51 protein-coding genes and 1 tRNA gene (1 of these 52 only partly in view) are annotated in these 53,525 nt (G+C 66.7%); 31 read left to right on the top strand and 21 right to left on the bottom strand.

The annotated features are described in order from the left end of the window. On the bottom strand, positions 1-276 hold the 5' portion of the coding sequence (locus LMJ29_RS13870) for an Arc family DNA-binding protein (RefSeq protein WP_229606100.1). 48 nt of this gene lie to the left of the window's left edge; 276 of the gene's 324 nt are visible here — the first part of the coding sequence; its start codon is at positions 274-276; its stop codon lies off the left edge, out of view. Between the two features lie 319 nt (positions 277-595). Between LMJ29_RS13870 and LMJ29_RS13875 the strand changes: the two genes are divergently transcribed. Continuing rightward, a tRNA-Arg gene (locus tag LMJ29_RS13875) sits at positions 596-672 on the top strand. 211 nt (positions 673-883) lie between these two features. Continuing rightward, the gene (locus LMJ29_RS13880; RefSeq protein WP_229606101.1) at positions 884-4,411 is read left to right on the top strand and encodes a sensor domain-containing protein; all 3,528 of its coding nucleotides are present in this window, start codon (positions 884-886) and stop codon (positions 4,409-4,411) included. Between the two features lie 24 nt (positions 4,412-4,435). Here LMJ29_RS13880 and LMJ29_RS13885 read toward each other — a convergent pair whose 3' ends face one another. Continuing rightward, on the bottom strand, positions 4,436-5,203 hold the full coding sequence (locus LMJ29_RS13885) for a DUF6685 family protein (protein ID WP_229606102.1): 768 nt from the start codon (positions 5,201-5,203) through the stop codon (positions 4,436-4,438). A 331-nt stretch (positions 5,204-5,534) separates the two neighbouring features. Here LMJ29_RS13885 and LMJ29_RS13890 point away from each other — a divergent pair, with 331 nt between their 5' ends. Continuing rightward, positions 5,535-6,557 carry a quinone-dependent dihydroorotate dehydrogenase gene (locus tag LMJ29_RS13890; protein ID WP_229606103.1) on the top strand — a complete coding sequence of 341 codons (1,023 nt, stop codon included), beginning with the start codon at positions 5,535-5,537 and terminating at the stop codon, positions 6,555-6,557. Between the two features lie 79 nt (positions 6,558-6,636). On the opposite strand, the gene rmf is transcribed toward LMJ29_RS13890, so the two are convergent. Then, positions 6,637-6,852 (bottom strand): ribosome modulation factor, encoded by a 216-nt coding sequence (gene rmf / locus LMJ29_RS13895; RefSeq protein WP_229606104.1) that lies wholly within the window; start codon positions 6,850-6,852, stop codon positions 6,637-6,639. A gap of 379 nt (positions 6,853-7,231) precedes the next feature. On the opposite strand from rmf, the gene rlmKL reads away from it, so the two are divergent. After that, entirely contained in the window at positions 7,232-9,451 is a 2,220-nt protein-coding gene (gene rlmKL / locus LMJ29_RS13900) for a bifunctional 23S rRNA (guanine(2069)-N(7))-methyltransferase RlmK/23S rRNA (guanine(2445)-N(2))-methyltransferase RlmL (RefSeq protein ID WP_229606105.1), read from the top strand. A gap of 173 nt (positions 9,452-9,624) precedes the next feature. Here the strand turns inward: rlmKL and dacB are convergent, their stop codons facing one another. Next, the gene (gene dacB / locus LMJ29_RS13905) at positions 9,625-11,166 is read right to left on the bottom strand and encodes a D-alanyl-D-alanine carboxypeptidase/D-alanyl-D-alanine endopeptidase (protein ID WP_377656755.1); all 1,542 of its coding nucleotides are present in this window, start codon (positions 11,164-11,166) and stop codon (positions 9,625-9,627) included. Positions 11,167-11,277: 111 nt separating this feature from the next. Between dacB and LMJ29_RS13910 the strand changes: the two genes are divergently transcribed. Continuing rightward, positions 11,278-11,616, top strand: a complete 339-nt coding sequence (locus LMJ29_RS13910; RefSeq protein WP_229606106.1) for a YggL 50S ribosome-binding family protein — start codon at positions 11,278-11,280, stop codon at positions 11,614-11,616. A gap of 67 nt (positions 11,617-11,683) precedes the next feature. Here LMJ29_RS13910 and LMJ29_RS13915 read toward each other — a convergent pair whose 3' ends face one another. Continuing rightward, a complete protein-coding gene (locus tag LMJ29_RS13915) occupies positions 11,684-13,015 on the bottom strand; it encodes a deoxyguanosinetriphosphate triphosphohydrolase (protein ID WP_229606107.1) in 1,332 nt (443 codons plus the stop codon). Positions 13,016-13,429: 414 nt separating this feature from the next. Between LMJ29_RS13915 and LMJ29_RS13920 the strand changes: the two genes are divergently transcribed. Beyond that, the gene (locus LMJ29_RS13920) at positions 13,430-14,638 is read left to right on the top strand and encodes an ammonium transporter (protein ID WP_229606108.1); all 1,209 of its coding nucleotides are present in this window, start codon (positions 13,430-13,432) and stop codon (positions 14,636-14,638) included. A 55-nt stretch (positions 14,639-14,693) separates the two neighbouring features. On the opposite strand, the gene LMJ29_RS13925 is transcribed toward LMJ29_RS13920, so the two are convergent. Together LMJ29_RS13925 and LMJ29_RS13930 are read right to left on the bottom strand one after the other, a co-directional pair. Beyond that, positions 14,694-15,989: an OprD family porin gene (locus LMJ29_RS13925; protein ID WP_229606109.1), complete on the bottom strand. Its 1,296-nt coding sequence runs from the start codon at positions 15,987-15,989 to the stop codon at positions 14,694-14,696. 235 nt (positions 15,990-16,224) lie between these two features. After that, entirely contained in the window at positions 16,225-18,183 is a 1,959-nt protein-coding gene (locus LMJ29_RS13930; RefSeq protein WP_229606110.1) for a monovalent cation:proton antiporter family protein, read from the bottom strand. A gap of 146 nt (positions 18,184-18,329) precedes the next feature. Between LMJ29_RS13930 and LMJ29_RS13935 the strand changes: the two genes are divergently transcribed. Continuing rightward, positions 18,330-18,572 (top strand): glutaredoxin family protein, encoded by a 243-nt coding sequence (locus tag LMJ29_RS13935; RefSeq protein ID WP_229606111.1) that lies wholly within the window; start codon positions 18,330-18,332, stop codon positions 18,570-18,572. A 79-nt stretch (positions 18,573-18,651) separates the two neighbouring features. On the opposite strand, the gene grxD is transcribed toward LMJ29_RS13935, so the two are convergent. From grxD to nifL, 8 genes are all read right to left on the bottom strand, one after another. Continuing rightward, positions 18,652-18,975: a Grx4 family monothiol glutaredoxin gene (gene grxD / locus LMJ29_RS13940; RefSeq protein ID WP_319942224.1), complete on the bottom strand. Its 324-nt coding sequence runs from the start codon at positions 18,973-18,975 to the stop codon at positions 18,652-18,654. A gap of 16 nt (positions 18,976-18,991) precedes the next feature. After that, positions 18,992-19,348 carry a rhodanese-like domain-containing protein gene (locus LMJ29_RS13945; RefSeq protein WP_229606113.1) on the bottom strand — a complete coding sequence of 119 codons (357 nt, stop codon included), beginning with the start codon at positions 19,346-19,348 and terminating at the stop codon, positions 18,992-18,994. Beyond that, the gene (locus LMJ29_RS13950; protein WP_229606114.1) at positions 19,345-19,929 is read right to left on the bottom strand and encodes a nitrogen fixation protein NifQ; all 585 of its coding nucleotides are present in this window, start codon (positions 19,927-19,929) and stop codon (positions 19,345-19,347) included. The genes LMJ29_RS13945 and LMJ29_RS13950 overlap by 4 nt, the downstream gene beginning before the upstream one ends. 2 nt (positions 19,930-19,931) lie before the next feature. Beyond that, positions 19,932-20,369 carry an ArsC/Spx/MgsR family protein gene (locus LMJ29_RS13955; protein ID WP_229606115.1) on the bottom strand — a complete coding sequence of 146 codons (438 nt, stop codon included), beginning with the start codon at positions 20,367-20,369 and terminating at the stop codon, positions 19,932-19,934. Between the two features lie 11 nt (positions 20,370-20,380). Further along, entirely contained in the window at positions 20,381-20,659 is a 279-nt protein-coding gene (locus LMJ29_RS13960) for a 4Fe-4S binding protein (RefSeq protein ID WP_229606116.1), read from the bottom strand. A 31-nt stretch (positions 20,660-20,690) separates the two neighbouring features. Continuing rightward, positions 20,691-22,205, bottom strand: coding sequence for a nitrogenase cofactor biosynthesis protein NifB (nifB, locus tag LMJ29_RS13965; RefSeq protein ID WP_229606117.1), 1,515 nt, complete (start codon positions 22,203-22,205; stop codon positions 20,691-20,693). Between the two features lie 304 nt (positions 22,206-22,509). After that, positions 22,510-24,075, bottom strand: a complete 1,566-nt coding sequence (nifA, locus tag LMJ29_RS13970) for a nif-specific transcriptional activator NifA (RefSeq protein ID WP_229606118.1) — start codon at positions 24,073-24,075, stop codon at positions 22,510-22,512. A gap of 18 nt (positions 24,076-24,093) precedes the next feature. Continuing rightward, complete coding sequence (gene nifL, locus LMJ29_RS13975) at positions 24,094-25,659, bottom strand: nitrogen fixation negative regulator NifL (protein ID WP_229606119.1); 1,566 nt, start codon at positions 25,657-25,659, stop codon at positions 24,094-24,096. Between the two features lie 453 nt (positions 25,660-26,112). On the opposite strand from nifL, the gene rsxA reads away from it, so the two are divergent. The 15 genes from rsxA (at position 26,113) to LMJ29_RS14050 (ending at position 36,671) form a co-directional block, all read left to right on the top strand. Then, positions 26,113-26,685, top strand: coding sequence for an electron transport complex subunit RsxA (gene rsxA / locus LMJ29_RS13980; RefSeq protein WP_229606120.1), 573 nt, complete (start codon positions 26,113-26,115; stop codon positions 26,683-26,685). Between the two features lie 35 nt (positions 26,686-26,720). Further along, positions 26,721-27,245 carry an RnfABCDGE type electron transport complex subunit B gene (locus LMJ29_RS13985; protein WP_229606121.1) on the top strand — a complete coding sequence of 175 codons (525 nt, stop codon included), beginning with the start codon at positions 26,721-26,723 and terminating at the stop codon, positions 27,243-27,245. Positions 27,246-27,265: 20 nt separating this feature from the next. After that, entirely contained in the window at positions 27,266-28,744 is a 1,479-nt protein-coding gene (gene rsxC / locus LMJ29_RS13990) for an electron transport complex subunit RsxC (protein WP_229606122.1), read from the top strand. Continuing rightward, complete coding sequence (locus LMJ29_RS13995; RefSeq protein ID WP_229606123.1) at positions 28,741-29,832, top strand: RnfABCDGE type electron transport complex subunit D; 1,092 nt, start codon at positions 28,741-28,743, stop codon at positions 29,830-29,832. Before rsxC ends, LMJ29_RS13995 begins: the two co-directional genes overlap by 4 nt. A gap of 2 nt (positions 29,833-29,834) precedes the next feature. After that, a complete protein-coding gene (rsxG, locus tag LMJ29_RS14000; protein ID WP_229606124.1) occupies positions 29,835-30,545 on the top strand; it encodes an electron transport complex subunit RsxG in 711 nt (236 codons plus the stop codon). Then, positions 30,542-31,258 carry an electron transport complex subunit E gene (locus LMJ29_RS14005; protein WP_229606125.1) on the top strand — a complete coding sequence of 239 codons (717 nt, stop codon included), beginning with the start codon at positions 30,542-30,544 and terminating at the stop codon, positions 31,256-31,258. The genes rsxG and LMJ29_RS14005 overlap by 4 nt, the downstream gene beginning before the upstream one ends. A gap of 22 nt (positions 31,259-31,280) precedes the next feature. Further along, positions 31,281-31,544, top strand: coding sequence for an RnfH family protein (locus LMJ29_RS14010; RefSeq protein WP_229606126.1), 264 nt, complete (start codon positions 31,281-31,283; stop codon positions 31,542-31,544). 23 nt (positions 31,545-31,567) lie between these two features. Beyond that, on the top strand, positions 31,568-32,290 hold the full coding sequence (locus LMJ29_RS14015) for a dinitrogenase iron-molybdenum cofactor biosynthesis protein (RefSeq protein WP_229606127.1): 723 nt from the start codon (positions 31,568-31,570) through the stop codon (positions 32,288-32,290). After that, positions 32,291-32,689 (top strand): NifB/NifX family molybdenum-iron cluster-binding protein, encoded by a 399-nt coding sequence (locus tag LMJ29_RS14020; protein WP_229606128.1) that lies wholly within the window; start codon positions 32,291-32,293, stop codon positions 32,687-32,689. It begins immediately after the preceding gene. Between the two features lie 74 nt (positions 32,690-32,763). Beyond that, entirely contained in the window at positions 32,764-33,489 is a 726-nt protein-coding gene (locus LMJ29_RS14025) for a dinitrogenase iron-molybdenum cofactor biosynthesis protein (protein ID WP_229606129.1), read from the top strand. Between the two features lie 121 nt (positions 33,490-33,610). Then, a complete protein-coding gene (locus tag LMJ29_RS14030; protein WP_229606130.1) occupies positions 33,611-34,327 on the top strand; it encodes a dinitrogenase iron-molybdenum cofactor biosynthesis protein in 717 nt (238 codons plus the stop codon). Between the two features lie 204 nt (positions 34,328-34,531). After that, on the top strand, positions 34,532-34,948 hold the full coding sequence (locus LMJ29_RS14035; RefSeq protein WP_229606131.1) for a hypothetical protein: 417 nt from the start codon (positions 34,532-34,534) through the stop codon (positions 34,946-34,948). Beyond that, on the top strand, positions 34,945-35,517 hold the full coding sequence (locus LMJ29_RS14040; RefSeq protein ID WP_229606132.1) for a MerR family transcriptional regulator: 573 nt from the start codon (positions 34,945-34,947) through the stop codon (positions 35,515-35,517). The genes LMJ29_RS14035 and LMJ29_RS14040 overlap by 4 nt, the downstream gene beginning before the upstream one ends. Positions 35,518-35,683: 166 nt before the next feature. After that, positions 35,684-36,400: a DUF2726 domain-containing protein gene (locus LMJ29_RS14045; RefSeq protein ID WP_229606133.1), complete on the top strand. Its 717-nt coding sequence runs from the start codon at positions 35,684-35,686 to the stop codon at positions 36,398-36,400. A gap of 28 nt (positions 36,401-36,428) precedes the next feature. Next, positions 36,429-36,671, top strand: coding sequence for a hypothetical protein (locus LMJ29_RS14050; RefSeq protein WP_229606134.1), 243 nt, complete (start codon positions 36,429-36,431; stop codon positions 36,669-36,671). Positions 36,672-36,695: 24 nt separating this feature from the next. On the opposite strand, the gene LMJ29_RS14055 is transcribed toward LMJ29_RS14050, so the two are convergent. The 3 genes from LMJ29_RS14055 to LMJ29_RS14065 are packed head-to-tail and all read right to left on the bottom strand — an operon-like array spanning position 36,696 to position 41,566. After that, complete coding sequence (locus tag LMJ29_RS14055) at positions 36,696-38,573, bottom strand: MFS transporter (RefSeq protein WP_229606135.1); 1,878 nt, start codon at positions 38,571-38,573, stop codon at positions 36,696-36,698. Further along, positions 38,570-40,732: a bifunctional acyl-ACP--phospholipid O-acyltransferase/long-chain-fatty-acid--ACP ligase gene (gene aas / locus LMJ29_RS14060; protein ID WP_229606136.1), complete on the bottom strand. Its 2,163-nt coding sequence runs from the start codon at positions 40,730-40,732 to the stop codon at positions 38,570-38,572. Before aas ends, LMJ29_RS14055 begins: the two co-directional genes overlap by 4 nt. Positions 40,733-40,747: 15 nt before the next feature. Then, positions 40,748-41,566, bottom strand: coding sequence for a hypothetical protein (locus LMJ29_RS14065; RefSeq protein ID WP_229606137.1), 819 nt, complete (start codon positions 41,564-41,566; stop codon positions 40,748-40,750). Between the two features lie 120 nt (positions 41,567-41,686). Here LMJ29_RS14065 and LMJ29_RS14070 point away from each other — a divergent pair, with 120 nt between their 5' ends. After that, a complete protein-coding gene (locus tag LMJ29_RS14070) occupies positions 41,687-42,418 on the top strand; it encodes a helix-turn-helix domain-containing protein (protein WP_229606138.1) in 732 nt (243 codons plus the stop codon). 169 nt (positions 42,419-42,587) lie between these two features. On the opposite strand, the gene LMJ29_RS14075 is transcribed toward LMJ29_RS14070, so the two are convergent. Further along, positions 42,588-43,154: a hypothetical protein gene (locus tag LMJ29_RS14075; RefSeq protein WP_229606139.1), complete on the bottom strand. Its 567-nt coding sequence runs from the start codon at positions 43,152-43,154 to the stop codon at positions 42,588-42,590. A 29-nt stretch (positions 43,155-43,183) separates the two neighbouring features. Beyond that, positions 43,184-44,053, bottom strand: a complete 870-nt coding sequence (locus tag LMJ29_RS14080; protein WP_229606140.1) for an SIR2 family protein — start codon at positions 44,051-44,053, stop codon at positions 43,184-43,186. A gap of 441 nt (positions 44,054-44,494) precedes the next feature. On the opposite strand from LMJ29_RS14080, the gene nifH reads away from it, so the two are divergent. The 8 genes from nifH (at position 44,495) to LMJ29_RS14120 (ending at position 51,695) form a co-directional block, all read left to right on the top strand. Continuing rightward, positions 44,495-45,367, top strand: coding sequence for a nitrogenase iron protein (gene nifH / locus LMJ29_RS14085; RefSeq protein WP_229606141.1), 873 nt, complete (start codon positions 44,495-44,497; stop codon positions 45,365-45,367). Between the two features lie 122 nt (positions 45,368-45,489). After that, on the top strand, positions 45,490-46,971 hold the full coding sequence (nifD, locus tag LMJ29_RS14090) for a nitrogenase molybdenum-iron protein alpha chain (protein WP_229606142.1): 1,482 nt from the start codon (positions 45,490-45,492) through the stop codon (positions 46,969-46,971). Positions 46,972-47,081: 110 nt separating this feature from the next. Beyond that, a complete protein-coding gene (gene nifK / locus LMJ29_RS14095; protein ID WP_229606143.1) occupies positions 47,082-48,653 on the top strand; it encodes a nitrogenase molybdenum-iron protein subunit beta in 1,572 nt (523 codons plus the stop codon). Positions 48,654-48,785: 132 nt separating this feature from the next. After that, positions 48,786-49,004 carry a putative nitrogen fixation protein NifT gene (nifT, locus tag LMJ29_RS14100; RefSeq protein WP_229606144.1) on the top strand — a complete coding sequence of 73 codons (219 nt, stop codon included), beginning with the start codon at positions 48,786-48,788 and terminating at the stop codon, positions 49,002-49,004. A gap of 4 nt (positions 49,005-49,008) precedes the next feature. Further along, on the top strand, positions 49,009-49,752 hold the full coding sequence (locus LMJ29_RS14105) for a dinitrogenase iron-molybdenum cofactor biosynthesis protein (protein WP_229606145.1): 744 nt from the start codon (positions 49,009-49,011) through the stop codon (positions 49,750-49,752). A 23-nt stretch (positions 49,753-49,775) separates the two neighbouring features. Beyond that, a complete protein-coding gene (locus tag LMJ29_RS14110) occupies positions 49,776-50,045 on the top strand; it encodes a DUF6129 family protein (RefSeq protein WP_229606146.1) in 270 nt (89 codons plus the stop codon). A gap of 7 nt (positions 50,046-50,052) precedes the next feature. Further along, complete coding sequence (locus tag LMJ29_RS14115) at positions 50,053-50,790, top strand: 4Fe4S-binding leucine-rich repeat protein (protein ID WP_229606147.1); 738 nt, start codon at positions 50,053-50,055, stop codon at positions 50,788-50,790. A gap of 284 nt (positions 50,791-51,074) precedes the next feature. Next, positions 51,075-51,695 carry a hypothetical protein gene (locus LMJ29_RS14120; RefSeq protein WP_229606148.1) on the top strand — a complete coding sequence of 207 codons (621 nt, stop codon included), beginning with the start codon at positions 51,075-51,077 and terminating at the stop codon, positions 51,693-51,695. Between the two features lie 1,166 nt (positions 51,696-52,861). Here the strand turns inward: LMJ29_RS14120 and lysM are convergent. Further along, positions 52,862-53,311, bottom strand: a complete 450-nt coding sequence (lysM, locus tag LMJ29_RS14125; protein WP_229606149.1) for a peptidoglycan-binding protein LysM — start codon at positions 53,309-53,311, stop codon at positions 52,862-52,864. Between the last annotated feature and the right edge of the window lie 214 nt (positions 53,312-53,525).

The following is a 53,525-nucleotide window of genomic DNA, read 5'->3' on the forward strand; positions in this document are numbered from 1 at the left end:
ACTCTGCTGGGGTTGCGGCAGCTGACGAAAATGCAGCAGCAACTCGCGCTCGTGCGGGTGCAGGTCGCCGTGGGCCGGTGCAGCGAAGCTCTCATGGAGCAGATTCAGATTGCCTTCGGCGATCAGGGTCTTCTCCAGACGGGCGATGATTTCCGAATTCATGCTGCGATGAGAGTGGCGGGCCACTTCGGCGATGCGCGCGCGCATGCCCTCCGGAAGGCGGACGACAAACTTGTCGGCGCTCCGACTGGAGCGGGAGGGGAGGCTCTGTTTCATGGGCTGTCGATAACCGGTTTATCAGTGGGTTCTCTGATCGAGATATAGAAGTAGCAGGGTTATGACCACGCTCGATCGGTTCCGTTCATCTCGTCCGCTTCGACCCGCCGCGTTCGAAGTCCAAGTTCGATCCTTGAGCAGGGGTTCGTGGGCGTGGCGGCAGTGTGACCGCTGACCATGCCCCTGGCCAGTTGCCCGTCCCGAAATTGCGATTGATTCTGCATTGCTGGCCTGCCGCGCTCTGTGCCGGGCTCGATGGCGGCGGCGCTGCGCGGGGCATGACAACTCGTCCCCCGTCGTTTAACATCGCCCGCCGAATGCGCCTGTAGCTCAGCTGGATAGAGCGACCGCCTCCTAAGCGGTAGGTCGGGGGTTCGAATCCCCCCTCGCGCACCATATTCGTGTCGCTCAAAAAGTCTTCCACACAGCGCGACTCTTTTGCTTTTGAGCCACAGGTGCATGCAAAGTGTGCCGTTGGAAGCAGCCGAGCCAGGTATGGCAAGCATGCCGGCGCCAATGCGGCGTGGCCGGATGCCGTGATGGTCTTGCCTCCACCGTTCAGTTGTTCCCCCACTGCCGTGAGATGGATTCCCTTGAGGGGGTGCGGATGAGTCGTCTGTTCAGCCTGCGCACTCTGCTATTGAGTGCCTTCCTTGGTTTTGGCTTGCTGGTTTCGGTCTATCAGGGGGTGTCGGTCTACCGTCATTCCCTGCAGGAGACGATGGCCGAACTGGAGGTCACCACCGACTTCATCGGCCATTTCCTCGCCGGCGGCCTGGAGCAGGACTCCTCCGCCTCGATCGAACGGCTCGCCCACCTGTTCGCCGAACACCTCGATCACCCCTCGCTGGTCTATGCCGCCGTGCTGGATGGCGAAGGGCGCATGCGTTCGCTCAGTCTGCCCCAGGGTGTCATGCGCATGCCGTTGAGCATGCCCGAGGTCGAGCGCCTGCTGCAGGCGCGCAGCGATTGGGAGGGCGCCCACCTGCAGTGGCTGGAACGCGACGAGTTGCTCCTCGGCGGCTATCCCATCGACCAGCAGGCGGGTGTGCAGGGGGGCATGGTGGTGCTGGTGATGCGCACCGATACCCTGCGTGACAATGCCTGGGCGCGCACCGGCGAGCAGCTCCTGTTGCTGCTGTTGCCGCTGCTGCTGCTGGCAGTGCTGCTGGCCTGGTTGCTCAAGCGTCTGCTCACCGACCGCATCGAGGAATTGCTGCAGGACGTACGTCGCCTGAGCCAGGGGCGGATCTCCCGGTTGCCGGTGCAGGGCAACGACGAGGTGAGCCAGCTGGCCGCCGAGTTCGGCGAGCTGATGCAGAAGATGATCAGCGCCCGCGACTACAACGAATACCTGCTCGACTGCATCCCCAGCCCGGTCTGGCAGGTCGATCCGCAGCAGCGCTGCGTCTACGTCAACGCCGCCTGGCTGGCCTTCACCGGCATGGGGCGGGCCGAGAGCCTTTACGAGGGCTGGTGGCAGGCGGTGCATCCCGATGATCGCGCGGTGCTCGAGCCGCTGCTGGTGGCCGGCCCTGGCGGCTGCGGAGCGGATTTCGCCCGTCGCCTGCGCCTGCGCGCGCGCGCCGGCTGCTACCACTGGATTCAGTTGCACTGCGAGCCGTTGGTGGGGCGTGACGGCCGTTTCAGTGGTTTTCTCGGCAGTGCCTTCGACATCCAGGCGGAGCTGGATGCGGCCAGCGAGCTGCAGGCCAACGAGGCCCGTTTCCGCGGCCTGGTCGAGCAGTCGCTGGTCGGCGTCTATGTACTGCGCGAAGGGTACTTCGAGTACGTCAACCCGCGCATGGCCGAGTGGTTCGGTTACCGGCCGCAGGAGCTGGTGGCGCGCTCGCTGCTCGACCTGGTCAGCGAGGCTGACCGCGAGATGGTGCGCGAGATGCTCGACAAGCGCGAGCGCGGCGAACTGCGCTCCGCGCATTACGAATTCCGCGCCCTGACCCGCGACGGGCGCGAGTTCGTCGCCGAAGCCTTCGGCACGCGTATCGAGCTGGACGGCCTGCCGGCGATCATCGGCACCTTGCTGGACGTTACCCAGGGCCACAAGGACCGCGCGGCGGTACAGGCGGTGGTGGATGCGGTGGTGGCCAGTCCGATGGTCATGCTGCGTCGCGGCGTGCGCATGGGTTGGCCGGTGCAGTTCATCTCCGCCAACGTCGGCCGCTGGGGCTATTCCGCCGAGAGCCTGAGCGAGGGACGGCGCTGGTTCACCACGCTGATCCATCCCGACGATCTGCGCCAGGTGATCGAGGAGGTGGAACGCTGCATCTTCGAGGTGCGCCCGGAGTTCGTCCTCGAATATCGCATCCGCACCGGCATCGGCACCTTCATCTGGGTCGAGGACTACAGCCGGGTGCATCGCGACGCCGCGGGCGTGCCGCAATGCCTCGAGAGCCTGCTGATCGACATCTCCGCGCGCAAGGCGGCGGATGAGAAGCTGCGCCATGCCGCCGCCGTGTTCACCAACGCCCGCGAGGGGGTGGTGATCACCGACACCACGCCGCAGATCATCGCGGTCAACCGTGCCTTCTGCGACATCACCGGCTACGAGGAGCACGAGGTGATCGGCCGCAACCCGAGCATGGTCAGCTCCGGACGGCAGAGCAAGGAGTTCTACCGCGACATGTGGGCGACGCTGATCGGCGAAGGCCACTGGCAGGGCGAGGTATGGAACCGGCGCAAGTCCGGCGAGGTGTTCCCGCAGTGGCACAGCATCAGCGCGGTGCGCGACGACCGCGGCAAGCTGACCAACTATGTGGCGGTGTTCAGCGACATTTCCCAGCTCAAGGAGTCCGAGGCGCAGCTCGAGCGGCTGGCCCACTACGACCCGCTGACCGAGCTGCCCAACCGGATTCTCGTCCAGTCGCACCTCAACGGCGCCATCGAGCGGGCGCGGCGTCTGCACTGCAAGGTGGCGGTGCTGTTCCTCGATCTCGACGGCTTCAAGCGGGTCAACGACAGTCTCGGCCACTCGGTGGGCGACGAGCTGCTGGTGCTGATCGCCCGTCGCCTGCGCCAGCGCATTCGCGCCGAGGACATGTTCGCCCGTCTGGGCGGCGACGAATTCCTGCTGGTGCTGGAGGGCATCGGCCACCCCGACGAGGCGGCGCTGGTGGCGCAGGACCTGATCGACCTGCTGCAGCAGCCATTCCGCGTCGGCAGCGGCCACGAGCTGTTCGTCGGCGCCAGCATCGGCATCAGCCTGTTCCCCGACGATGGCCAGGAGATGGCCGAGCTGATCCGCTGCTCCGACGTGGCCATGTATCAGGCCAAGGAAAATGGCCGCAACAACTACCAGTTCCACACCGAGGAGCTGACCCGCGCCGCCGAGAATCGCCAGGCGCTGGAAAGCCGCCTGCATCGGGCGATCACCGCGCAGGAGTTCGAACTGCACTACCAGCCGCAGGTGGATGTCGCCAGTGGCCGGATCCTCGGTTTCGAGGCGCTGGTGCGCTGGCGGCCGGGCAGCGGCGAGCCGGTCTCGCCGGCGGTGTTCATCCCGCTGCTCGAGGAAACCGGCCTGATCCTCGCCCTCGGCGACTGGGTGCTGCAGGAGGCCTGCGCGCAGGTGGTGCGCTGGCGCGCCGCGGGGTTGCCCGAGGTACCGGTGAGCGTCAACCTGTCGCCGCGCCAGTTCCAGCATCTGGACGTGGTCGAGCTGGTGCGCCGCGCGCTGGAGAGCAGCGGCCTGCCGGGCGCGCTGCTCGAACTGGAGATCACCGAGGGCGCGTTGATGGCGCAGGACCTGACCACCCAGGAGCGTCTCGCCGACCTCAAGGCGCTTGGCGTGCATCTGGCGGTGGACGACTTCGGCACCGGCTATTCGTCGCTGGCCTATCTCAGCCGCTTCCCCATCGACAAGCTGAAGATCGACAAGAGCTTCATCGACGGCCTCGGCCAGGATGCGCGCGCCGACAAGATCGTCGCCACCATCATCGCCATGGGCAAGGGCCTCGATCTGCATGTGGTCGCCGAAGGCGTGGAGAGCGCCGCGCAGCTCGAACTGCTGCGCGCCCACGGTTGCGATGCGGTACAGGGCTATCTGAGCGGACGGCCGCTGCCGGCGGCGCAGACCGCTGTGCGCCTGGCCGGCGAGCGCCAGAGCGTCGTGCTCTGACGACGCGGCGCCGCCGCGTCGGGGTCAGTGGGACAGCTGGGCGTGCAGCCAGGCGCAGACGTCGGCCGCGCCGGCCTGGCGCAGGCCCTCGCCGAGCGCGTTGGCTTCGGCCTGGTCGCGCGGCAGCAGGAGGAACTCCGGGCCGCCGCTGTCGCGCAGCAGGTGCAGGCGGGCATAGGGCATGCCGGTCAGCAACAGGCGCATGAAGCGCGCGTCGCTCCAGGCGGCTGCCGGCATGGCCAGCACGTGGTAGCCGGCATCCAGCTGCTCCAGGCCGCCGCGGTGCAGGCGGTATTCGGTGAGCACGGCCGGCATCTGCACGGTCAGGCCACGGCGGCGGGCGTAGGCCACCGCGCAGGCGAAGGCCTGGGGGACCTGTTCGCCGTTCCAGTAGTAGCGCTCGCCGCGCCAGTTGGCCTGGCGCAGATGGAGGGTCTCGCCGCTGGCATGGTGCGGCAGGGCCTGGGCCAGGGTGCGACTGAAGTCCTTGTAGCTGATCAGGCGGATGCTGCGGCAGGCCGGCGAGGCCGCGTAGTCCTCGAAGCGGGCGAAACGGGCGCCGGCTTCGGGGGCGCCCCCCAAGCCATCGACCCAGCGCAGATCGAACTCGCTGATTCGCCGCTCCTGCACCTGGACCAGCGCGCGCAGCGCCTGATGGGCCGCCGCCTTGTCCTCCTGGACCGGGCCGGACAGTGCCCCGCGGGGCAGGTCGGCCAGCCGTTGCAACGGTGGGCCGTCCTGCCACCAGATGCTGTCCGGTACTTCCGGCAAGGGGCTGAAGGGGAGGCGCAACTTCGCAGCCTGCTCCTGCAGCTGCATGCTACCGCTGGGCCCGAATCCTGCTCGGTGGGCCAGGGAGGCAAAAAAGTTGCGAAATGAAAATGGTGGCATGTTCACGCCCGAATGCTTCCTGCATATCGATGGGTTATCGGCTCGCGGCAGATCATTGCTCACTTGATGCCATTACTCAGCAAAGACAAGACTAACCGACTTTGCCCGCTGAAAAAATGCTGGCCAGCTGTCGCCATGGCTTGCGTCACGTCTGGAGCGCGGGGCGTGCTTCGCCCGCCACAGCGGCTGGGCTATACTTCGCACCCCGACGACCTGCTGATGATTCCTGCCCATGTATGCTCTCGCCCGCGAGCTGCTGTTCAAACTGTCCCCGGAAACCTCCCACGAACTGGCCATCGACCTGATCGGTGCCGGTGGCCGCCTCGGCCTCAATCGCCTGGTCTGCCAGACGCCGCGCCTGCCGGTGCGGGTGATGGGTCTGGAGTTCGCCAACCCGGTCGGTCTCGCCGCCGGTCTCGACAAGAACGGTGATGCCATCGACGGTTTCGCCCAGCTCGGCTTCGGCTTCGTCGAGATCGGCACCGTGACGCCGCGCCCGCAGCCGGGCAATCCCAAGCCGCGCCTGTTCCGCCTGCCGCAGTCCGAGGCGATCATCAACCGCATGGGCTTCAACAACCATGGCGTCGACCACCTGCTGGAGCGCGTCAAGGCCGCCCAGTACCGCGGCGTGCTGGGCATCAATATCGGCAAGAACTTCGATACGCCGGTCGAGCGCGCGGTGGACGACTACCTGCTGTGCCTGGACAAGGTCTATCCCCACGCCAGCTACGTCACGGTCAACGTCAGCTCGCCGAACACCCCCGGGCTGCGCAGCCTGCAGTTCGGCGACTCGCTCAAGCAGCTGCTCGAAGCGCTGCGCCAGCGCCAGGAGGCTCTCGCCGTGCAGCACGGCCGCCGGGTGCCGCTGGCGATCAAGATCGCCCCGGACATGAGCGACGAGGAAACCGTGCTGGTGGCGCGTGCCCTGCTGGATGCCGGCATGGATGCGGTGATCGCCACCAACACCACCCTGAGCCGCGCAGGCGTGGAAGGGCTGGCGCATGCCGACGAGGCCGGCGGCCTGTCCGGTGCCCCGGTGCGCGACAGGAGCACGCATACCGTGCGGCTGCTGGCTGGCGAACTGGCCGGGCGGCTGCCGATCATCGCGGTCGGCGGCATCACCGAGGGCGCCCATGCCGCCGAGAAGATCGCCGCCGGCGCCAGCCTGGTGCAGATCTACTCCGGCTTCATCTACAAGGGCCCGGCGCTGATCCGCGCGGCCGTGGACGCCATCGCGGCGACCGGCCGGGTCTGAGCCCCGGAAACGGAACGGGGCCCCCTGGGGCCCCGTTGTGGATGGATAGATCGGCTGAAAAGGCGTACGAGGGTGCGGTTCAGCTGACCGCGTGAAGTTGGTTGAGACGGTGGATGCCGGCCGTGCCGGTCATACCCTCCCAGTTGTCGACACGACCTTCGCGCCAGCCATTGATCCAGGCTTGGCGGGCCGACGGTGCTGAGCAGGGACACATGTCGCGGGACTTCCCGCTGATGCCATATTGATAACCGCGCAAAAAGGCTCTTTCCAACGGATCACGCTTGAGTCTCTTCATCGGGTATTGCCCTCTTAGGTTGACTTACTTGTCCCGTTGGCCTCTTGGAGGCCTGGCGGAAGGTCCGCCATAAAGCTCGCTGCCGACAGGGCGAGCATATTCCGCAGTTCTTAAGGAGGTGCGGATTATGGGAGTTCTAAATGAATCTCCTTGGTGCTGTGAATGATCGAATTGTCATAAAGGAAACAATACTAGGACGCTCATGGCCTAAGCCGGCGTTCTGACCCGCGTGGCAGCCCGCTCAGGCGCGGTTTTGCCGGCGGTTGCACTTAGACCGAACGAGCTGGCGTTCTGCCGATTGGGGCGGGCGCCTTCCGACGAAGGGGCATCTGCGTCCCTGAGTCACACCCAATGAAGGGCCTGGCCCCTGGAATACCGCATGTCCGACCTCTACCCACTCGTTCTCACCAGTCCCAAGGGCCTGGAAACCCTGCTGCTCGATGAAGCCACCGCACTGGGCCTGCAAGACGGGCGCGAACAGGTGGCGGCCGTGCAGGGCCAGGGCAGCCTGGAAACCGCCTACCGTCTGTGCCTGTGGTCGCGATTGGCCAACCGCGTGCTGCTGGTGCTCGGCCGCTTCCCGGTGGACAGCGCCGAGACGCTCTACCAGGCGGTCCGCTCGATCGACTGGAGCGAGCACCTGCTGCCCTCCGGCAGCCTGGCGGTGGAATTCTCCGGCCGTGGCGCCGGCATCGACAACACCCACTTCGGCGCGCTCAAGGTCAAGGACGGCATCGTCGACAGCCTGCGCGCGCAGTCCGGCCAGCGGCCGTCGGTGGACAAGTATCAGCCCGACCTGCGCATCCATGCGCGCCTCGAGCGCGGCGAGCTGGTGCTGTCGCTCGACCTGTCCGGCTTCAGCCTGCACCAGCGCGGCTACCGGCTGCAGCAGGGCGCCGCGCCGCTCAAGGAAAACCTCGCCGCCGCCATCCTGATCCGCGCCGGCTGGCCGCGCATCGCCGCCGAGGGCGGCGCGCTGGCCGACCCGATGTGCGGCGTCGGCACCTTCCTGGTCGAGGCGGGCATGATGGCCGCCGACATCGCGCCCAACCTCAAGCGCGAGAAGTGGGGTTTCTCCAACTGGCTGGGTCACGTACCGGCGCTCTGGAAGAAGCTGCACGAGGAAGCCGAGGCGCGCGCGAGCGCCGGTCTCGCCCGTCCGCCGCTGTGGATCCGTGGCTACGAGGCCGATCCGCGGTTGATCCAGCCTGGGCGCAACAACATCGAGCGCGCCGGCCTCGCCGACTGGGTGAAGATCTACCAGGGCGAGCTGGCCACCTTCGAGCCGCGCCCGGACCAGAACCAGACCGGTCTGGTGGTGTGCAACCCGCCCTATGGCGAGCGCCTGGGCGACGAGGCCAGCCTGCTGTACCTCTACCAGCATCTCGGCGAGCGCCTGCGCCAGGCCTGCCTGAACTGGGAGGCGGCGGTGTTCACCGGCGCGCCGGAGCTGGGCAAGCGCATGGGCATCCGCAGCCACAAGCAGTACGCCTTCTGGAACGGCGCGCTGCCGTGCAAGCTGCTGCTGTTCAAGGTGCTGCCGGAGCAGTTCGTCACCGGCCGCAACGAGCCGGCGGCGGCCCAGCCGGCCCCGCAGGCGCGGATGATCGGCGGCCAGCTGGTCGAGCGGCCGCCGGCGGTACGCACCGAGCCGGCGCGTCTGTCCGAGGGCGGGCAGATGTTCGCCAACCGTCTGCAGAAGAATCTCAAGACCCTGGGCAAGTGGGCGCGCAAGGCCGGAATCGAATGCTACCGCCTGTACGACGCCGACATGCCGGAGTACGCGCTGGCGGTCGACCTGTATCGCGACTGGGTGCACGTGCAGGAGTACGCGCCGCCGCGCTCGATCGATCCGGACAAGGCGCAGGCGCGCCTGTTCGACGCCCTGGCGGCGATCCCGCAGGCGCTGGATATCGATCCTTCGCGGGTGGTCATCAAGCGCCGCGAGCGCCAGGCCGGCAAGAAGCAGTATGAGCGCCAGGCCCAGCAGGGGCAGTTCATGGAGGTGGGCGAGGGCGGCGTCAAGCTGCTGGTCAACCTCACCGACTACCTCGACACCGGGCTGTTCCTCGATCACCGCCCGCTGCGCCTGCGCATCCAGCGCGAGGCGGCCGGCAAGCGCTTCCTCAACCTGTTCTGCTACACCGCCACCGCCACCGTGCACGCGGCCAAGGGCGGCGCGCGCAGCACCACCAGCGTCGACCTGTCGAAGACCTACCTGGATTGGGCGCGGCGCAACCTGGCGCTCAACGGCTTCTCCGAGAAGCAGCGTCTGGAGCAGGGCGACGTGATGGCCTGGCTGGAAGCCGACCGCGGCGAATACGAGCTGATCTTCATCGACCCGCCGACCTTCTCCAATTCCAAGCGCATGGAGGGCGTGTTCGACGTGCAGCGCGACCACGTCCATCTGCTCGACCTGGCGATGGCGCGCCTGGCCAGGGGCGGGGTGCTGTACTTCTCCAACAACTTCCGCAAGTTCCAGCTCGATCCGGCCCTGGAGCAGCGCTACGCGGTGGAGGAGATCAGCGCGCAGACGATCGATCAGGACTTCGCCCGCGACCCGAAGATCCACCGCGCCTGGCGGCTGACCGCCCGGTAGGGTGGATTGGCGTAGCGTAATCCACCGATGCCGCCGCAGGCGGCACCTCGCGATGCTGTTGCAGCTCGGCGGTGGTGGACAATCGCTGGCGCGAGTTGTCCACCCACCGAACTGCCGCGCATGAAAAAACCGCCTGCCGGTGAGCCCGGACAGGCGGTTTTTGCATTTCGGCCTCAGCGCCCGAGGCTGGCCATGGTGCCGGGCTGGCGGTACAGCTCCTGGATCACCTGGTCGAGGATCGCCGAGGCGCCCCACGGCCGCGGATGGTTGAGGATTGCCACCACCGCCCAGGTGTTGCCCTGGGCGTCGCGGCTGAAGCCGGCCAGCGCGCGCACGTTGTTCAGCGTGCCGGTCTTCAGGTGCGCGTTGCCGGCCAGCGGGGTGTTGCGCATGCGCTTGCGCAGGGTGCCGTCCATCGCCGCCAGCGGCAGCGAGGAGATGAACTCGGCGGCGAACGGGCTGTTCCAGGCGGCGTGCAGCATGGCGGCCATTTCCCGCGCGCTGATCCGCTCGCGGCGCGACAGCCCGGAACCGTTTTCCAGCACCAGGTTCGGCGCGCGAATGCCCTTGCGGCTCAGCCACTGGTCGATGGTCCGGTAGGCGGCCGCGGCGTCGTCGGCATCGCTGGGCAGGCGGTGGCGCGCGCCGATCGACAGGAACAGCTGACGGGCCATGGTGTTGTTGCTGTACTTGTTGATGTCGCGAATGACCTCGACGACATCCGGCGACAGGGTCTGCGCCAGCAGGCGGGCGTTGCCGGGCGTGGTGCCCAGGCGATCGCGGCCGGCGATGCTGCCGCCCAGCTCGCTCCACAGCGCGCGCACCGAGCCGCCGGCGAAGGTCGGATGGTCGAGCAGCGACAGGTAGCGCTGGCCGCTGCAGCCTTCCGGAATCTGCCCGCTGGCCACCACGTCGAGGGTGCCGTCGGCCTGCGGCTGGAAGTTGTAGGTCACCTGCGGCCAGCTCGGGCAGCTGGCCGGCGCCGTCACCTTCACCCGGTTGTCGATGCGGATATAGGGGATCGGCGGCTCGGCCTGCACGGCGGCGCCGCGCGCCTCGCCGCGCACGATCATGCGCAGGGTCTTGAGATTGACCATCAGCGCGTCGGGCTCGACCAGATACGGCTTGCTGGCGTCGCCGCCGTCGTCGTCGAAGGGCGTGTGGGCCGGGTTGCGGAAGTGGTTGCGTTCCAGCACCAGGTCGCCCTGGATCTGCTGCACGCCGGCGTTGCGCAGATCGCGCAGCAGCAGCCACAGGCGCTCCATGGTCAGCTTGGGATCGCCGCCGCCCTTGAGGTAGAGGTTGCCCTGCAGCACGCCGTTGCGCAGCGGGCCGTCGGCATAGAAGGCGGTCTTCCACTGGTAGGTGGGGCCGAGCAGCTCCAGCGCCGCATAGGTGGTGACCAGCTTCATGGTCGAGGCCGGATTGACCGCCACGTCGGCGTTGAAGTAGCTGGCGCTGCCCGGGCCGGTGAGCGGAATCACCGCCAGCGACAGCGCGTCGTTGTTCAGCTTGCTGGCCCTGAGCGCCTGTTCCACGCGCGGCGGCAGGCCGGCGGCGTTGACGGGCAGCGGCAGGCCGGCGGGCAGCAGCAGGCCGACCAGGCCGAGCAGGCGCAGCGGTCGGCAGAAATTCTTGGCCTTGGCGAGCAAGGACTTGGCAGGGGAAAACGGCACGAGAGAACTCACAGAGCAGATTGGAGAATCTCGTCGCATTATGCCTGAAACCCTCTGTTCCGGGGTTTTGCACGCCGGGCGGTCGGCAGTCATGGGCCTGCCGCCCGCAAGCTGGTAGAGTGCCGGGCCCAATCGTTCGAGGATGCCCCCATGGCTACCAACCGCTCCCGCCGCCTGCGCAAGAAGCTCTGTGTCGACGAATTCCAGGAACTCGGCTTCGAGCTGTTCATCACCTATCGCGAGGATCTCGACGAAGCGGCCGAAGATGCCTTCATGCAGCAGTTCCTCCAGCAGGCGATCGAGGGCAACGGCCTGATGTTCATCGGCTGCGACGAGTTCGGCATGGTCTGCCTGGGCAAGCGCGGTTCGGTCAGCGAGGAGCAGCGCGCTCAGGTCGAGGCCTGGCTGCAGGCGCGCAGCGAGCTGGCCAGCTACCGCGTCGGCGCGCTGGCCGATGCCTGGTATCCGGAAAAGCCGCTCAACGCCTGATCGACCGCTCACGACAAAAGCCCCGCGACACCAGGCGTGTCGCGGGGCTTTTGCGTTTGCGGGGCGCTTACACCGGGCTGGAGCGCCCGGTCATCTCCCGCGCCATTTCGGTGGCGTAGCTGTCGGTCATCCCGGCGATGAAGTCGATCATCCGCATGTAGGCCTTGTACAGCGGCCAGTGCGGGTCGGGCGCATTGTTGCCGAGCAGGTCGAGGATCCGCTGGTTCTTGAACGACGGCGTGCGTCCGCCGTGCTGCTCCAGCGCCGCGCCGCAGAAGGCGTTGAGGAGGATCTCCAGGGTGGTGTAGGCACCGATCTCGTGCAGGGTCTTGCGCTTGTCCTGGAAGATCTTCTCCCGTGCCAGCGCCTTGGCGCGCAGCACGCACAGCTTGGCCGGGCCGTGCATGTGCTCGACCAGGTCGCCCTCCAGGCTGCCGGCGAGCAGCGCGTCGTGCTGGGCGACGAAGGCCCGCGCGGCGGCGTTGGTCAGGTGCTCGATGGCCTTGCCGCGCAGGATCGCCAGCTTGCGCCGCCGCGAGTCGCGCGGCCCCAGTTGGCGATAGGTATCGGGCAGGTCGTCGCCGACCAGGTCGAGCAGCAGCGCCTCGACCTCGGCGTAGTCGAGCAGATCCATTTCCAGGCCGTCCTCCAGGTCGATCAGGCCGTAGCAGATGTCGTCGGCCGCTTCCATCAGGTAGACCAGCGGGTGGCGCGCCCAGCGCTGCTCGTCCAGGCGCGGCAGGTCGAGCTTGCGGGCGATCTGCTCGAGCACCGGCAGCTCGCTCTGGTAGCAGCCGAACTTGTGCTTCTTGTAGCCCTGGGCATCGCCGTGGCGGGCGGTCCAGGGATACTTCAGGTAGCTGCCGAGGGTCGCGTAGGTCAGCCGGGTGCCGCCGTCGAACTGGTGGTATTCGAGTTGGGTGAGCACGCGAAAGCCTTGGGCATTGCCCTCGAAACACAGGAAGTCGGCGCGCTCGGCCGCGCTCAGGGTATCCAGCCAGCCACGCTCCTCGGCCTGCTGGAACCAGTGGCGGATGGCGTCCTCGCCCGAGTGGCCGAACGGCGGGTTGCCGATGTCGTGGGCCAGGCAGGCCGACTGCACGATCACCCCGAGGTCGCTGGAGTCACACCAGTCCGGCAGCTCCCCGCGCAGGATCTCGCCGACGCGCATGCCCAGCGAGCGGCCGACGCAGGCGACCTCCAGGCTGTGGGTCAGGCGGGTGTGGATATGGTCGTTGCTGGAAACCGGGTGGACCTGGGTCTTGCGTCCCAGGCGGCGGAAGGCGCCGGAAAAGACGATGCGGTCGTGGTCCTTGTGGAAAGCGCTGCGGCCGAGTTCCTCCGTGCTCTGCACGGGTTTGCCGAAGCGCTCGCGGGAAAGCAGGGTGTGCCAGTCCAAGGGGCGTACTCCAGATCGCGGAGTCTCCAGCTTGCGGTGTGCCGGCGGGCGCTGCAAGCCTGATCGACGCTCAGGTCGGCGCACCGCCTGGGCGGCGTGCGTGCACCATTTGTAGTCCCGTCATGATCATATTGGGGCGGCATGCCTATTGCATCAAACGGCGCCGTGTGCCTGCGAAACTGGCCGTTCCAGGGGCAGTCCGGTAGGTCGACAGGATGTTGCATCACACCTATAACATTATGATTAACAAGGAAATAACGTCAAAGTTGGACCATCCTGACGGGAATTGCCGGTAGTCCGCTGCGAAAGCGCCGGCGATTGGCGATTCGGTGCATGCATTTTTGTGGTGCGCCTTCTCGGTTCGGTGGTCATCTTTGGTGCTTTATCTGCCAACCGGAGGAGCGCGTCGCGCCGATGGAAAATCTGTCCACTGCCGTGAACAGCCTGGTTCACGGATCCAACACCCTGTTCATCCTGATTGGCGCGGTCATGGTCCTGGCCATGCACGCCGGCTTCGCCTTCCTCGAGGTCGGCACCGTGCGCCAGAAGAACCAGGTCAACGCCCTGTCGAAGATCCTCGCCGACTTCGCCGTCTCCTGCCTGGCCTACTTCTTCGTCGGCTACTGGGTGGCCTACGGGGTGAGCTTCCTGACGCCGGCCAGCACGCTGACCGTGGAGAACGGCTACGCGCTGGTGAAGTTCTTCTTCCTGCTGACCTTCGCGGCGGCGATTCCGGCGATCATCTCCGGCGGCATCGCCGAGCGCTCCAAGTTCGGCCCGCAGCTGTGCGCCACGGCGCTGATCGTCTCCTTCGTCTACCCCTTCTTCGAGGGCATGATCTGGAACGGCAACTTCGGCCTGCAGGCCTGGCTGACCGCGCAGTTCGGCGCCGCCTTCCACGACTTCGCCGGTTCGGTGGTGGTGCATGCGGTCGGTGGCTGGCTGGCGCTGGGCGCGGTGCTGATGCTCGGCCACCGCAACGGCCGCTATCGCGACGGCCGGCTGGTGGCCTTCGCGCCGTCCAACATCCCGTTCCTGGCCCTGGGCTCGTGGATCCTGATCGTCGGCTGGTTCGGCTTCAACGTGATGAGCGCGCAGACCCTGCAGGGCGCCAGCGGCCTGGTGGCGGTCAACTCGCTGATGGCCATGGTCGGCGGCACCCTGACGGCGCTGCTGATCGGCCGCAACGACCCCGGCTTCCTACACAACGGCCCGCTGGCCGGTCTGGTGGCGGTATGCGCCGGCTCCGACCTGATGCATCCGGTCGGTGCGCTGATCACCGGCGGCATCGCCGGCGCGCTGTTCGTGTGGGCGTTCACCGCCACCCAGAACCGCTGGAAGATCGACGACGTGCTGGGCGTCTGGCCGCTGCACGGGCTGTGCGGCCTGTGGGGCGGGCTCGCCTGCGGGGTGTTCGGCCACACCGCGCTGGGTGGTCTCGGTGGCGTAAGCCTGGTCAGCCAGCTGCTCGGCACGCTGCTCGGCTGCGCGCTGGCGCTGGTCGGCGGCCTGCTGGTCTACGGCTTGCTGAAGAGCACCGCCGGCATTCGTCTGAGCGCCGAGGAGGAGTACTACGGCGCCGACCTGTCGATCCACAAGATCGGCGCGACCAACCACGACTGATCGCCAGCCACAAAAAAGCCCGCTCTCGAGCGGGCTTTTTTTCACCAGGCGCTGCTTAGAACAGCGGCAGGGTGTAGGAGAGGATCAGGCGATTCTCGTCCAGGTCGCTGGCGTAGTTGCTGCGCATGTGCGCGTTGCGCCAGTGCACGCCGAGGTTCTTCAGGGCGCCTTGCTGGAACACGTACTTCAGCTCGGTGTTGCGTTCCCACTCCTTGCCTTCGCTGCCGTCGGCGAGATCGAAGTTGTCGCCGGAGACGTAACGGGTCATGAAGGTCAGGCCCGGGATGCCGAGGCTGGTGAAGTCGTAGTCGTAGCGCACCTGCCAGGACTGCTCGTCGGTGTTGGAGAAGTCACCGATCTGCACGTAGTTGACCAGGAACGGGTTGTTGCCGTTGATGAAGGCGTAGCCGGTGTCGCCGGTCATCGCCTGGTAGCCCAGACCGAACTTGTGCGCCTTCAGGGCGTAGGTGAACATCGCGCCGAAGGCGTTGTTGTCGACGTTGCTGTCGTCTTCCTCGCTGGTCTTGGCGAAGCGCAGGTCGGTCTTCAGGTTCTGGGCGTCGGCGATCGGCAGCACGTGCACCAGGTTGAAGATGTGCTGCTTGTACAGCTCGTCCAGGTTGCCGTAGTGGTAGGCGGTGGTCAGTTCGCTGTTCCACTTGTAGGTCAGGCCGCCGAACACGAACTGGTCGCTGTCGCTGCGACCGGCCAGGCCGTTGCGGGTGCTGGTGCGCGCCAGGGTCATGGTTTCATGGTCCTGGGAGTCGCGGTAGTTGATGCGGTTGACCATGCCCAGGTCGAGGGCCAGGCCGGCGATTTCCTGCGAGTTCAGGTAGCCGCCCTGGTAGCTGGTCGGCAGCAGGCGGTTGTCGACGCCGGAGATGGTCGGCAGGTTCGGCATCACGGTGCCGACCTTCAGCACGCTGTTGGAGGCCTTGAACTTGGCGGTCACGCCCAGGTCGCCGTAGGTGTCCTGCGCTTCGCCGGTTTCACGGTCGCGCAGCAGCACGCCGGTGCCGCTGGTGCCGCGGCCGGAGTCGAGCTTGACGCCCAGGGTGCCGAGCGCGTCGACGCCGACGCCGATGGTGCCTTCGGTGAAGCCGGACTCGACGCGGACGATGAAGCCCTGGCCCCACTCTTCCTGCTTGGCGACCCGATCGGTCGGCTTGCCGACGGTGGTCGGGACGGCCGGGTCGCTGTCCTGGCGAATGTCGCGGTTGAAGTAGAAGTTGCGCAGTTCCAGGGTGGCCTTGCTGTCTTCTACGAATGCTGCCTGGGCGAGGCACGGCAGAATCATGCCGGCGCCGAGGGTTGCGGCAGCAACCGCGCGAGCGAGCGGGGTCATGCTCATTTTATTCTGTGCTCCAGATGGGGTATGGGGGAGTGCGACCGGCCAGTTATGTGGCTCTATTGTGAAAGCGGCGTGAATAGAACATGTCGGATGGTGGCGGTGCGCTTATACATTGGTCTTAGCGCGCGCGAATCTGCCGGACAGGTCGCAGAAGTCCGCAAACTCGTTAGAGTGTTAATAAAAAAAGGCCCGCCATAATTAATAAGTTAATTATGGCGGGCGCTGTGCAGGCGACTCAGAGTCCGGCGAGCAACTTGGCTTCCGTTCTTTCGATGACGTCCAGCGGGCCGGCGATCAGCAGGGCGTCGCCTTCGCGCAGCAGCGGATTGTCGCTGGCCTGCAGCTCCTCGCCGTCGCGGCGCACCGCCTGCAGCTCGACGCCGAGGCCCGCGAGGTCGAGTTCGGCCAGGCTGCGGCCGCAGGCGTAGGCGTCGGCGCTCAGGTTCACGGCGTGCAGGAGGAGGCGCGGGCGGCCCTGCTGATCCAGCAGATTGCCCGTCGCACCGTGATAGAAGCCGTGCAGCAGGTGGTAGCGGCTGCGTCGTACCTCGTCGATGCGCGCCTGCACGCGGCGCTCCGGCAGGCCAAGCATGACCAGCGCGTGGGAGGCGAGCATCAGGCTGGACTCCAGCAGCTCCGGCACCACCTCGGTGGCGCCGGCCGCCTGCAGGCTGGCCAGATGGCTGTCGTCGCGGGTCCGCACCAGGATCGGCAGCGTGTCGGAAAACTTGCGCGCCTGGCGGACCGTTTCCAGCGCGCTCTCGGCATTGTCGGCGGCGACCACCAGCAGGCGCGCGCGGGCCACCCCCAGGGCGGCGAGCAGCTCCGGGCGGCGGGCATCGCCGAAATGCACGTTGAGTTCGCCGGCGGCGGCTTCCTGGACGCGGATCGGGTCGCTGTCCAAGGCGACGAAGGGGATGCCCTCGCGGCGCAGGAAGCGGCCGATCGACTGGCCGACCCGGCCGAAGCCGCAGATCAGCACGTGCTGCTCATGCTCGGCGCAGGCCGCGGCGATCTCGCCGAGGTTGCTCTCGGCGTGCGGCCGGCGGGCGAAGCGGGCGGCGAGGCGGGGCGCGGCGCGCAGCAACAGCGGGGTCAGCGCCATCGAGCAGAAGGTGGCGGCCAGCACCAGGCCGCCGATCTCGGCCGGCAGCAGGTTGGCCTGCTGCGCCTGGGCGACCAGCGCGAAGCAGAATTCGCCGCCCTGGGCCAGCGCCAGGCCGCTGCGCCAGGCGCTCTCGACGTCGCCGCCGCGCAGGCGCACCAGCGCGGTGACCACGCCGCCCTTGAGCAGCAGCAGGAGCAGCGTCATGCCGAGGATCAGCAGGCCGTCGGAGAGGAACTGGCCGACGTTGATGTACATGCCGACGCTGACGAAGAACAGGCCGAGCAACACGTCGCGGAACGGCCGGATGTCCGCCTCGATCTGGTGACGGTAGTGGCTTTCGCCGAGCAGCATGCCGGCGAGGAAGGCGCCGAGCGCCATGGACAGGCCGAGCAGGTGGGTCAGCCAGGCGGTGAGCATGACGATGACCAGGGCGAGCAGGACGAACAGCTCGGCGGCGTTGGCCTGCGCCACCTCGTGGAACAGCCGCGGCAGCAGCCAGCGGCTGGCCACCAGGAGGCCGGCGAACAGCAGGGCGGCCTTGCCCAGGGTGATCGGCAGCGCCCAGTACCAGGCCTGCTCGCTGCCGCCGGCGATCACCGGAATCATGGTCAGCAGCAGCACCGCGACCAGGTCCTGGAACAGCAGCACGCCGACCGCGTTCTGCCCGTGCGGGCTGAACACCTCGCCCAGGCTGCTCAACTCCTTGGTGACGATGGCCGTCGACGACAGCGCCAGGCCGCCGCCGATCAGCAGGGCGGCCGGCGTGCTGAGACCGGCGAGGGTCAGCAGGCCCGCCAGCGGCAGGCTGCAGGCCAGCACCTGCAGGCTGCCGAGGCCGAACACCACCTTGCGCAGGGCCAGCATGCGCGGCAGGGAGAACTCCAGGCCCAGGCTGAACAGCAGGAACACCACGCCGAACTCGGCGAGCAGCGGCAGGTCCTCATGCTGTTCCACCCAGCCCAGGCCGCCGGGGCCGAGCGCCAGCCCCACCGTCATGTAGCCCAGCAGCGGCGGCAGCTTGAAGGGACGGAACGCCGCGATGACCAATAGCGAGGCGGCGAGGATGATCAGCAGGTTGACGAACAACGGCAGTGCTCCATGCGAAAGGGCCGGCAGAGTGATGCAGGATGCCCAAGGCCGGGCGGCAGCGTCCAGCCTTGGCGAGGGACGGCGCTGGGCGGCGGGGCGCGCATGCTAAACTGCCGCGCGCCGTTTCCACCATGAGCGATGTCATGCTGCCTGAATGCCAACTGTTCGGAACCCTGGGTTGCCACCTCTGCGAACTGGCCGAGGAGCAGCTGATGCCCTTCGTCGGCCTGGGCCTGCAGGTCGAGCTGGTGGACATCGCCGAGCGGGAGGAGTGGGTCGCGGCCTACGGCGTGCGCATTCCGCTGCTGCGTCGGGCGGACAGCGGCGACGAGCTGGGCTGGCCGTTCGATGCGGCGCAGGTGGCGGCCTTTCTCGGCCTGGCCTGAACGAGGAGGGCGGCGAGGCGGCGCCCGGCCACCCGCGCCCGGGGAGTGACGCGGGAAGCAGGGCGCCGGCAACCGGCCCTCAGGCGGGAACGCTGTCCAGCAGCGCCTTGAGGCTGCCGTCGGCGTCCATCGACAGGACGATGTCGCAGCCGCCGACCAGCTCGCCGTTGACGAACAGCTGCGGGTAGGTCGGCCACTGCGAGATCTTCGGCAGCTTCTCGCGGATGTGCGGCGCGGTCAGCACGTTGACGAAGGCGAAGGGTTTGCCGGTCTTCTGCATCACCCCCACCGCGGCGCGCGAGAAGCCGCACTCCGGGGCCTCGGGCGTGCCCTTCATGTAGAGGATCACCGGGTTCTCGGCGATCTGCTTGCGGATGCGCGCTTCGGTATCAAGGACCTGCATGGTCATTTCCCTCTCCTCAGGAATGCGCGGCCAGGCGCAGGGCGACCCGCTGGGCGCCGTTCTGGCGCTGGCGGTGGGCGCTCCAGGCCGGGTAGCCGCCGTCGATGCTGTAGCTGTTGGCGAAGCCGTAGTCGCTGAAGAATTGCGCCATTTCCGCGCTGGCGCCTTCCTCGTCGCCGCAGACGATCATGTGCACCGTGCGCGGCGTGTACTTCACCAGCGAGCGCAGGGTGGTGTCGCTCAGGTGGATGGCGCGCGGATCATGCCCCTGGCAGTAGGCACGCGCGTCGCGCATGTCCAGCAGCATGACGGTTTCTTCCCGGGCGAGCAGGCGGGCGGCCTGTTCGGCGCTGATATGCTTGAAGTTGCTCATCGCTCTTCTCCAAAACAGTCATGGTAGGTGGGGCAGTGTTCGCAGCTGGGCGAGCGGCAGACGTAGCCGCCGTCCTGTTCGCACAGCTGCCGGTAGAAAAACTTCTTCCAGCGCATGTTGTGGGTGTTGCGGGCCGCGAGCCGCGGAAAGTTGTATTCCAGCAGCTCGCGCAGTTGTTCGCGGGAAGCCAGGCCCAGGTCGCGCCACAGGTGGTCGCCGCCCAGACAGGCGGCGGCGACGATGCAGGCCAGCGCCTCCTCGAACGGCTCGCGGTCGGCGCGGCCGTTGATCAGCAGGTCGCGCAGCTCCTGCCATTCGTCGCGGCGCAGCTCCAGCAGCTCGGCGCGCAGCGCGCCGCGCTCCGGGACCTGCGGGGGGGCACTATCGTACTGGCCGGCCAGCTGCGGAAAATTGGCCTGGATCAGTGCGGCGTACGCTGCATCCTCCAGGCCCAGACGAACGGGCAGGCAACTGCGCCCCTGGCGCTGCGCCAGCAGGATGCGCTCCAGCCAGGCATGGTTGGGACCACGCAGGGCCGGCGGCGCTTCGCCATGGGGACGGGGCAGGGCCTGCGCCAGCATGATCAGGCCTCCTCGCCGGCGCGGCAGGCGGCATGGCCGTGGGCCTGCCGCGCACAGCCGTCGAGCTCGGCTGGCACTGCGCCCAGCCGCGGCGTGGGCAGCAGGGCGTCGAGCGCCGCCAGATCGAAGCCGGCCAGGCGCAGGCTGCCGACGCTGATCAGCGGGCGGCGGATCAGCAGCGGCTGGGCCAGCAGCAGATCGAGGGCCTGCTCGGCGTCCAGTCCGTGCGGGTCCACCGTGCCGTCCTTGACCGCCGGCGCCGCGCGGTTGAACCACTCGGCCACCGGCAAGGCGGCCAGGAAGGCGTACAATTGCTCGCGCCGCCACGGCTCGGCGAGCAGGTCGCGCGCCTGCACCTGGAAGCCGGCCTCCTGCAGCAGCTGCTTCTGCCGCCGGTTGGTGGCGCAGCCGGGCTTCTCGTAGAACACCAGACTGGTCATCGGCCTTCTCCTCAGCGCGCCTGGATTTCGCGCATGGCCTCGTCCAGGCGCTCCGGCGGGATGCCGGTCAGCGAGCCCGGCGGGTTGGCCGGGCTGCCGTCGGCGAGCAGGATGGCGCCCTCGATCGGACAGATGCTCGCGCACTGCTTCTCGGCGTAGTCGTCCTCGCACTCGGTGCACTTGTGGGCGTTGATCTTGAAATGCGGACTGCTCTCGTAGATCGCCTCGCTCGGACACACGTCCACGCAGGCCCAGCAGTTCACACAGGACTCGACGATTTTCAGTGCCATGGTTTTCCCCTCCCTCAAGCGATCATGGCGTTCAGGCGTTGGCGCGCAGCGCGGTCTGGTCCTGATCGAGGCGACCGGCCGCGATCATTTCCTGGTACACCGCCATCACCGCCTCCTCGATGGGCTCCATGGCGTGCTCCCCGTTGGGCTGGATGCCGGCGGCCTCCAGGAGGCCCCACGGCTCATAGCCGATCTTCGAGCAGAGCACCGTCTCGCAGCCCTTGAGCGCGCGCACGCCGCCGGACAGCGCCGATTCCTTCTCGCCGCAGGTGTCGTTGCCGACGCAGAACTGCTCGACCTTGCGGTGGCCGATGAAGCGCACGCCGCTGGGCGAGGCCTCGTAGACGAGGAACTCGGTGGCATGGCCGTAGTGCTGGTTGATCAGCCCGCCGCCGCTGGTGGCCACCGCCATCAGCACCGGGCGGTAGCCCTTGCCGAGCGCTTCGTCGCCCAGCTGCGGGGCCTTCATGCCGGCCAGGCGCGCCTTCTTCGCCGCCTTCTCGTCGAGCTCTTCCTTGATCGCCGCGTGGATGACCGCGCGTTTGACCATGGCGGCCTCGTAGTCGATGTCCATCTCCTCGATCTTGTCCATGGTGAACTCGTCGCCGCGGTCCTCGCCGAGCAGGCCGACCGCGTCGGCGCGGCACTGGCGGCAGTGGCGCATCATGTTCATGTCGCCGGCGCAGGCGTCCTGCAGGTCCTGCAGCTCTTCCGGCTCGGGGCTGCGCTGGCCCATCACGCCGTAGAAGGTGCCGTGCTCGGCCTCGGCGATCAGCGGCATGACGTTGTGCAGGAAGGCGCCCTTGGCCTTGACGATCCTGCTGACTTCCTTGAGGTGCTCGTCGTTGACGCCGGGGATCAGCACCGAGTTGACCTTCACCAGGATGCCGCGCTCGACCAGCATCTCCAGGCCCTTCTGCTGCCGCTCGATGAGGATCTTGGCGGCCTTCACGCCGCGGATGCGCTTGTTGTTCCAGTAGATCCACGGATAGATCTTGGCGCCGACCTCGGGATCCACGCAGTTGATGGTGATGGTCACGTGGTCGATGTTGTGCTTGGCCAGCTCGTCGACGCAGTCGGGCAGCGCCAGGCCGTTGGTAGACACGCACAGCTTGATGTCCGGGGCCTGCTCGGAGAGCTGGCGGAAGGTCTCGAAGGTGCGCTCCGGGTTGGCCAGGGGGTCGCCGGGGCCGGCGATGCCGAGCACGGTCATCTGCGGAATGGTCGCGGCGACGGCCTTGACCTTCTTCACCGCCTGGTCGGGGTGCAGCAGCTCGGAAACCACGCCGGGGCGCGACTCGTTGGCGCAGTCGTACTTGCGGTTGCAGTAGTGGCACTGGATGTTGCAGGCCGGCGCCACCGCCACGTGCATGCGGGCGAAGTAGTGGTGCGCCTCCTCGGAGTAGCAGGGGTGGTTGTGCACCTTCTCGCGGATGTGATCCGGCAGATGGGACAGCTGGTCGTCGGTGCTGCCGCAGGATCCAGAGGAGCAACCGCCAGCGCTGTGGTGCCCCGCATCGTTTTGCCCAAGTACGCTCAGTTCCATGGTTGGTCTCCGGTGAAGAGAAGGGAGTCGCAGATACCCGAGCAATACCCGTGCCTGTTCGTAAGTTATTGTTTTTTAATGATTTAATTGTTTCGTGTGGGCGTCTTTGTCGGGCTACGGACAATTTTTCCCACCGCCGCCGGGTCGGCTTTGTCGGGGAGCCGACAACGCGCGGCGCGGCGGGGGCGCACGGCGCGCGGATGGCCGCAGCGGACATGGCAAGCGCGGGGAAGGAGGGGGAAGGGACCGGGCTCCCGGGCGGGAACCTGGGCGCCCGCAATCCTTTGCGGGCACACGGCGGGCTTCAGATCTTGCGCATATGGATATTGAGGGTCTGGATGCGGTAGGCGATCTGCCGCGGGGTCATGCCGAGCAGGCGCGCCGCCTTGGCCTGCACCCAGCCGGCCTGCTCGAGGGCGGCGATCACCCGCTCGCGGTCGTCCAGCGCCTCGTCGGCCAGGTTGACCTCCGGCAGCGGCGCCAGGGTCACGCTGTCATGGTCGAGGCCGCTCAGCGACACCACGTCGCGGGTGATGGTGCCGTCCTCGCTCATGATCGCCGAGCGCTCCAGGCAGTTCTCCAGCTCGCGCACGTTGCCCGGCCAGCGGTGGCTCATCAGCAGGCGGATGGCGCTGTCGGTGATCGACAGCGTGCGGTTCTGCAGGCGGCCGATCTTGGCCAGCAGGAATTCGGCCAGCTCGGGGATGTCCGCGGTGCGTTCGCGCAGCGGCGGGATGCGGATGGCCATGACGTTGAGGCGGTAGTAGAGGTCCTCGCGGAACTTGCCCTTTTCCACCTCGGCTTCCAGGTCGCGGTTGGTGGCGGCGACGATGCGCACGTTGACGCGCACCGTCTGGTTGCCGCCGACCCGCTCGAACTCGCCTTCCTGCAGCACGCGCAGCAGCTTGGCCTGGAACATCGGCGAGATCTCGCCGATCTCGTCGAGGAACAGGGTGCCGCCGTCGGCCTGCTCGAAGCGGCCCTTGCGCTGCTTGACCGCGCCGGTGAAGGCGCCCTTCTCGTGGCCGAACAGCTCCGACTCGAGCAGCGTTTCCGGCAGCGCCGCGCAGTTCAGGCGCACGAACGGCTGGTGGGCGCGCGGCGAGTTGTAGTGGATGGCGCTGGAGATCACTTCCTTGCCGGTGCCCGACTCGCCGAGCACCAGCACCGTGCTGTCCCACTTGCCGACCCGGCGCACCTGGTCGAACACCCGCCGCATCGACGGCGTGTGGCCGACCACCATGTTCTCGAAGCCGTACTTGCCGCGCACCTCGCGGCGCAGTTCGTCGCGCTCGTTGGCCACCTCGCGGCTGTCCTCGAGGTTGACCACCAGGCGCACGGTCTGCGCCAGCAGGTTGGCGACGATTTCCATGAAGCGCGCGCGGTCGGGCAGCAGCGGGTCGGCCGAGCCTTCCGGCTGGGCGGCCAGCACGCCGATGATGGTGCCCTCGTGGGTCTTGATCGGCACCGCGATAAACGGCAGTTCCAGATCGTAGAGGGCCAGGCGGTCGAGGAAGCGCGGTTCGGAGGAGATGCGTCCGAGCACCACGGAGTTGCCGTGCTTGAGGACGTTGCCGATCACCCCCTCGCCGATCCGGTAGCGCACGCTCTCGCAGGCGCTGACCACCGCCTCGGCGTCGCTGTGGATGGCACCGACCTGCAGGGCGTTGTGCTCGGCGTCGGAGATCGACACCAGGCCGTGCAGCAGGCCAAGGTCGTTGTGCAGGACGGCCAGCACCTGGGCGAGGATGTCCTCGATCTGCTGCACCCGGCTCAAGGTGCGCGCGATGCTGGCCAGCGCCTGCAGTTGGCTGTCGTAGAGATCGACCCGGCTCATGCTGGCGGGCCGCTGGGCGAGCTTGCTGTTCATCGACATGGGCTCCGTGGATCAACCGGCGGTGAAGGGGAGTTCGACTACCACCCGGCAGCCTTGGCGGTAGCCGGTGTCGATATGCACCATCCCGGCGTGCTCGGTGACGATTTCCTGGACCATGGACAGGCCCATGCCGTGGCCGGCGGAGTGCGGCGGTTTGGTACTGAAGAAGGGTTCGAACACCTTCAGGGCCAGATCGGCCGGGATGCCCGGGCCGCTGTCGGTGATTTCCATGCGCACCACCTGCTGGTTCTCCACCCGGGTACTGATGAACAGCTCGCGGCGGCCGACCTGGCTGTGGGCGATTGCCTCGATGGCGTTGACGATCAGCTGCTTGATCATGCTGCGCAGGCGGCTTTCCGCGCCCATCACCCAGGGCAGGCGCAGCGCCGGCTTCCAGTCGACGACGATGCCCTGGGCGAGCAGGTCGTCGGTGCACAGGGTGACCACCTCGCGGATCAGCTGGTTGACGTTGACCGGCATCTTCGCCTCGGCGCGGCGTACCGGCATGGCGCCGGACAGGCTGTCCAGCGCCTCCATGCCGGCGGCGCTGGCCTCGCGCATGGCGCTGAGCACCGGATCGTTGTCGGCCTGGCTGCCCAGGCGGCGCTCGAGCATGCGCAGCGCGGCGCTGATCAGGTTGACCGGGCCCTGCAGGCGGTGGATGGCGCCGTTGAAGGTCTCGCGCATGCCGTCGAGCAGCTCCTCCTCGGCCATCAGCGCCTTGAGCGCGTTGAGCCGCGAGTCCTGCTGCTTCTGGCGCAGCTCGGAGATGTCGTTGATGGTCAGCAGCAGGTAGCGCTCCTCGCTGGGCGAGAAGAACACCTGGGCGCTCTCGTCCTCGATATGGATGGCGCGGCCGTGGCAGGACAGCCAGCGCGGCGCGTAGCCGCCCAGGTCGAGGGGGATCTCCTTGCCGGAGAAGGCGCTGCCGTCGCGCTCCAGGGCGGCGAACGGAGTGGCGAGGTTCTCGCGCAGCAGCCCGACCAGGCCGTCGCTGGAGCCGTCGGCCGCCAGCTCCTTGGCCAGGCGGGTGAAGCTCGGGTTGGACAGCACCACGCGGTTGTCGTGGTCGAGCACCACCATCGCCGCCGGCGCGGCGTTGACCACCGCCTCGATCATCAGGCGCTGGTTGCTGACCCGCTGCTCCAGCTCGTGTAGGTCGCTGCTGTCGCGGTGCATGCCCAGGTAGTAGACGACGTCGCCGTCCTCGTCGAACACCGGGGCGACGGTCAGCTCGGCCAGGTACAGGCTGCCGTCCTTGCGCCGGTTGACCAGCACGCCGGACCACGGCTTGTGCTGCGCCAGGCGGCTCCACAGCGCCTGGTAGACCAGCCGCGGGGTGGTGCCGTTGGACAGCATGGATTCGTTCTTGCCGATCACCTCGGCCAGCGTATAGCCGGTGGTGGTGCTGAAGGCACGGTTGGCGTAGAGGATGTTGGCCTTGAGATCGGTGATGGAGATGGCGATGGGCGCGTGCTCGGCCATCTGCCGGAACGCCTCGGGGAGCAACTCCTCGGCATCGATGCTGGCGATGGCCGGCGACGTCTCGTTGCTGCGGGTCGGTTTGCCCTGGGTCATGCGCTATGCCTCGTCATTCGGGAGAACCAGCGGACAGGTAGATCGCCTGCGACGGGCCGCCCGGAGGCCGACTTCTATATACGCACCGCAGGTAGGGGCTTTTTTGCAAACACTGTGCCGCCGCCATAACCGCCGCCGACCCCCATCAGGGCGGGAAAAAGTCGCATTTCAGAGCCGTTGGGCCGGCTTTTGCCGGCGGTTTCTGTAGGAAAGCCCACGCAGGGCGGCGCGAGCGGCGAGACGCTCTGTAGCGAAGCCGACAAATCCTTGCGCCGGGGTCGCCGGGTGCCCCGGTTTGTCTGCACTTCCCTTGATCTGGATCAAGTTTTACGGGCCGTGCGGGGCCTGCGCGCAGCCCTGCGGGGCCATGGCACGCTTGCTGCAGAAACACCTGGCAACAGTCAGTGCCCGACAAGGGTGCATCGCAAGGTTCGACCGGGTGGGTGGCTCGCTATGGAATACGTGCTTTTTCTGATCAGCACCGTGCTGGTCAACAACGTGGTGCTGGTGCGCTTCCTGGGCCTGTGTCCGTTCATGGGCGTGTCCAGCAAGCTCGATCCGTCGATCGGCATGGGCGTGGCGACCACCCTGGTGATGACCCTCGGCGGCGTCAGCAGCTGGCTGCTCGAACACTACGTGCTGCTGCCGCTGGGCATCGGCTTCCTGCGCATCCTCGCCTACATCGTGGTGATCGCGGCGATGGTGCAGCTGATCGAGATGATCATCCGCAAGGTCAGTCCCTCGCTGTACCGGGCGCTGGGCATCTACCTGCCGCTGATCACCACCAACTGCGCCGTGCTCGGCGTGCCGCTGATCAGCGTGCGCGAGGGCCACAGCCTGGTCCAGGCCGGCCTGTTCGGCTTCGGTTCGGCGCTCGGCTTCACCCTGATCATGATCATCTTCGCCGGCCTGCGCGAGCGCCTGCAGCTCGCCAACGTGCCGGCGGCGTTTTCCGGTCCGCCGATCGCCTTCGTCACCGCCGGCCTGCTGGCGCTGGCGTTCATGGGCTTCGGCGGTTTGATCTGAAGGACTGACCGGCTGACGCCGGCGAGGAGAGCGACATGCTGATGGCAACCCTGGCCCTGGCCACCATGGGCCTGCTGCTGGGCGGCGGACTGGGGGTGGCGGCGCGCAAGTTCGCGGTCACCGACGACAACCCGCTGCTCAAGGAGGTCGAGGCGCTGATGCCCGGCAGCCAGTGCGGCCAGTGCGGCTTCCCCGGTTGCGCCGGCGCCGCGGCGGCGCTGGTCGAGGGCAACGCATCGGTGACCTGCTGCCCGCCCGGCGGCGTGGCGCTGGCCGAGAAGCTCGCCGCGCTGCTCGGCGTGACCCTCGACGCCGGGCAGATGAGCGCGCCGCAGATGGCCAGCATCGACAGCGCGCAGTGCACCGGCTGCACGCGCTGCTACCGCGCCTGTCCGACCGACGCCATCGTCGGCGCCAGCGGGCAGATCCACGTGGTGATGCAGAGCGCCTGCACCGGCTGCGCCAAGTGCCAGGACGCCTGCCCCGAAGACTGCATCTCGCTCGCCGCGCAGGGGCCGACCCTGGACACCTGGCGCTGGGCCAAGCCCCAGGCCGCCTGAATTCCCCACGGAGCCTTCGCATGTTCAATCTCGCCCGCATCCGCGGTGGCGTCCACCCGGACGCCCACAAGGACCGCTCCTCGGCGCTGACCATCGGCAGCGTGCCGCTGCCGCCGCGCCTGTACCTGCCGCTGCGCCAGCACGCCGGCGCCGAGGCCCTGCCGCTGGTCAAGGTCGGCGACCGGGTGCTCAAGGGCCAGCTGATCGCCAGCTCGCCCTCGGAGATGTCGGCGCCGATCCATGCGCCGAGCTCCGGGACCGTCGTCGAGATCGGCCCGATCCTCGCCCCGCACCCGTCGGGCCTGACGGTCAACGGCATCGTCATCGACACCGACGGCGAGGATCGCTGGATCGAGCTGGACGTGCCGGGCAACCCCTTCGAGGAGAGCCCGCTGGTGCTCGCCGAGCGGGTCGCCCAGGCCGGCATCGTCGGCATGGGCGGGGCGATCTTCCCGGCCGCGGTCAAGCTCAAGCAGGGCACCAGGCACGAGATCAAGACCGTGCTGGTCAACGGCAGCGAGTGCGAGCCGTTCCTGACCTGCGACGACCGCATCATGCGCGAGCGCGCCGAGGCCATCGTCGACGGCGCCCGGCTGATCCAGCACATCCTGCGCGCCTACCGGGTGGTGATCGGCATCGAGGACAACAAGCCCGAGGCGATCGCCGCCATGCGCGCGGCCAGCGAGCCCTACGGCGCCATCGAGGTCGAGGCGGTGCCGGCGCTCTATCCGATGGGCTCGGCCAAGCAGCTGATCCAGGCGGTCACCGGCCGCGAGGTGCCGGCCGAGGCGCGCAGCACCTCGGTCGGCGCGCTGGTGCACAACGTCGGCACCGTGTACGCCATCCAGCAGGCGCTGCGCCATGGCCGGCCGCTGATCTCGCGGGTGGTGACCGTGGCCGGCGGCTGCGTGAGCAATCCGCGCAACCTCGAGGTGCTGATCGGCACCCCGGCCCAAGCGCTGTTCGACGCCTGCGGCGGCTTCAGCCGCGAGCCCGCCGGCGTGCTGCTCGGCGGGCCGATGATGGGCGTCAACCTGCCGTCGCTGCAGGCGCCGGTGATCAAGGGCGCCACCGGCCTGCTCGCCCTTGCCCCCAACGAGCTGCGCGCCGACGAGGCTTCGCCGTGCATCCGCTGCGCCAGCTGCGTGGACGCCTGCCCGATGGGCCTGCTGCCCCTGGAGATGGCCGCCCGCGCGCGGGTCGACGACCTCGACGGCGCCCACGAGTACGGCCTGCGCGACTGCATCCTGTGCGGCTGCTGCTCCTACGTGTGCCCCTCGCACATCCCCCTGGTGCAGTACTTCCAGTACGCCATGGGCCAGCAGGACGAGCGCCGCCAGGGCGCGCGCAAGGCCGATCACATCAAGCAGCTGACCGAGGCGCGCGCCACGCGCCTGGCCGAGGAGGAGGCTGCCAAGGCCGCCGCCAAGGCCGCCAAGGCGGCCAAGGCGAAAGCCGCCAAGCCGGTGGCCGCACCGAGCAACGAGGTGGAGTCATGAGCACCATGGGTCTCGTATCCGGGCCGTTCGCCCACGACCGCTCGTCGGTCAACCGCATCATGCTGCAGGTGTGCCTGGCGCTGCTGCCGGCCACCCTGTTCGGCCTCTACCTGTTCGGCTGGCCGGCGATCAACCTGTGGCTGCTGACCTGCGCCAGCGCGGTGCTCACCGAGGCGCTGTGCCTGCGCTGGCTCGGCCAGCCGCAGCGGCGCCTGCTCGACGGCTCGGCGCTGCTCACCGGCTGGCTGCTCGCGCTGTCGCTGCCGCCGTGGGCGCCCTGGTGGATCGGCGTCGGCGGCAGCGTGTTCGCCATCGGCATCGGCAAGCAGATCTACGGCGGCATCGGCCAGAACCTGTTCAACCCGGCGATGCTCGCCCGCGTCGCCCTGCTGATCGCCTTCCCGCTGCAGATGACCACCTGGGCGCTGCCGCACGCGCTCGGCTCGGCCGCCGCGCCCGGCTTCGTCGAAGGTCTTGCCATCACCTTCGGCGGCGCGATCCCCGACGGCACGACCGGCGCCACCGCCCTCGGCGGGCTGAAGACCGAGCTGACCCTGGGCCATACCGCCGAGCAGATCCTCGCCGGCAACTTCCAGCTGATTCCGGCGCTGCTCGGCAGCACCGCAGGCAGCCTCGGCGAGACCTCCGAGCTGCTGCTCCTGCTCGGCGGCCTGTGGCTGCTGCTGCGGCGCATCATCCACTGGGAGATCCCGGTCAGCATGCTGGTCAGCGTGGTGCTCCTGGGCGCCATTGCCCACCAGATCAACCCCGACCGCTATCCCGGCGGCCTCTACCACCTGGCCAGCGGCGGCCTGCTGCTCGGTGCCCTGTTCATCGCCACCGACCCGGTGACCTCGCCGGTCAGCCGCGCCGGGCGGCTGATCTTCGGCATCGGCTGCGGTGTGCTGGTCTACGTGATCCGCACCTGGGGCAGCTTCCCCGAGGCGGTGGCCTTCGCCGTGCTGTTCATGAACGCACTGAGTCCGCTGATCGACCGCTACTGGCGCCCGCGCGCCTACGGCCGCACCTCGAGCGGCAAGCCGCTGGCCATCGGCCGGCAAACCAGCCAGGTCAAGCAGGAGGGCTAAGCATGAGCGAGACCAGTCTCACTTCCCCAGATGAGGCGGCCCCGAATAAGGCGGCCCCGGACGAGGCGGGCGCCGCGGCGCCTGGCCTGCTCGAACGCTGGCGGTCGCAGATCGCCTACCAGGGCCTGTCGCTGGGCGCGGTGTGCGCCCTGGTCGCCCTGATCCTGCTGGTCGGCGACCAGCTGACCAAGGGCCAGATCGAGGCCCAGCAGCTCGAGGACCGCCTGGCCGTGCTGCGCCAGGTGCTGCCGGCGGCGCTGTACGACAACAACCCGCTGCAGGACGCCTTCAAGGTGCAGGACAGCGAGCTGGGCGAGGTCGAGGTGTATCCGGCGCGCAAGGATGGCCGCCTCACCGCGGTGGCCTTCCAGGTCAGCAACATCGGCTACGGCGGACCAATCCTGCATCTGATCGCCCTCGATGCCGAAGGCCGCATCCTCGGCGTGCGGGTGCTCGGCCACAAGGAAACCCCGGGCCTGGCCGACAAGATCGAGGTGTCGCGCAGCGACTGGATCAAGGCCTTCGACGGCCTGTCGCTGGCCAACACGCCGCTGCCCAAATGGAAGGTGAAGAAGGACGGCGGCCAGTTCGACCAGTTCGCCGGCGCCACCATCACCCCGCGTGCGGTGGTCAAGAGCGTGCTGCAGGCCCTGCAATTCCAGGTGCGCCAGGCCGAACGGCTGAGCGCGAAACAACAGGAGGCACAACCATGAGCAGCAGTTGCGGAGTTCCCGCCAGCGCCCCGCCGTCGGCCAGTCCGTGGAAGTACTTCACCAGCGCGCTGTGGGACTACAACGTCGCCCTGGTGCAGATGCTCGCGCTCTGCCCGACCCTGGCGGTGACCACCACCGCCACCAACGGCCTGGGCATGGGCCTGGCCACCACGCTGGTGCTGGTGCTGACCAACGCGCTGATCTCGGCGCTGCGCCACACCATCTCCCCCGAGGTGCGCAACCCGGTGATGATCGGCCTGATCGCCGGCGTGGTGACCCTGATCGACATGGCGATGAACGCCTGGATGCACGAGCTGTACAAGGTGCTCGGCCTGTTCATCGCGCTGATCGTCACCAACTGCGCGGTGCTCGGTCGCGCCGAGTCGTTCAGCCTCAAGCATCCGGTGATCCCCTCGATGCTCGACGGCGCTGGCATGGGCATCGGCTTCACCTGGGTGCTGGTGCTGATCGGCGGCATCCGCGAGATCCTCGGCAGCGGCACGCTGTTCGCCCAGGCCTCGTCCCTGCTCGGCCCGCACTTCGCCTGGCTGGAGATCACCGTGCTGCCCGGCTTCCAGGGCATCCTGCTGGCCATCCTGCCGCCGGGGGCGTTCATCGTCCTGGGCTTCCTGCTGGCCGGCAAGCGCGTGCTCGACCGCCGCCGCGCCGAGCGACGGATCCAGTCCCACGGCGAGCTGATCGTCCTGCAATGAGTCCGGCACAGGAGTGAGTCGCATGAAAGTTGCTGTGGTGTACGCCGTGGCTCCCCAGCCGCTGCTGCTGATCTGCCAGGTCGCCGAGGGCAGCAGCGTGGAGCAGGCCATCGAACAGTCGGGGCTGTTGCGCTACCGCCCGGAGATCGACCTGAAGCAGCAGAAGGTCGGCGTGTTCGGCAAGTTCGTCAAGCTGGACAGTCCGCTCAAGGACGGTGATCGCGTGGAGATCTACCAGCGCATCACCCGGGTGCTCGACGACGACGATGACGACGATGACGATTGATTAGCTCGCCGAGGAGAGCGCCGATGAATACCCCCATGAACCTGAGTCGCGAGACCGCCCTGCGCATCGCGCTGGCCGCCCGCGTGCTGCCCGGCATCGGCGTCGCCCGCCTGCTGGACATGCTGCAGCAGAGCATTCCGGGCCCCCTGACCGAGGAAAGCCTGCAGACCATCACCGTGACCAACCTCAAGACCGGCTTCGCCAGCGCCGACGGCGAGGAGGACGGCGAGGACATCAGCATCGGCCTGCCGGCGATCAAGGAGGCGGTGCGCATCCTCTGGGGCGAGCTGGCCGCCGACGACCTGCCGCAGCCGGTGGTGCTGGAACGTATCCCGGAGCGCTCGATCCGCGTGGCCATCGCCTCCAACACCGGCGAGAACCTTGACGGCCACTTCGGCTCCTGCCTGCGCTTTCTGATCTACCAGGTCAGCGCCGACGAGAAGGCGCTGGTCGACGTGCGCTCGGCCCTCGAGGCCGACTTTGCCGAGGACAAGAACGGCTTCCGCGTCGACCTGATCCGCGACTGCCAGGTGCTCTACGTGGTATCGGTGGGCGGTCCGGCGGCGGCCAAGGTGGTGCGCGCCGACATCTACCCGATGAAGAAGCTCGAGGGCGGCCAGGCCCAGGACATCCTCGCCGAACTGCAGGCGGTGATGGCCGGCTCGCCGCCGCCGTGGCTGGCCAAGCATCTGGGCGTCGCCGCCGAGGAGCGCGTACGTTTTTCCCGATCCGACGAGGTGGCTTGAGTGAGTGAGAACCGACGACTGATCGCCGTGGCCATCGACCGCGAGGGGCGGGTGGCCGGCCACGCCGGGCGCGCCCATCGCTGGCGGGTGTTCGACGTCTGGCCGGGCGAGGCGGCCGAGGAGGCCTACAGCCTCGAACTGGCCGAGCACGCCTGCCTGCACGAGTGGCACGTCTGCGCGTGGCCCGAGCGCCATCCGCTGCACGCGGTAGACGTAGCCATCGCCGGCAGCGCCGGCGACGGGGTGATCCGCCGTCTCGGCGAGCGCGGGGTGAGCCTGCTCACCACCGGCGAAAGCGACCCGGCGCGGGCGGTCAAGGCGTACCTCGCCGACGACCTGCCGCCCGGCGCGCCGCACGACGAGCACAGCTGCGGCGGCGAGGGCCACCAGGTGGCCTGAGCGTCGGCCGCCCGGCCTTCCCCAGCATCATCAGCGAACCGGCCGCACGCGAGCGGCCGGCCAGGAGGCAGTCGATGGACAGTCCCGTGAACCTGAGCCGCGAGGCCGCGCTGCGCATCGCCCTTGCCGCCCGCGCGCTGCCCGATGTTCCGCTGCGCAAGCTGCTGGAGATCCTCCAGGAGCGCGTCGACGCGCCGCTCACCGAACAGACCCTGCGCCGGGTCACGGTCATCGACCTGAAGATCGGCCTGGCCGGCGGCGAGGACGACGTCGACCTGGTCGACACGCCGATGGCGGCGCTCAAGGAGGCGGTGCGCATCCTCTGGGGCGAGGTCGAACCGGGCACCCTGCCGCAGACACAGGATCTGGCCGAGCTGCAGTCCGCGGAGGAGAAGTCGATCCGCGTGGCCATCGCCTCCAACAGCGACGCCAACCTCGACGGCCACTTCGGCTCCTGCCAGCGCTTCCTGGTCTACCAGGTGAGCGCCAGCGCGCGGGTGCTGGTCGACGTGCGCGCGACCGACGGCGCGGACCAGGCCGAGGATCGCAACGGCTATCGCCGCGACCTGATCCGCGACTGCCAGGTGCTCTACGCGGTCACCATCGGCGGCCCGGCGGCCTCCAAGGTGGTGCGCTCGGGCATCTACCCAATCCTCAGGATCGAGGGCGGCAGCGCCGACGCCATCCTCGACGAGCTGCAGGCGGTGATGGCCAGCGCCCCGCCGCCATGGCTGGCCAAGCTGCTCGGCCGCGGCGGCGAGCGCCGCCTGCGCTACGAGACCACCGACGAAGTGGCTTGAGCGCCGCCTCGCCCTCCCGCGCGGAGGGCGGGGCACACGTCTGCCTTGCGTGCCAGTGGGTGCCCGGCCTTGCCGGGCCGCCCGATCCCCGGACATCCCGGACTCGCCAAGGAGACTCCCGATGAACAGCCCCACCCTGAGCCGCGCAACCGCCCTGCGCGTCGCGCTCGCCGCCCGCGCGCTGCCCGAGACCGGCGTCGGCCAGTTGCTGGAAATCCTCCACCAGCGCATCGACGGCCCGCTCACCGAGAGCAGCCTGCAGGGCCTGACGGTCACCGACCTGAAGATCGGCCTGGCCGGCTCCGAGGAGGACGTCGACCTGCTCGACACACCCATGGGCGCGCTCAAGGAGGCGGTGCGCATCCTCTGGGGCGAGACCACCGCCGACGACCTGCCGCAGCCGGTGGCGCTCGGCGAGATGCCGGCCGGCGCGATCCGCGTCGCCGTCGCCTCCAACAACGGCGCCCAGCTCGACGGCCACTTCGGCACCTGCCTGCGCTTTCTGGTCTACCAGGTCAGCGCCGGCGAACGGGTGCTGGTCGACGTGCGCTCGACCCTGGATGCCGACCGGGCCGAGGACCGCAACGCCTTCCGCGCCGGGCTGATCGACGACTGCCAGGTGCTCTGCGTGGTCTCCATCGGCGGCCCGGCCGCCGCCAAGGTGGTGCGCGCCGGCATCCACCCGCTGAAGAAGCCCAAGGGCGGCCGCGCCGAGGAGGTCCTCGGCGAGCTGCAGCAGGTCATGGCAGGCTCGCCGCCACCGTGGCTGGCCAAGCTGCTGGGCAAGGGAGCGGAGGAGCGGGTGCGCTTCGAGTGGGAGGGGGAGGCGGTGGCCTGACGAGGCTGGAGGGGCGGGCGAGTAGGGTGGACAACGGCGCAGCCTTGTCCACCTGTGTCCTGCGCCCCGGTGGGCAATCGCTGCGCGAGTTGCCCTATATGGACTCCACCCTACGTCACCCGGCGTTGCTTTGGCTCATCACGGCTTGACCTGACGACTATAGTAGGGTCGAAGCTTGGCGCTCCCATTCCACAGGAGCAGATCATGACCGGTCCGAAATCAATGTCTGACGACCAGTTTCTTGCGGCCTTTCTGGACTCCAGCATACCGCCAGCCGGCTTTGATCACCTCGGCCACATGCGAGCAGCCTGGCTGCTGCTCCAGCGTCGTCCGCTGGAGGAGGCGGTGGTGGAAACCTGCCACGCTATCGCCCGGCTGGCGACTCGTCTGGGTGTCCCGGGAAAGTACAACCGGACCCTTTCCGAGGCACTGGTGCGTCTGATGGCGCATGGCGGCGCCAGCAACAGGGCACTCGCCTGGCCGGATTTTCTTGCCGCCAACGCCGATCTGGTCGGTGGCGCGCGCCGCGTCCTGGCGCGCCACTATAGTGACGAAACCTTGTACTCGGAGGCGGCACGGGAGCGCTTCACGGCACCGGACCGCCAGCCCCTGCCGTTATGAGCCAATCCCGCAGCAAGCTCACGCTTGGTCAGCTCGCCAAACGCGTCGGGCTGGCGCGCTCCTCGATCCTGTATTACGAGTCCATCGGGTTGTTGGCTCCCCACGGACGTAGCCCGGCTGGCTACCGCCTCTATGGGCAGTCCGAGCTGGATCGCCTGCTCACTATCCGTCGTCTGCGCGAGTCGGGTCTGGCGTTAGCCGACATCCGCAGCATCCTTTCGCCGTCCGATGAATCAGTCTCGCGTGGAGGCACCGGGCCTATGGCGTTACTGGAGAAGCGTCTGCTCGGTCTCAGCCAGGAAGTGGAGCGTATCCGCAAGCAGCAGCGCGATCTCGCACGTCTGCTCGCGGCTCCCGACGTCCGCAACGGTCGGCAACATTGGGACAAGGAGGCGTGGGTTGAGTTGTTGCGGCGCGCAGGCTTCAACGAAGAGGCAATGCACCTGTGGCACATTGAGTTCGAGCGTGAAGACCCCGACCAGCATGCGAACTTCCTGAAGTTGCTTGGCCTCGATCCGGCGGAGGTGGCAAGAATTCGCTGCTGGTCGCGAGACAAGACTGACAACTAGGCTGGACAACGGCGCAGCCTTGTCCACCAACTCCCGCCCCCGGCGGTGGATAATCGCTGCGCGAGTTGCCCATCATAGGTGACTGGCATGCCTCGGCCGATGCCGGGTAGCGATCCAGTAGATTAATGTCGAGAACACGGATGCCGTGTATTCATGGAGGAATGAGATGACGTGGTTACTGATTGCGGTCGTGGTATTGACCGTACTTGTAGCGATAATGCTCGCTACGAAGAGGGCATCCAGAGGCATCGCCGGCCAGCCGCTTCCTTATTTGAAAAAAGACTCTTTGCTCACCCCTGCGGAGCGCTCATTTCTGGGCGTTCTTGAGCAAGCGCTGGAAGGGCGATATCGAGTGTATGCCCAGGTGCGACTGGGCGATCTACTTGCGGTGAAAACGGGCACCAACAGGTCCGCCCGCGCTATTGCCCTGAATCGTATCAATCGCAAGCATGCCGATTTTGTGCTGTGCGAGAAGGAATCTCTTGAGATCGTCTGCGCCATTGAGCTGGATGACGCCTCCCATCAACAGGAACGTCGGAGGGCGAGGGATAGTTTCCTTGAGGAGGCATGTCGCGCAGCCGGCTTGCCGCTGGCCAGGTTTGTAGCGAAGGCTGGTTACAGCATTCAGGATGTCCGGGACGCCATCGAGCAGGTGGCGGTCATCAAGCCGGGGCCGGCGTCGAAATCCAGCGACATGGAGCGCGTGCGGGCGACTGCGCAATTACCGCCTGCAGCCGACGCGCAGGAGAAGGTGCCCGCTTGTCCGAAGTGTGGCGGGTCTACACTGCTGCGCACGGTCAAGAGTGGCGCTCATGCGGGCAAGCGCTTGTGGGGTTGCTCCCGTTTCCCTTCCTGCAAGGGCTATATCCCGTTGAGCCAGTGAGCGCGGCATGTAGGGGAGTTGGCAAGCAATGGACTTGCTATCGGCACTGCTGGCATTCGCTGCCCGCCTTATCGCCGAATTTGTCGGCGAGCTGATCCTCGGCACCCTCTGCTACTGGCTCGGCTGGCCGTGGGTGAAGCTGTTCAGCCTGGGCAAATATCCCCGCCACGGCTGGCGCAGCGGGCACCGTGAGGAAATCTATGTCCAGTGCGTCGGCGGCGCCGTAGCCGTACTGGCGATGATGGCCGCCCTCGGCCAGTTCGCCGCCTGACGCGCTGTCCTTACCGCGCCGCCCTCACTGCTCCGCCCCGCGCAGCTCCAGCACCCGCTGGCGCAGCAGCCGGGGTTCGGCCACGGTTGCCGGCACCGGTTCGCCGACGCGCAGGGTGACGCGGCGCAGCGGGTGCAGGCGGCCGAGGCGCTGCAGCCAGGAGGCGGCCTGGCGCGAGAAGGGGCTGGCCCACAGCCCGGACAGCGCCATCGGCAGCACGTCGACCGGCTGGTGGCGCAGGATGCGCTGGATGCCGGGGCGGAACTCGCCGACTTCGCCATCCGGGGTCAGGCGGCCCTCGGGGAAGATCGCCACCAGCTCGCCGGCTTCCAGCGCGCTGGCCACCTCGGCGTAGGCCTTCTCCAGCAGCGCGGCGTCCTCCTTCGCCGGGGCGATGGGGATGGCGCGGGCGTGGCGGAATACGAAGGACAGCAGCGGCCAGCGGAAGATGCGGTGGTCCATCACGAAGCGGATCGGCCGCCGGCAGGCGGCGCTGATCACCAGGGCGTCGACGTAGCTGACGTGGTTGCACACCAGCAGCGCCGGGCCGTTCAAGGGAATGCGCTCGACGTTCTGCTTGTCCAGGCGGTAGACCGAGTGGACCAGCATCCAGTCGAGGAAGCGCAGCAGGAATTCCGGCACCAGGCGGTAGATGTAGATGGCGACCAGCGCGTTGACCAGCGCGGCGGCGATGAACAGCTGGGGGATCGACAGGCCGGCGCCGAGCAGCCCGGCCGCAGCTCCAGCGCCGACCACCATGAACAGCGCGTTGATGATGTTGTTGGCGGCGATGATCCGCGCGCGGTAGTCCGGGTCCGAGCGCAGCTGCATCAGCGCGTACAGCGGCACGATAAAGAAGCCGCCAAACAGGCCCAGGGCGAACAGGTCGAACAGTACGTGCAGCATGTGCGGCTGCTGCAGCAGTTCGCCGAGCGCCAGCGGCGCGGGCGGCGGGCTGGCCGGCGAGGCGAAACCCAGGTCGAGGCCGAACAGGGTCAGGCCGATCGAGCCCAGCGGCACCAGGCCGATCTCCACCAGCTTGCCGGACAGCCGCTCGCAGAGCATCGAGCCCACGCCGATGCCGAGGGTGAAGATGGCCAGCAGCAGGGTCACGCTGGTTTCGCTGCCGCCCAGCACGTCCTTGGCGTAGGCCGGGAACTGGGCGAGCAGCAGCGCGCCGTACAGCCAGAACCAGGAGATGCCGAGGATCGACAGGAACACCGTGCGGTTGCGGCGGGCGAATCCGATGTTGCGCCAGGTCTCGCTGAACGGGTTGGGGTTGATGGTCAGCTGCGGCTGCGGCGCCGGCGCCAGCGGAATGCCGCGGCTGGTCAGGTAGCCGAGCACGGCGACGACCAGGCAGCCGGCGGTGATCCACAGGTGGCCGCCGGCCATGCCGGCGAGCAGGCCGCCGGCCAGGGTGCCGACCAGGATGGCGACGAAGGTGCCGGCCTCGATCAGCGCGTTGCCGCCGACCAGCTCGTCCTCGTGCAGGTGCTGCGGCAGGATGGCGTACTTCACCGGGCCGAACAGGGTCGAATGCACGCCGAGGAGGAACAGGCAGCCCATCAGCAGCGCCAGGCTGTGCAGGGCGAAGCCGGCCCCGGCGAGCAGCACGATGCCGATCTCCAGCAGCTTGACCAGCCGGGCCAGGCGCGCCTTGTCGTACTTGTCGGCCAGTTGCCCGGCGGTGGCCGAGAACAGGAAGAACGGCAGGATGAAGATGCCCGCCGCCAGGTTGGCGAGCAGCCCGATGCTCAGCGTGGTCCACTGCGCGGCCTGGAAGGTCAGCAGCACCACCAGGGCGTTCTTGAACAGGTTGTCGTTGAACGCGCCGAGGAACTGGGTGGCGAAGAACGGGCCGAAGCGGCGGGTGTTGAGCAGGGCGAAGGACGAACTCATGACGGGGTGTCCTGGGCGGGGAGCGGGATGGCCTCGCCGGCCTCGGCCAGGCGCTTGAGGCTGACGTGGTCGGTCTTGCCGGTGCCCAGCAGCGGCAGGGCGTCGAGGTGGCGGATGTCGCGCGGCACCGCCAGCTCGCTGGCGCCCAGGCGGCGGGCGGCGGCCAGCAGTTGCTCGCGGGCGAGCTGCGGCGCGGTGGTGAACAGCACCAGCGCCTCGCCCTTGGCGGCGTCGCCGCGGGTCGCGGCGGCGTGGGCGAAGTCCGGCGCGGCCTCGCCTGCGATCTGTTCGACCACCTCCAGCGAGACCATCTCGCCGGCGAGCTTGGCGAAGCGCTTGAGGCGGCCGCGGATGTGCACGAAGCCGTCGGCGTCGACCTCGACGATGTCGCCGGTGGCGTACCAGCCGGGGCGGATCGCCGGCGGCGCCTGGATCACCCCCGGGCGGTCGAACAGCAGGTAGCCCTTGAGCAGGTTCGGTCCCTTGAGGTGCAGGGCGCCGGCGCCTTCGATGCCCGGCACCGCCTCCAGCTCGTAGGCAATGCCCGGCAGCAGCTGGCCGACGCTGCCGTCGCGGCAGGCCATCGGCACGTTGACCGCCACCACCGGCGCGCACTCGGTGATGCCGTAGCCTTCGAGGATGCGGATGCCGAACTTGTCGAGCCAGGTCTGGCGCACCTCGTGGTTGAGCCGTTCGGCGCCGGCCACCACGTAGCGCAGGCGGCCGAAGTCGTAGGGGTGGGCGTACTTCGCGTAGTTGCCGAGGAAGGTCGAGGTGCCGAACAGCACGCTGCAGTCTCGGTCGTAGACCAGCTCGGGGATGATCCGGTAGTGCAGCGGATTGGGGTAGAGGAACACCTTGCAGCCGGACACCAGCGGCAGCAGCGCGCCGCAGGTCAGGCCGAAGGAGTGGAACAGCGGCAGCGCCATCATGAACTTGTCGAGCGGGGTGAAGTCGGCCACCGCGCGGATCTGCGCGACGTTGGCGAGCAGCGAGTTGTGCGAGTGCACCACGCCCTTGGGCTTGCCCTCCGAGCCCGAAGTGAACAGCACCAGCGCCGGATCGTCCGGCTGCTGGGCCAGCGCGGCGCGCTGCGGCAGCAGCAGGTGGGCGAGCAGCCACAGGCGGTCGGCGAGGCTCAGCTCGCGCTTGAGGTCCTCCAGGTAGATGACGCGGATGCCGGTCAGCTGGTCGAGCAGGCCGCCCAGGCGCGCCTTGTCGACGAAGGTGCGCAAGGCGACCACGGTGCGGATGCCGGCGGCGGTGCAGGCGGCCTGCAGGCCGTCCTTGCCGGCGGTGTAGTTGAGCATCGCCGGGATGCGCGCATTCAGCGACAGGCCGAGCAGCAGGCCGAGGGTCGGCGCGGCGTTGGGGCTGAGCACGCCAACGATCTCGCCGGGCTGGGTGTGGCGGCTGAGTAGGCGGCCGAGGCCGAGCGCCATCTTCAGCAGCGAGCCGTAGGACTCCTCGACCAGGCGCACGTCCTCGACCAGCTTGTAGTCGTTGCCGAAGATCGCCTTGGCGTCGAGGAAGGCCTCGAACAGCGTGCGTTGCGGGCGGGTGGCCACCAGCATGTCGAGGAGGATGTGGCGCATCTCCTCGCCGGCGCGGCGCCGGCGCTGCTTGGCTGAGGGCAGCGCGGGCATGGCGATCTGCCGCGGCGGCTGGATGTGCAGATCGACCTGCGGCAGCAGGCGGCGCGGGTAGACGCCGGCCAGGCGGCCGAAGTAGCTGCGCGCGGCGCCGTCGATGCGCACCGGCACCACGGTGGCGCCGGTGCGCGCGGCGACGAAGCCGGCGCCGTCGTAGACCTTCATCAGCGAGCCGGTGCGGGTGATGCGCCCCTCGGGGAAGATCACCACCGGGCGGCCGCTCTCCACCAGGCGGACGATCTGCTTGATCGCCAGCGGGTTGGTCGAGTCGACCGCGAGGTGCGGCACGAAGCGCAGCAGCACGCGGAACAGCGGGCGGCTGGCGACCTGGGTGTGCACCACGAACACCGGCTCGACGGGCAGGAACAGGCCGAGCAGCAGGCCGTCGAGGAAGGATTCGTGGTTGGCGACGATCAGCGTGCGCGGGTTGGCGAACACGTCCGCCGCGCCGTGGACACGCACGCGCAGCAGGCGCTGGAACAGGCGGCGCAGAAAGGGCTTGAGCATGATCGATCCCTGATCTCAGGAGTGGCGGATGGAATGGCGCGATGGTGCCACCGCGGCGGTGTCGCTGGCCAGCGGCGCCGCTGCCGGGCCGCGTCGCACCAGTTGGGCGACGATGACCGCGGCGGCGGCAGTGGACAGCAGGTGCTTGAGAGTATGGCCGGTCAGCGGGTCGAGCAGGGCGGCGAGCTGGTGATCGAGCAGCTCGGCGACCCGGGCCAGCCCGTAGAGGGCGAAGGCGGCGACGAAGGCCAGGCGCTCGCCGCGCGGGCGGCGGTACAGCCACTGCCACAGCGGGATCAGCAGCATGGCCAGGCCCTGCAGCAGCAGGTAGGGACGCAGGTCGCCACGGCCTTGCAGGGCGCCGATATACCACCAGAGCACGGCGGCCAGCGCGGCGAAGCCGAGCAGGACGGCGAGCAGGCGGTTGTCGCGTTGCCGACAGTCGGCCCAGGCGCCGGCCAGCAGCCCGGCGCAGGCCAGGGCTATGGGCAGGCGGTCCCAGAGCAGGCGGTGGTCGTCGGGGGCCAGGTGATACCAGCCCGAACCCAGCGCGGTGAGCAGCAGGCCGGCTAGAAACAGCGCGTAGCCCGGCCAGCTCAGCGGGAAATGCGTATGCCGGCGCGGCGCCAGGCGCCCGAACCCCCACAGGGCGACCACGGCGAAGCCGAGGTTGGACAGCACGTCGCAGAAGTGGGGGATGCCCAGCAGGGTCAGCTGGTCGGCGAAGGCGTGGTAGTTCTCGAACTGGGCGATGGGCCCGTGCAGCAGCGCGGCGGCGATCAGCAGCAGGGTGAGCAGCAGCGGCAGGTGGCGGTAGCGGGAGCAGCGATCCATGGCGGTCTCCAGGGGGTGGGGTGAGCCGAGGATGGCCTGAAGTGGCATCAGGTGAAACTCTGGCGGAAAAAGTCGCGTCGCGTACACTGCAAGGTATCGAAATCCACTACTTTGTCCCCCGTGAGCGAACTCGACCAGCTGCTGTCCACTCTCAAGCGCCAGCTCAAGGCGCGCGGCATGACCTACCGCGATCTCGCCGCTGCCCTCGATCTTTCCGAGGCCAGCGTCAAGCGCCTGTTCGCCAGCGGCGGCTTCACGCTGGAGCGCCTGCTGCAGATCGCCCACCTGCTCGGCTTCACCCTCGCCGAGCTGAGCCAGGAGGCGGCGCAGAGCGGCCAGCGCCTGCACACCCTGAGCGAGGCGCAGGAGCGCGAACTGGTCTCCGACGACCGCCTGCTGCTGGTGGCGGTATGCGTGCTCAACCAGTGGAGCCTGGCCGACATCCTCAGCGTATACCGCCTGAGCGAGAGCGAGGCGATCCGCTGCCTGGCGCGCCTCGACCGCCTGCGGCTGATCGAGCTGCTGCCCGGCAACCGCGTGCGTCTCAACGTGGCGCGCGACTTCGACTGGCTGCCCAACGGGCCGATCCACCGTTTCTTCCTGCGCCAGGGTCTCGGCGAGTTCCTCGCCAGCGACTTCGCCGGTGCCGACCAGATGCTCGGCTTCGCCCACGGCATGCTCACCGAGGCGGCGCTGGCGCAGCTGCAGGCCGAGGTGCGCCGGCTGCGCCAGCGCTTCGCCGAGCTGCACCAGGAGAGCCTGGCCACGCCGCGCGGCAAGCGCCGCGGCTGCGGCCTGCTGCTGGCGCTGCGCGAGTGGGAGATGGCGGCGTTCACCGCGCTGCGCCGCTGAGCGTCCGCTTGCCGGCGAAGTTGGCGGCGCCGCCGCCGATCAGGAGCGAGCCCGCCCCTGAAGGTCGGCGGCGGCGCAAACGCCTGTCCCCGAAAACAAAACTCCCCCAGGAGCGGGGGAGTGGCTAAAGGAGCCTAATGGGACACGCGTGGAGAGGGCTGAACGGGGATCAAACCGGACCGCGATGCTCGCGCTGAACCTTGCTGACGAAGGCCAGGCACTCGTTGAAGCCCAGGCTCGGCAGCTTGGGTTTGTAGTCGGCGAGACCTTCGGCCATGGTGATGACCTTGTCCTCGGCGCTCTGACCCTTGAAGTCGTCCTTGTCCAGACGCAGGTCGTCCATCAGGGTTTGCCAGGCGGCGCCGCCATCCGGGTGCGGCAGCAGGATCATGCCGACGCCGTCGAGGTCGGTGGTCACCGCCTTGGTCAGGTCCTCGACGTAGAACAGCACGTGGATATCGGCGGCCAGATCGTGGCGGTAGCGCTCGACGAACAGCGGCACTTCGGCCAGCTGGTTGATGATGCCGCTGACCATGCTGAGCTTGTCGCCCTTGACCAGCACGGTGGCCTGCTTGACCACGGCGGTCGGCGGCAGGCGGCGGCCGGCGTCATCGGCGATCTCGCCCTCGGCCAGCACCAGGTCGCCACGGTAGCCGTAGGTGTCGGCCTGGGTGGTGGCGCCATTGACGCTCAGGTTGCACAGCAGGTTCTTCTCTTCGTAGGTTTTCAGCAGCATGGTGAGGTTCTCTCTTCGATCAAGGGGATTCAGGCCACGCGCGCGGAACCGGCGGCGGCGTCGGGGTTGGCCAGGGCGAACAGGCCGCTCCAGTCGGCCTCGAGCAGCTCCAGCTGCTTGCGGGCGCAGACCTTGCGCTCCTTCTCGCTCGGTTCGGCGATCAGCGCCCAGCCGGCCGGGGTGGCGGCGTCGTGGATCAGGTCGCTCATCACCATGCGCTCGGTGTCGCGGTTGAAGTGCATGCCGAGGAACAGGTAGCGCTTGTCCTTGCGCTGCTGTTTCAGCCACGCCGGCACCGCGAAGCCGCCCATCAGCTCGGTGATGTAGTCGACGAAGTCGGCGTCCGAGGCCACGTAGCTGGGCTTGGGCAGCGGCGTGCCGAGCGGCTTGAACAGCACCGGCAGCTCGCCGTCGACCTCGGCCAGGTCGATCGCGCGGTACTGGCCGTCGTCGAACTGGTAGAGGTCGAAGCGATAGGGCGTGGCGGCGATGCGCGCCGCGCCCACCACCAGGGTGTGCTTGCGGTCGGCGTAGCAGCGCTGCAGCTGGGTGTCGCGGTTGCAGTCGATCACGTAGGGCAGGCGCTGGTCGGCCAGCCATTGATGGAAGGGCGACGCCGTCCAGCGGTCGACACCGTAGGTCTGGGTCAGGAAGCGCTCGACGTAGCTGCGGCCCTTCTTGTTCTCCACGTGCATGGCGGCGCGCGGGAACTCGTACATCAGGCGCGGCGACATCGGCTGGCCGTTGGTCATGGCGAGGATCAGGCTGTCGCTGTCGGCCGGGATCGGCTTGCCGGTGGTGCGATCGACCACCCCGTTCAGGACGCCGGGGCCCAGGTAGGGAACGATATCGCCGGCGCCGAGCTGGGCGAGGATTTCCTGCATCGAAGTGCTGTTCACTGGACTCTCCCGGTGGAAAAAGGCGTGACATCGCCGGCTGTAACGCAATATCCGAACCAGTTTCGCGGCAATACGACAACTCATTGATATGCAATGAGTTTATTTGTCGAGTTGGTCGCCTGGGAGTTTTCCGTAAATAACAAAAGCCAAGTAGTGCAGCGACAATTGTCGTCTTTGCGACAGGGCCGAGTACGGCCCGCAAGTGAACTTGGCGAACTAAGGGAAAGTTTGTTGGGTTGTCGCCATTACCACACGCGACGAGGGGGCTTTGTTGTGTATCAAACCGCCCAAGGGTGTCCGGTGCTGATTAATTTTTCTTTTTAAATCAATGCACTAGGAGCGTTTTTCAGCGCTGGCACAGACGCTGCATTGATCAGGTGGCGCAGGCTTGTTCGGGCCTACAGCCCACGACAGTGGAAACGAAACCTGAGGAACTCAATTATGGCAATGCGTCAATGCGCTATCTACGGTAAGGGTGGCATCGGCAAGTCCACCACTACCCAGAACCTCGTGGCGGCTCTGGCCGAAAGCGGCAAGAAAGTCATGATCGTCGGCTGCGACCCGAAGGCCGACTCCACCCGTCTGATCCTGCACTCCAAGGCTCAGAACACCATCATGGAAATGGCTGCCGAAGCCGGCACCGTTGAAGACCTCGAGCTGGAAGACGTGCTCAAGGTCGGTTTCGGTGGCGTCAAGTGCGTCGAGTCCGGTGGTCCGGAGCCGGGCGTTGGTTGCGCTGGCCGTGGCGTGATCACCGCGATCAACTTCCTCGAAGAGGAAGGCGCCTATGACGAAGACCTCGACTTCGTGTTCTACGACGTACTCGGCGACGTGGTGTGCGGCGGTTTCGCCATGCCCATCCGCGAGAACAAGGCCCAGGAAATCTACATCGTCTGCTCCGGCGAGATGATGGCCATGTACGCCGCCAACAACATCTCCAAGGGCATCGTGAAGTACGCCAACTCCGGTGGCGTGCGTCTGGCCGGCCTGATCTGCAACAGCCGTAACACCGACCGCGAAGACGAGCTGATCATCGCCCTGGCCGAGAAGCTGGGCACCCAGATGATCCACTTCGTGCCGCGCGACAACGTCGTACAGCGCGCCGAAATCCGCCGCATGACCGTGATCGAGTACGACCCGCAAGCCAAGCAGGCCGACGAATACCGCGCGCTGGCCAACAAGATCGTCAACAACAAGAAGTTGATCATCCCGACCCCGATCACCATGGACGAACTCGAAGCTCTGCTGATGGAGTTCGGGATCATGGAAGAAGAAGACCTGAGCATCGTCGGCAAGACCGCTGCCGAAGAGTAACAGCTCCCGCTTCAGTAGGACGGGGCAGGGCAGATGGGCCCTGCCGGAGCGTCGCACTGCGCGGTGCGCAGTGCGGCCCATCCGTTACCCGCACATGAACGCAAGGCAAGAGGAACATACCCATGTCCGGTATGACGCGCGAAGAGGTCGAAAGCCTCATCCAGGAAGTCCTGGAAGTTTATCCCGAGAAGGCCCGTAAGGATCGTGCCAAGCACCTGGCCGTCAACGATCAGTCCGTTGCCCAGTCCAAGAAGTGCATCACCTCGAACAAGAAGTCGCTGCCGGGTCTGATGACCATCCGCGGCTGCGCCTACGCCGGTTCCAAGGGTGTGGTCTGGGGTCCGATCAAGGACATGATCCACATCTCCCACGGCCCGGTGGGCTGCGGTCAGTACTCCCGCGCCGGTCGCCGCAACTACTACATCGGCACCACCGGCGTTAACGCCTTCGTCACCATGAACTTCACCTCGGACTTCCAGGAGAAGGACATCGTCTTCGGCGGCGACAAGAAGCTGGGCAAGCTGATCGACGAGATCGAGACCCTGTTCCCGCTGAACAAGGGCATCTCCATCCAGTCCGAGTGCCCGATCGGCCTGATCGGCGACGACATCGAAGCGGTCGCCAAGCGCAAGTCCGCCGAGCACGAGACCACCGTGGTCCCGGTGCGTTGCGAAGGCTTCCGCGGCGTTTCCCAGTCCCTGGGTCACCACATCGCCAACGACGCCGTTCGCGACTGGGTGCTGGACAAGCGCGACAACGACAACTCCTTCGAAACCACCCCGTACGACGTGGCCATCATCGGCGACTACAACATCGGTGGCGACGCCTGGTCCTCGCGCATCCTGCTGGAAGAAATGGGCCTGCGCGTGGTCGCCCAGTGGTCCGGCGACGGCTCCATCTCCGAGATCGAGCTGACCCCGAAGGTCAAGCTGAACCTGGTGCACTGCTACCGCTCGATGAACTACATCTCCCGTCACATGGAAGAGAAGTACGGCATCCCATGGATGGAGTACAACTTCTTCGGCCCGACCAAGACCATCGAATCGCTGCGCGCCATCGCCGCCAAGTTCGACGAGTCGATCCAGGCCAAGTGCGAGGAAGTCGTCGCCAAGTACCAGGTCGAGTGGGAAGCCGTCGTCGCCAAGTACCGTCCGCGCCTGGAAGGCAAGCGCGTCATGCTGTACATCGGCGGCCTGCGTCCGCGCCACGTGATCGGCGCTTACGAGGACCTGGGCATGGAAGTGGTCGGCACCGGCTACGAGTTCGCCCACAACGACGACTACGACCGCACCATCAAGGAAATGGGCAACGCGACCCTGCTCTACGACGATGTCACCGGCTACGAGTTCGAAGAGTTCGTCAAGAAGGTCAAGCCCGACCTGATCGGCTCCGGCATCAAGGAGAAGTTCATCTTCCAGAAGATGGGCATCCCCTTCCGCCAGATGCACTCCTGGGACTACTCCGGCCCGTACCACGGCTTCGACGGCTTCGCCATCTTCGCCCGTGACATGGACATGACCCTCAACAACCCGTGCTGGAACAAGCTGCAGGCACCCTGGCAGAAGGCTGAAGAAGCCGCCGAGAAAGTCGCCGCCAGCGCCTGATAGTCCGCCGTCCTACGAAACGTCCGCGGCGGGCGGCCCCTCCGACCGGGGTGGCCCGCCGCCGACATCCGCTAACGCCTGCACAGATGAGTGAGGCGTAGGAGAGAGTCATGAGCCAGCAAGTCGATAACATCAAACCCAGCTATCCGCTGTTCCGCGACGAAGAATACAAGGACATGCTTGCCAAGAAGCGCGATGGCTTCGAGGAAAAGCATCCGCAGGACAAGATCGACGAAGTGTTCCAGTGGACCACCACCAAGGAATACCAGGAGCTGAACTTTGCCCGCGAAGCCCTGACCGTCAACCCGGCCAAGGCCTGCCAGCCGCTGGGCTCGGTGCTCTGCGCCCTGGGCTTCGAGAAGACCATGCCCTACGTGCACGGTTCGCAAGGGTGCGTGGCCTACTTCCGTACCTACTTCAACCGTCACTTCCGCGAGCCGGTGTCCTGCGTTTCCGACTCGATGACCGAAGACGCCGCGGTGTTCGGTGGGCAGCAGAACATGAAGGACGGCCTGCAGAACTGCATCGCCACCTACAAGCCGGACATGATCGCCGTGTCCACCACCTGCATGGCCGAGGTCATCGGCGACGACCTCAACGCCTTCATCAACAACTCGAAGAAGGAAGGGTTCGTCCCGGACGAATACCCGGTGCCCTTCGCGCATACCCCGAGCTTCGTCGGCAGCCATGTCACCGGCTGGGACAACATGTTCGAGGGCATCGCCCGCTACTTCACCCTGAACCACATGGAAGACAAGGTTGTTGGCAGCAACAACAAGGTCAACGTGGTGCCGGGCTTCGAGACCTACCTGGGCAACTTCCGCGTCATCAAGCGCATGCTCAAGGAAATGGACGTCGACTTCAGCTTCCTCTCCGATCCGGAGGAAGTGCTGGATACCCCGGCCGACGGTCAGTTCCGCATGTACGCCGGCGGCACCACCCAGGCCGAGATCAAGGACGCGCCGAACGCCATCACCACCCTGCTGCTGCAGCCGTGGCACCTGGAAAAGACCAAGAAGTTCGTCGAGAACACCTGGAAGCACGAAGTTCCCAAGCTGAGCATCCCGATGGGCCTCGACTGGACCGACGAATTCCTGATGAAGGTCAGCGAAGCCACCGGCCAGCCGATCCCGGCCAGCCTGGCCAAGGAGCGCGGTCGCCTGGTCGACATGATGACCGACTCGCACACCTGGCTGCACGGCAAGCGCTTCGCCGTGTGGGGCGACCCGGACTTCGTCATGGGCATGGTCAAGTTCCTGCTGGAAATCGGCACCGAGCCGGTGCACATCCTCTGCCACAACGGCAACAAGCGCTGGAAGAAGGCCGTCGAGGCCATCCTCGAGGCTTCGCCGTACGGCAAGAACTGCACCGTCTACGTCGGCAAGGACCTCTGGCACCTGCGCTCGCTGGTGTTCACCGACAAGCCGGACTTCATGATCGGCAACAGCTACGGCAAGTTCATCCAGCGCGACACCCTGCACAAGGGCAAGGAGTTCGAGGTTCCGCTGATCCGCATCGGCTTCCCGATCTTCGACCGTCACCACCTGCACCGCTCCACCACCATGGGTTACGAGGGCGCCATGCAGATGCTGACCACCATCGTCAACTCCATCCTGGAGCGCCTGGACGAAGAAACCCGCGGCATGCAGACCACCGACTACAACTACGACCTGGTTCGCTAAGGTCGCAGCGCGTAGCGGTACGGCCGGGGCGGCGCCCGCCGCTCCGGCCCGCTTCACCCCACCGTCCGCCGGCGCCCGGGTCCAGAGCCCCCGGCCGCCGGCGGCGGTGCCTACCCGATCTGGAGAACCGCCATGCCCAGCGTCATGATCCGCCGCAACGCCGAAGGCCAGCTGGCCTTCTACATCGCCAAGAAGGACCAGGAAGAAATCGTGGTGGCGCTCGAGTACGACAGCGCCGAGCAGTGGGGCGGCGAAGTCACCCTCGGCGACGGTTCCAGCTACTACATCGAACCGATCCCCCAGCCCAAGCTGCCGATCACCGTACGCGCCAAGCGGGCCGGCGAGGCCTGAGATCGTGAGCGCGCCTACCGCGTCCCGGCATGCCCAGCTGCCGGGTCACCTGGCCCTGCGCATCGCCCTGGCGGCGCGCACGCTCAAGGGCGTGGATACCGCGCACCTGCTGCGCGCGCTGATCGCCGCGGTCGGCGAACCCATCACCGAGGCCCGCCTGCGCAAGCTGCGCGCCTCGCGCCTGTACACCCGCCTGCTGGAAACCGCGCCGGCCGACGCAGCCGCGCCGGTCATCGGTGAGCGCCAGCTGCACAGCGCCCTCGGCCTGCTCAAGGGCCGCGGCGTCAGCATGCCGCAAGACCCCCTGCCGGTGCCGCAGAGCTACCGCGAGGGCGAGTTCGAGGACTCGGTGCGCATCGCCTGCGCCTCCGACAGCGGCGAGCGCATGGACGGCAGCTTCGGCGGCTGCGCGCGCTTTCTCATCTACCAGATCTCCCCGCGCGACAGCCGCCTGATCGACATCCGCGTCCCGGCCGCCGCGGCCGAGGACGACGACCGCTATGCCCTGCGTGCCGAACTGCTCCACGACTGCCAGCTCCTCTACACCCTCAGCATCGGCGGGCCGGCGGCGGCCAAGGTGATCCGCGCCGGCGTCCACCCGATCAAGCAGGCGCGCGCGCTGCCCGCCGGCGAGATCGTCGAGGAGCTGCAACGGGTGCTGGCCACCACGCCGCCGCCCTGGCTGGCCAAGGCCATGGGCGCCGAGCCGGGCCGGCGCGTGCGCTTCACCCCCGACAACGGCCTTTGACAGTTACCGACGAGGACACCGCGATGATCAGCCAGCAACTACTCGACGACGTCGTCCAGCGGGCCGAGGAGGGCGTGCTCGACGACGCCCTGATCGGCCGCCTGCGCAGCGCCCACCCCGGCGTGCACTTCACCTGGTGCATGGACGACGACATCGTGGTCAACGCCAAGCCGCTGGTCGAGCGGCCGGGCTTCAACCTCTACCTGGTCAACTCCAGCGACCACTGCTCGGTGCTCACCAACGACTGCGCCTCGGCCTCCGGCATCGTGCTGGCCGAAATCATTGCCGACTGAGGTGGCCATGTTCGACGACCAGGGCCAGGACAACACCCCGATCGGCGACTGCCTGCAGTGCAGCTTCCGCCGCCAGCTGCTGCTGAGCGGGCGCTGCACGCCCGGCGACGCCTGCGTGGCCGTGGAGAGCGGCCGGCAGATCGACCGTTTCTTCCGCAACAACCCGCAGATCGCCGTGCAGTACCTCGCCGACCCGTTCTGGGAGCGCCGCGCCATCGCCGTGCGCTACGCGCCTCTGGAGGCGCTGCCGGCACTGGTGCGCGACAGCGACGAAGCGGTGCGCCGCGCGGTGGCCTACCGCCTGCCGCGCGAGCAGCTCAGCCTGCTGATGCAGGACGAGGACCGCGAGGTGCGCATCACCGTGGCCGACCGCCTGCCGGTCGAGCAGCTCGAACAGATGGCCGCCGACCGCGACTATCTGGTGCGCGCCTACGTCGTGCAGCGCATCGCCCCCGGCCGGCTGTTCCGCTTCATCCGCGACGACGACCGCCAGGTGCGCAAGCTGGTCGCCAAGCGCCTGCCGGAAATCAGCCTCGGCCTGATGACCCAGGACCCCGAACCGGAAATCCGCCGCATCGTCGCCTCGCGCCTCAAGGGCGACGACGTGGTGGAACTGCTCCACGACCCCGACTGGACCGTGCGCCTGGCGGCGGTCGAGAACGCGCCATTGGAGGCGTTGCGGAAGCTGGATGAGCAGGATCCGGAGGTACGTGGGGTGATCGAGGAGCGCCTGGCGGGCGGGTAGGGCGCTCTGTAGGCAAGGGTATTGCTGCTTAATGGACCGGGATGGCGAAGGCTGTCCCGGTTGTTTTACTTTTGGGGGGTGCGATAACCTTGCCGCTTGTCGGATGCACCCGTGAGCAAGGGATTTGCTGTTATGGCGTATAAGTTATCTTCTCGCACAGTGCCTTTCTCCAGGCTGCACTCCTGAGCGACTTCCTTCTCCTGCATAGGGCTATTATCCCCCGGCCATGTCCGGGGATTATTCATTAGTTGGTGTCAATTTTATAGTTGGCTCTAGAGGTAAGAATGCCAAGCATTGAGTTTGGAGATTTCGCTACATGGATAGCAGCCGTAGCTGCAATTGCATCAGCAATTGCAGCTGCAAGGTCCTCAAAGGCAGCAGAGAAACAGCAGCAAGAAGCCACGCGCCACGCCATAAGCAATGCTGAGATTCTCGAAAAAGAGCATGATCTGAAGCTTCGCGAATGGACAGATCAATTTTTCAGTTCTGTACGCATGTGGGCAGAGGAAGTTTGCCTCGCCATCTCTGAGGCTACACATATCTCTGAGCATTCAGAGCTAAGTGCAGAGCACAAAAGACCAGTACTTATTAAGCTAAGCGCTCTTGTTGACACAGGTCGCTGGTACTTTCCTAATCAATGGGTTGATGACTACGGTACTCATAAAGAGCCAGCGTATCGTGGGGTGCTTCAGCCGGTTCTGGATTGTGTTGTGGCTGCATATGATGCGTTAAAAGAGTCAGGGCCGGAATACGATGCAAAGTCAGAGTTGGCTATGTGCCAGCGCGAATTCGTAAGCCATATTCAGGAAGTTCTAGACCCCAGAAAGCGAGAGCAGGAAATAAAGAAAATTATACTCGAATTTGAGGTTTCCGAGCGTCTTAGAATGGCTCCGGGTAAGCGCTAACAATGTGCTAAGCTATCGCTCGCTTCGTTTGCGGGATGTGCCATTATTACGCTTTTGGCCGCCTCTTAGCTTAGTCGTGTGGCGTAAAGGAAGAGCGCGTTTGAACTACTTGGGTAGGCCAAAAAGGCTAATTGAATGATTTTCGGAATTAGGATCATGTCCCGCCCATGGGTGTTTGTATATTAAGTTTGTGATTGCCCCTGTGCTCTGCGTGGGAGTGCCTCGCCGGGCACTTCGCGTCTGTGTCTGTGATTTAGAGCGTCACTGGCTGCGTTCCCACGCCGAGCACGGGAACGATTAAATAATCATTATGCGATTTTCGCTGAATGAGTTAGTTGCTAGAGAGAAAAGGATATCCGCGGTGACAGAGAAATTCGAAAATCTTCATCAGTGTGCGCATTGTTCCGGTACTGGTACTTGCAGTTCGGTGAGTACAGGCGAAAGCTGCGCAGTATGCGTGAAGAAAAATGAGTTGAGAAAAGGCCCGTATTTTGGGCTAGCCTGCGGCACCTGTGGTGGTCTAGGGAAAACTGATACTCTGACTTATCGCCTGAAATATCGTGCTCAGCCTATAGTTTCAATGCTTCTTGTATTTTTGTCTCTGTTTTTGGTTTTCTTTTTTGGTTTTATAAGAAGTGAATACTTTCACGAAATCATGGCGTTCTGCACAACTCTTATAGGGAGCGTCACTGGATACTACTTTTCAAGCAAAGGATCGAGTGAGTTTAAATCTTGATGGCGCGTATATGGGCAATAATTTTATTGCGCTTCATTGGGGGAAGTTAGCTCGCTCGTTAGCGTGGCCAGATTTGTGATCGCTCCCACGCTCTGCGTGGGAGTTGGGATCGCCCCAACGCTCTGAGCTGGAATGAGCAAATATATGATATCCATATGAATCAGTCCGAAATACGTGTCGCCAACCGAATAGTTCTCGCAGCTTCTGTGGTTTTTATCGGTGCGTTTATTTGGCTTTGCATTCTGGGTGCAATATATAGCGCATTCGGCCTGTTCATTACTGGTAAGCTCTGGCTTGGAGCTGTATTGGGTTCGGCTTTTTTGACTGACAGAGTTTATGTCTTATTGTTTAAGGGAAAGATAAAGGCCGGCAAGTAGGGCGGACAACGGCGCCGCCTTGTCCGCCCCTCTTTTTCCTTCGTCTCTGAAGGCTAATCCGGAATCCGCAACGACTGTCCCGGATAGATCTTGTTCGGATCCTTGAGCATCGGCCTGTTGGCCTCGAAGATCTTTTGATACTGGTTGGGATCACCATATGCACGCTTGGATATGGCGCTGAGGGTGTCGCCTGACTCGACCGTAACAAACCTCGCCGCTTTGGCCACCGGCCCGGTGACCGTGATCTGGTCATCCACAACGCTGATACCGGCGACGTTGCCGAGCGCCAGAAGAATTTTTTCCTTCTCTTCCTGGCTGGCGGCTTCGCCGGTGGCAATGACTGTCTCACCCTCGACCTTCACCTGAATCCTGGAAGTATCGATTCCCGTCAGTGCGTCCTTCACATGCTGGGTCAGCTTCTCGCTGTTGGCTTCGGCCTTGTCGGGCGTCAGCGCATCGAGGATTTTTTCACCGGCATGTTTCAAAAAGCTGAAAAGACTCATCTGTGCTCTCCAAGGAGTTAAGGGACCAGACGAAAAAGCCTAGACCAGCCCTGCGAGCCCCCCGGCTCCAACCCGACCAATGACGTCGCTCTGGGGCAAGCCGGTAGGGGAGCCATCGGCGCAGCTTTGGGTGATAGCTCCCACGCTCTGCGCTCGGCGTTATACATAAGTCGCGTGAACTCGAGAGGTAGTAATGAGCTGGGCGACAGAAGAG

Origin of the sequence: Pseudomonas oryzagri, from assembly GCF_020831405.1 — a bacterium.
GTDB classification, from domain to species: Bacteria; Pseudomonadota; Gammaproteobacteria; order Pseudomonadales; family Pseudomonadaceae; genus Geopseudomonas; species Geopseudomonas oryzagri.

What these genes read in the sequence shown, in the direction of transcription:
- LMJ29_RS14015 (WP_229606127.1), top strand. Translation starts at nt 31,568, where the DNA reads ATGAATACCCCCATGAACCTGAGTCGCGAGACCGCCCTGCGCATCGCG.
- nifT (WP_229606144.1), top strand. Translation starts at nt 48,786, where the DNA reads ATGCCCAGCGTCATGATCCGCCGCAACGCCGAAGGCCAGCTGGCCTTC.
- LMJ29_RS14055 (WP_229606135.1), bottom strand. Translation starts at nt 38,573, where the DNA reads ATGAGTTCGTCCTTCGCCCTGCTCAACACCCGCCGCTTCGGCCCGTTC.
- grxD (WP_319942224.1), bottom strand. Translation starts at nt 18,975, where the DNA reads ATGCAGGTCCTTGATACCGAAGCGCGCATCCGCAAGCAGATCGCCGAG.
- LMJ29_RS13935 (WP_229606111.1), top strand. Translation starts at nt 18,330, where the DNA reads ATGCTGCCTGAATGCCAACTGTTCGGAACCCTGGGTTGCCACCTCTGC.
- LMJ29_RS14115 (WP_229606147.1), top strand. Translation starts at nt 50,053, where the DNA reads ATGTTCGACGACCAGGGCCAGGACAACACCCCGATCGGCGACTGCCTG.
- LMJ29_RS14065 (WP_229606137.1), bottom strand. Translation starts at nt 41,566, where the DNA reads ATGGATCGCTGCTCCCGCTACCGCCACCTGCCGCTGCTGCTCACCCTG.
- nifL (WP_229606119.1), bottom strand. Translation starts at nt 25,659, where the DNA reads ATGACCCAGGGCAAACCGACCCGCAGCAACGAGACGTCGCCGGCCATC.
- LMJ29_RS13890 (WP_229606103.1), top strand. Translation starts at nt 5,535, where the DNA reads ATGTATGCTCTCGCCCGCGAGCTGCTGTTCAAACTGTCCCCGGAAACC.
- LMJ29_RS14075 (WP_229606139.1), bottom strand. Translation starts at nt 43,154, where the DNA reads ATGCTGCTGAAAACCTACGAAGAGAAGAACCTGCTGTGCAACCTGAGC.
- LMJ29_RS13955 (WP_229606115.1), bottom strand. Translation starts at nt 20,369, where the DNA reads ATGACCAGTCTGGTGTTCTACGAGAAGCCCGGCTGCGCCACCAACCGG.
- aas (WP_229606136.1), bottom strand. Translation starts at nt 40,732, where the DNA reads ATGCTCAAGCCCTTTCTGCGCCGCCTGTTCCAGCGCCTGCTGCGCGTG.
- LMJ29_RS14005 (WP_229606125.1), top strand. Translation starts at nt 30,542, where the DNA reads ATGAGCAGCAGTTGCGGAGTTCCCGCCAGCGCCCCGCCGTCGGCCAGT.
- LMJ29_RS13950 (WP_229606114.1), bottom strand. Translation starts at nt 19,929, where the DNA reads ATGCTGGCGCAGGCCCTGCCCCGTCCCCATGGCGAAGCGCCGCCGGCC.
- LMJ29_RS14030 (WP_229606130.1), top strand. Translation starts at nt 33,611, where the DNA reads ATGAACAGCCCCACCCTGAGCCGCGCAACCGCCCTGCGCGTCGCGCTC.
- LMJ29_RS13925 (WP_229606109.1), bottom strand. Translation starts at nt 15,989, where the DNA reads ATGAGCATGACCCCGCTCGCTCGCGCGGTTGCTGCCGCAACCCTCGGC.
- LMJ29_RS14010 (WP_229606126.1), top strand. Translation starts at nt 31,281, where the DNA reads ATGAAAGTTGCTGTGGTGTACGCCGTGGCTCCCCAGCCGCTGCTGCTG.
- LMJ29_RS14025 (WP_229606129.1), top strand. Translation starts at nt 32,764, where the DNA reads ATGGACAGTCCCGTGAACCTGAGCCGCGAGGCCGCGCTGCGCATCGCC.
- rsxG (WP_229606124.1), top strand. Translation starts at nt 29,835, where the DNA reads ATGAGCGAGACCAGTCTCACTTCCCCAGATGAGGCGGCCCCGAATAAG.
- nifH (WP_229606141.1), top strand. Translation starts at nt 44,495, where the DNA reads ATGGCAATGCGTCAATGCGCTATCTACGGTAAGGGTGGCATCGGCAAG.
- LMJ29_RS14050 (WP_229606134.1), top strand. Translation starts at nt 36,429, where the DNA reads ATGGACTTGCTATCGGCACTGCTGGCATTCGCTGCCCGCCTTATCGCC.
- LMJ29_RS13920 (WP_229606108.1), top strand. Translation starts at nt 13,430, where the DNA reads ATGGAAAATCTGTCCACTGCCGTGAACAGCCTGGTTCACGGATCCAAC.
- nifA (WP_229606118.1), bottom strand. Translation starts at nt 24,075, where the DNA reads ATGAACAGCAAGCTCGCCCAGCGGCCCGCCAGCATGAGCCGGGTCGAT.
- LMJ29_RS14045 (WP_229606133.1), top strand. Translation starts at nt 35,684, where the DNA reads ATGACGTGGTTACTGATTGCGGTCGTGGTATTGACCGTACTTGTAGCG.
- rlmKL (WP_229606105.1), top strand. Translation starts at nt 7,232, where the DNA reads ATGTCCGACCTCTACCCACTCGTTCTCACCAGTCCCAAGGGCCTGGAA.
- nifD (WP_229606142.1), top strand. Translation starts at nt 45,490, where the DNA reads ATGTCCGGTATGACGCGCGAAGAGGTCGAAAGCCTCATCCAGGAAGTC.
- nifB (WP_229606117.1), bottom strand. Translation starts at nt 22,205, where the DNA reads ATGGAACTGAGCGTACTTGGGCAAAACGATGCGGGGCACCACAGCGCT.
- dacB (WP_377656755.1), bottom strand. Translation starts at nt 11,166, where the DNA reads ATGCGACGAGATTCTCCAATCTGCTCTGTGAGTTCTCTCGTGCCGTTT.
- rsxA (WP_229606120.1), top strand. Translation starts at nt 26,113, where the DNA reads ATGGAATACGTGCTTTTTCTGATCAGCACCGTGCTGGTCAACAACGTG.
- LMJ29_RS14110 (WP_229606146.1), top strand. Translation starts at nt 49,776, where the DNA reads ATGATCAGCCAGCAACTACTCGACGACGTCGTCCAGCGGGCCGAGGAG.
- lysM (WP_229606149.1), bottom strand. Translation starts at nt 53,311, where the DNA reads ATGAGTCTTTTCAGCTTTTTGAAACATGCCGGTGAAAAAATCCTCGAT.
- LMJ29_RS13960 (WP_229606116.1), bottom strand. Translation starts at nt 20,659, where the DNA reads ATGGCACTGAAAATCGTCGAGTCCTGTGTGAACTGCTGGGCCTGCGTG.
- LMJ29_RS13995 (WP_229606123.1), top strand. Translation starts at nt 28,741, where the DNA reads ATGAGCACCATGGGTCTCGTATCCGGGCCGTTCGCCCACGACCGCTCG.
- LMJ29_RS14120 (WP_229606148.1), top strand. Translation starts at nt 51,075, where the DNA reads ATGCCAAGCATTGAGTTTGGAGATTTCGCTACATGGATAGCAGCCGTA.
- nifK (WP_229606143.1), top strand. Translation starts at nt 47,082, where the DNA reads ATGAGCCAGCAAGTCGATAACATCAAACCCAGCTATCCGCTGTTCCGC.
- LMJ29_RS13945 (WP_229606113.1), bottom strand. Translation starts at nt 19,348, where the DNA reads ATGAGCAACTTCAAGCATATCAGCGCCGAACAGGCCGCCCGCCTGCTC.
- LMJ29_RS14035 (WP_229606131.1), top strand. Translation starts at nt 34,532, where the DNA reads ATGACCGGTCCGAAATCAATGTCTGACGACCAGTTTCTTGCGGCCTTT.
- LMJ29_RS14040 (WP_229606132.1), top strand. Translation starts at nt 34,945, where the DNA reads ATGAGCCAATCCCGCAGCAAGCTCACGCTTGGTCAGCTCGCCAAACGC.
- rmf (WP_229606104.1), bottom strand. Translation starts at nt 6,852, where the DNA reads ATGAAGAGACTCAAGCGTGATCCGTTGGAAAGAGCCTTTTTGCGCGGT.
- LMJ29_RS13985 (WP_229606121.1), top strand. Translation starts at nt 26,721, where the DNA reads ATGCTGATGGCAACCCTGGCCCTGGCCACCATGGGCCTGCTGCTGGGC.
- rsxC (WP_229606122.1), top strand. Translation starts at nt 27,266, where the DNA reads ATGTTCAATCTCGCCCGCATCCGCGGTGGCGTCCACCCGGACGCCCAC.
- LMJ29_RS13910 (WP_229606106.1), top strand. Translation starts at nt 11,278, where the DNA reads ATGGCTACCAACCGCTCCCGCCGCCTGCGCAAGAAGCTCTGTGTCGAC.
- LMJ29_RS13880 (WP_229606101.1), top strand. Translation starts at nt 884, where the DNA reads ATGAGTCGTCTGTTCAGCCTGCGCACTCTGCTATTGAGTGCCTTCCTT.